Origin of the sequence: Niabella drilacis (genome assembly GCF_900101395.1) — a bacterium.
GTDB lineage: Bacteria > Bacteroidota > Bacteroidia > Chitinophagales > Chitinophagaceae > Niabella > Niabella drilacis.
Map to the genome: position 1 here is coordinate 1 of NZ_FMZO01000022.1, position 57,671 is coordinate 57,671.

General features: G+C 46.4%; 53 protein-coding genes (1 of these 53 running past the window's edge). 27 read left to right on the forward strand and 26 right to left on the reverse strand.

Annotated elements, in window-relative coordinates; genetic code table 11:
• The 7 genes from BLS44_RS26860 to BLS44_RS23415 form a co-directional block, all read left to right on the forward strand.
• Nucleotides 1-220: hypothetical protein (locus BLS44_RS26860; RefSeq protein ID WP_218127809.1), on the forward strand; the 220-nt coding region annotated here is incomplete at its 5' end.
• Nucleotides 221-448: 228 nt separating this feature from the next.
• A complete protein-coding gene (locus BLS44_RS23380) occupies nucleotides 449-1,030 on the forward strand; it encodes an FEKKY domain-containing protein (protein ID WP_090393005.1) in 582 nt (193 codons plus the stop codon).
• A gap of 27 nt (nucleotides 1,031-1,057) precedes the next feature.
• On the forward strand, nucleotides 1,058-1,414 hold the full coding sequence (locus BLS44_RS23385; protein ID WP_090393007.1) for a hypothetical protein: 357 nt from the start codon (nucleotides 1,058-1,060) through the stop codon (nucleotides 1,412-1,414).
• A 2-nt stretch (nucleotides 1,415-1,416) separates the two neighbouring features.
• Nucleotides 1,417-1,830, forward strand: coding sequence for a hypothetical protein (locus BLS44_RS23390; protein WP_090393009.1), 414 nt, complete (start codon nucleotides 1,417-1,419; stop codon nucleotides 1,828-1,830).
• A 242-nt stretch (nucleotides 1,831-2,072) separates the two neighbouring features.
• A complete protein-coding gene (locus BLS44_RS23395) occupies nucleotides 2,073-2,534 on the forward strand; it encodes a hypothetical protein (protein ID WP_090393011.1) in 462 nt (153 codons plus the stop codon).
• An 886-nt stretch (nucleotides 2,535-3,420) separates the two neighbouring features.
• On the forward strand, nucleotides 3,421-4,299 hold the full coding sequence (locus BLS44_RS23410; protein WP_090393017.1) for an alpha/beta fold hydrolase: 879 nt from the start codon (nucleotides 3,421-3,423) through the stop codon (nucleotides 4,297-4,299).
• A 663-nt stretch (nucleotides 4,300-4,962) separates the two neighbouring features.
• Nucleotides 4,963-6,063, forward strand: a complete 1,101-nt coding sequence (locus BLS44_RS23415) for a PDDEXK nuclease domain-containing protein (protein ID WP_090393019.1) — start codon at nucleotides 4,963-4,965, stop codon at nucleotides 6,061-6,063.
• 490 nt (nucleotides 6,064-6,553) lie between these two features.
• Here BLS44_RS23415 and BLS44_RS23425 read toward each other — a convergent pair whose 3' ends face one another.
• The 4 genes from BLS44_RS23425 to BLS44_RS23440 form a co-directional block, all read right to left on the reverse strand.
• On the reverse strand, nucleotides 6,554-7,354 hold the full coding sequence (locus BLS44_RS23425; protein WP_090393023.1) for a DUF3658 domain-containing protein: 801 nt from the start codon (nucleotides 7,352-7,354) through the stop codon (nucleotides 6,554-6,556).
• A complete protein-coding gene (locus tag BLS44_RS23430) occupies nucleotides 7,351-7,761 on the reverse strand; it encodes an SMI1/KNR4 family protein (protein ID WP_143019905.1) in 411 nt (136 codons plus the stop codon). The genes BLS44_RS23425 and BLS44_RS23430 overlap by 4 nt, the downstream gene beginning before the upstream one ends.
• Nucleotides 7,762-7,974: 213 nt before the next feature.
• Nucleotides 7,975-9,918, reverse strand: a complete 1,944-nt coding sequence (locus BLS44_RS23435) for a DUF2075 domain-containing protein (RefSeq protein ID WP_090393027.1) — start codon at nucleotides 9,916-9,918, stop codon at nucleotides 7,975-7,977.
• Nucleotides 9,919-9,942: 24 nt separating this feature from the next.
• Nucleotides 9,943-10,272 (reverse strand): nucleotide pyrophosphohydrolase, encoded by a 330-nt coding sequence (locus tag BLS44_RS23440; protein WP_090393029.1) that lies wholly within the window; start codon nucleotides 10,270-10,272, stop codon nucleotides 9,943-9,945.
• A gap of 180 nt (nucleotides 10,273-10,452) precedes the next feature.
• On the opposite strand from BLS44_RS23440, the gene BLS44_RS23445 reads away from it, so the two are divergent.
• Complete coding sequence (locus BLS44_RS23445; protein ID WP_090393031.1) at nucleotides 10,453-12,048, forward strand: anti-phage dCTP deaminase; 1,596 nt, start codon at nucleotides 10,453-10,455, stop codon at nucleotides 12,046-12,048.
• Nucleotides 12,049-12,348: 300 nt separating this feature from the next.
• On the opposite strand, the gene BLS44_RS23455 is transcribed toward BLS44_RS23445, so the two are convergent.
• The 3 genes from BLS44_RS23455 to BLS44_RS23465 form a co-directional block, all read right to left on the reverse strand.
• On the reverse strand, nucleotides 12,349-13,425 hold the full coding sequence (locus BLS44_RS23455; RefSeq protein WP_090393035.1) for a helix-turn-helix domain-containing protein: 1,077 nt from the start codon (nucleotides 13,423-13,425) through the stop codon (nucleotides 12,349-12,351).
• Between the two features lie 47 nt (nucleotides 13,426-13,472).
• Complete coding sequence (locus tag BLS44_RS23460) at nucleotides 13,473-14,198, reverse strand: hypothetical protein (protein WP_090393038.1); 726 nt, start codon at nucleotides 14,196-14,198, stop codon at nucleotides 13,473-13,475.
• A gap of 368 nt (nucleotides 14,199-14,566) precedes the next feature.
• Nucleotides 14,567-14,788 (reverse strand): helix-turn-helix domain-containing protein, encoded by a 222-nt coding sequence (locus BLS44_RS23465; protein WP_090393040.1) that lies wholly within the window; start codon nucleotides 14,786-14,788, stop codon nucleotides 14,567-14,569.
• Between the two features lie 418 nt (nucleotides 14,789-15,206).
• Here BLS44_RS23465 and BLS44_RS23470 point away from each other — a divergent pair, with 418 nt between their 5' ends.
• Nucleotides 15,207-15,674, forward strand: a complete 468-nt coding sequence (locus tag BLS44_RS23470) for an EndoU domain-containing protein (RefSeq protein ID WP_090393042.1) — start codon at nucleotides 15,207-15,209, stop codon at nucleotides 15,672-15,674.
• A 142-nt stretch (nucleotides 15,675-15,816) separates the two neighbouring features.
• A complete protein-coding gene (locus BLS44_RS23475) occupies nucleotides 15,817-16,374 on the forward strand; it encodes a hypothetical protein (RefSeq protein ID WP_090393044.1) in 558 nt (185 codons plus the stop codon).
• Nucleotides 16,375-16,445: 71 nt separating this feature from the next.
• Here BLS44_RS23475 and BLS44_RS23480 read toward each other — a convergent pair whose 3' ends face one another.
• On the reverse strand, nucleotides 16,446-16,661 hold the full coding sequence (locus tag BLS44_RS23480; protein WP_090393046.1) for a helix-turn-helix domain-containing protein: 216 nt from the start codon (nucleotides 16,659-16,661) through the stop codon (nucleotides 16,446-16,448).
• A 317-nt stretch (nucleotides 16,662-16,978) separates the two neighbouring features.
• Here BLS44_RS23480 and BLS44_RS23485 point away from each other — a divergent pair, with 317 nt between their 5' ends.
• The 3 genes from BLS44_RS23485 to BLS44_RS23495 are packed head-to-tail and all read left to right on the forward strand — an operon-like array spanning nucleotide 16,979 to nucleotide 18,803.
• Nucleotides 16,979-17,512 carry a hypothetical protein gene (locus BLS44_RS23485; protein ID WP_090393048.1) on the forward strand — a complete coding sequence of 178 codons (534 nt, stop codon included), beginning with the start codon at nucleotides 16,979-16,981 and terminating at the stop codon, nucleotides 17,510-17,512.
• Nucleotides 17,513-17,529: 17 nt separating this feature from the next.
• The gene (locus BLS44_RS23490) at nucleotides 17,530-18,141 is read left to right on the forward strand and encodes a hypothetical protein (RefSeq protein ID WP_090393050.1); all 612 of its coding nucleotides are present in this window, start codon (nucleotides 17,530-17,532) and stop codon (nucleotides 18,139-18,141) included.
• A gap of 29 nt (nucleotides 18,142-18,170) precedes the next feature.
• Nucleotides 18,171-18,803, forward strand: a complete 633-nt coding sequence (locus BLS44_RS23495) for a hypothetical protein (RefSeq protein ID WP_090393052.1) — start codon at nucleotides 18,171-18,173, stop codon at nucleotides 18,801-18,803.
• Nucleotides 18,804-18,983: 180 nt separating this feature from the next.
• On the opposite strand, the gene BLS44_RS23500 is transcribed toward BLS44_RS23495, so the two are convergent.
• Together BLS44_RS23500 and BLS44_RS23505 are read right to left on the reverse strand one after the other, a co-directional pair.
• Nucleotides 18,984-20,963: an OmpA family protein gene (locus BLS44_RS23500; RefSeq protein WP_090393054.1), complete on the reverse strand. Its 1,980-nt coding sequence runs from the start codon at nucleotides 20,961-20,963 to the stop codon at nucleotides 18,984-18,986.
• A 201-nt stretch (nucleotides 20,964-21,164) separates the two neighbouring features.
• Complete coding sequence (locus tag BLS44_RS23505) at nucleotides 21,165-21,614, reverse strand: hypothetical protein (protein WP_090393057.1); 450 nt, start codon at nucleotides 21,612-21,614, stop codon at nucleotides 21,165-21,167.
• 394 nt (nucleotides 21,615-22,008) lie between these two features.
• Here BLS44_RS23505 and BLS44_RS23510 point away from each other — a divergent pair, with 394 nt between their 5' ends.
• The 5 genes from BLS44_RS23510 to BLS44_RS23530 all read left to right on the forward strand — a co-directional run bounded on the left by BLS44_RS23510 (nucleotide 22,009) and on the right by BLS44_RS23530 (nucleotide 26,918).
• Nucleotides 22,009-23,148 carry a cystathionine gamma-synthase gene (locus tag BLS44_RS23510; protein WP_090393121.1) on the forward strand — a complete coding sequence of 380 codons (1,140 nt, stop codon included), beginning with the start codon at nucleotides 22,009-22,011 and terminating at the stop codon, nucleotides 23,146-23,148.
• Nucleotides 23,149-23,377: 229 nt separating this feature from the next.
• The gene (locus BLS44_RS23515; protein WP_090393058.1) at nucleotides 23,378-24,652 is read left to right on the forward strand and encodes a Fic family protein; all 1,275 of its coding nucleotides are present in this window, start codon (nucleotides 23,378-23,380) and stop codon (nucleotides 24,650-24,652) included.
• A gap of 21 nt (nucleotides 24,653-24,673) precedes the next feature.
• Complete coding sequence (locus BLS44_RS23520) at nucleotides 24,674-25,297, forward strand: Uma2 family endonuclease (RefSeq protein ID WP_090393060.1); 624 nt, start codon at nucleotides 24,674-24,676, stop codon at nucleotides 25,295-25,297.
• Nucleotides 25,294-26,082, forward strand: a complete 789-nt coding sequence (locus BLS44_RS23525) for a TIGR02757 family protein (protein ID WP_090393062.1) — start codon at nucleotides 25,294-25,296, stop codon at nucleotides 26,080-26,082. The genes BLS44_RS23520 and BLS44_RS23525 overlap by 4 nt, the downstream gene beginning before the upstream one ends.
• A gap of 134 nt (nucleotides 26,083-26,216) precedes the next feature.
• Nucleotides 26,217-26,918, forward strand: coding sequence for an SIMPL domain-containing protein (locus BLS44_RS23530; RefSeq protein ID WP_090393064.1), 702 nt, complete (start codon nucleotides 26,217-26,219; stop codon nucleotides 26,916-26,918).
• A 187-nt stretch (nucleotides 26,919-27,105) separates the two neighbouring features.
• On the opposite strand, the gene BLS44_RS23535 is transcribed toward BLS44_RS23530, so the two are convergent.
• The 3 genes from BLS44_RS23535 to BLS44_RS23545 form a co-directional block, all read right to left on the reverse strand.
• Nucleotides 27,106-29,991: a TonB-dependent receptor gene (locus BLS44_RS23535; protein WP_245729379.1), complete on the reverse strand. Its 2,886-nt coding sequence runs from the start codon at nucleotides 29,989-29,991 to the stop codon at nucleotides 27,106-27,108.
• A 255-nt stretch (nucleotides 29,992-30,246) separates the two neighbouring features.
• Nucleotides 30,247-31,224, reverse strand: a complete 978-nt coding sequence (locus tag BLS44_RS23540) for a glycosyltransferase family protein (protein WP_090393066.1) — start codon at nucleotides 31,222-31,224, stop codon at nucleotides 30,247-30,249.
• Nucleotides 31,190-32,065, reverse strand: coding sequence for a UDP-2,3-diacylglucosamine diphosphatase (locus tag BLS44_RS23545; RefSeq protein WP_090393068.1), 876 nt, complete (start codon nucleotides 32,063-32,065; stop codon nucleotides 31,190-31,192). The genes BLS44_RS23540 and BLS44_RS23545 overlap by 35 nt, the downstream gene beginning before the upstream one ends.
• Before the next feature lie 202 nt (nucleotides 32,066-32,267).
• Here BLS44_RS23545 and BLS44_RS23550 point away from each other — a divergent pair, with 202 nt between their 5' ends.
• Nucleotides 32,268-32,963: a YjjG family noncanonical pyrimidine nucleotidase gene (locus BLS44_RS23550; RefSeq protein ID WP_090393070.1), complete on the forward strand. Its 696-nt coding sequence runs from the start codon at nucleotides 32,268-32,270 to the stop codon at nucleotides 32,961-32,963.
• A gap of 19 nt (nucleotides 32,964-32,982) precedes the next feature.
• Here BLS44_RS23550 and BLS44_RS26985 read toward each other — a convergent pair whose 3' ends face one another.
• From BLS44_RS26985 to BLS44_RS23565, 3 genes are all read right to left on the reverse strand, one after another.
• Nucleotides 32,983-33,369, reverse strand: coding sequence for a hypothetical protein (locus BLS44_RS26985; RefSeq protein ID WP_245729381.1), 387 nt, complete (start codon nucleotides 33,367-33,369; stop codon nucleotides 32,983-32,985).
• Between the two features lie 5 nt (nucleotides 33,370-33,374).
• Entirely contained in the window at nucleotides 33,375-33,671 is a 297-nt protein-coding gene (locus BLS44_RS26990; protein ID WP_245729383.1) for a hypothetical protein, read from the reverse strand.
• A gap of 185 nt (nucleotides 33,672-33,856) precedes the next feature.
• The gene (locus BLS44_RS23565) at nucleotides 33,857-34,525 is read right to left on the reverse strand and encodes a DUF3575 domain-containing protein (protein WP_090393073.1); all 669 of its coding nucleotides are present in this window, start codon (nucleotides 34,523-34,525) and stop codon (nucleotides 33,857-33,859) included.
• Nucleotides 34,526-34,608: 83 nt separating this feature from the next.
• Here BLS44_RS23565 and BLS44_RS23570 point away from each other — a divergent pair, with 83 nt between their 5' ends.
• Complete coding sequence (locus tag BLS44_RS23570) at nucleotides 34,609-35,778, forward strand: sialidase family protein (RefSeq protein WP_090393074.1); 1,170 nt, start codon at nucleotides 34,609-34,611, stop codon at nucleotides 35,776-35,778.
• On the opposite strand, the gene BLS44_RS23575 is transcribed toward BLS44_RS23570, so the two are convergent.
• Complete coding sequence (locus BLS44_RS23575) at nucleotides 35,779-36,618, reverse strand: metallophosphoesterase (RefSeq protein ID WP_090393125.1); 840 nt, start codon at nucleotides 36,616-36,618, stop codon at nucleotides 35,779-35,781.
• 145 nt (nucleotides 36,619-36,763) lie between these two features.
• On the opposite strand from BLS44_RS23575, the gene BLS44_RS23580 reads away from it, so the two are divergent.
• Entirely contained in the window at nucleotides 36,764-37,456 is a 693-nt protein-coding gene (locus BLS44_RS23580) for a hypothetical protein (protein ID WP_143019906.1), read from the forward strand.
• A 31-nt stretch (nucleotides 37,457-37,487) separates the two neighbouring features.
• Nucleotides 37,488-37,871, forward strand: a complete 384-nt coding sequence (locus BLS44_RS23585; RefSeq protein WP_090393078.1) for a hypothetical protein — start codon at nucleotides 37,488-37,490, stop codon at nucleotides 37,869-37,871.
• Between the two features lie 553 nt (nucleotides 37,872-38,424).
• Here BLS44_RS23585 and BLS44_RS23590 read toward each other — a convergent pair.
• A complete protein-coding gene (locus BLS44_RS23590; protein WP_090393079.1) occupies nucleotides 38,425-38,874 on the reverse strand; it encodes a hypothetical protein in 450 nt (149 codons plus the stop codon).
• 197 nt (nucleotides 38,875-39,071) lie between these two features.
• Between BLS44_RS23590 and BLS44_RS23595 the strand changes: the two genes are divergently transcribed.
• The 4 genes from BLS44_RS23595 (at nucleotide 39,072) to BLS44_RS23610 (ending at nucleotide 41,732) form a co-directional block, all read left to right on the forward strand.
• Nucleotides 39,072-39,731, forward strand: a complete 660-nt coding sequence (locus tag BLS44_RS23595) for a DUF4253 domain-containing protein (protein WP_090393081.1) — start codon at nucleotides 39,072-39,074, stop codon at nucleotides 39,729-39,731.
• An 83-nt stretch (nucleotides 39,732-39,814) separates the two neighbouring features.
• Complete coding sequence (locus tag BLS44_RS23600) at nucleotides 39,815-40,345, forward strand: GNAT family N-acetyltransferase (protein ID WP_090393083.1); 531 nt, start codon at nucleotides 39,815-39,817, stop codon at nucleotides 40,343-40,345.
• 149 nt (nucleotides 40,346-40,494) lie between these two features.
• Complete coding sequence (locus tag BLS44_RS23605; protein ID WP_090393086.1) at nucleotides 40,495-41,319, forward strand: SDR family oxidoreductase; 825 nt, start codon at nucleotides 40,495-40,497, stop codon at nucleotides 41,317-41,319.
• Nucleotides 41,320-41,447: 128 nt separating this feature from the next.
• The gene (locus tag BLS44_RS23610) at nucleotides 41,448-41,732 is read left to right on the forward strand and encodes a hypothetical protein (protein ID WP_090393088.1); all 285 of its coding nucleotides are present in this window, start codon (nucleotides 41,448-41,450) and stop codon (nucleotides 41,730-41,732) included.
• A gap of 9 nt (nucleotides 41,733-41,741) precedes the next feature.
• On the opposite strand, the gene lptB is transcribed toward BLS44_RS23610, so the two are convergent.
• From lptB to BLS44_RS23650, 8 genes are all read right to left on the reverse strand, one after another.
• A complete protein-coding gene (gene lptB / locus BLS44_RS23615; RefSeq protein WP_176954533.1) occupies nucleotides 41,742-42,536 on the reverse strand; it encodes an LPS export ABC transporter ATP-binding protein in 795 nt (264 codons plus the stop codon).
• A 264-nt stretch (nucleotides 42,537-42,800) separates the two neighbouring features.
• Nucleotides 42,801-44,123, reverse strand: coding sequence for a vanadium-dependent haloperoxidase (locus BLS44_RS23620; protein WP_090393091.1), 1,323 nt, complete (start codon nucleotides 44,121-44,123; stop codon nucleotides 42,801-42,803).
• Between the two features lie 8 nt (nucleotides 44,124-44,131).
• Nucleotides 44,132-47,467, reverse strand: a complete 3,336-nt coding sequence (locus BLS44_RS23625; RefSeq protein ID WP_090393093.1) for a VCBS repeat-containing protein — start codon at nucleotides 47,465-47,467, stop codon at nucleotides 44,132-44,134.
• A 132-nt stretch (nucleotides 47,468-47,599) separates the two neighbouring features.
• Nucleotides 47,600-49,471 carry a RagB/SusD family nutrient uptake outer membrane protein gene (locus BLS44_RS23630; RefSeq protein ID WP_090393095.1) on the reverse strand — a complete coding sequence of 624 codons (1,872 nt, stop codon included), beginning with the start codon at nucleotides 49,469-49,471 and terminating at the stop codon, nucleotides 47,600-47,602.
• 13 nt (nucleotides 49,472-49,484) lie between these two features.
• Entirely contained in the window at nucleotides 49,485-52,760 is a 3,276-nt protein-coding gene (locus BLS44_RS23635; protein ID WP_090393097.1) for a SusC/RagA family TonB-linked outer membrane protein, read from the reverse strand.
• A 457-nt stretch (nucleotides 52,761-53,217) separates the two neighbouring features.
• A complete protein-coding gene (locus tag BLS44_RS23640) occupies nucleotides 53,218-53,886 on the reverse strand; it encodes a sterol desaturase family protein (RefSeq protein ID WP_090393098.1) in 669 nt (222 codons plus the stop codon).
• A 183-nt stretch (nucleotides 53,887-54,069) separates the two neighbouring features.
• Nucleotides 54,070-55,275 carry a serine hydrolase gene (locus BLS44_RS23645; RefSeq protein ID WP_245729387.1) on the reverse strand — a complete coding sequence of 402 codons (1,206 nt, stop codon included), beginning with the start codon at nucleotides 55,273-55,275 and terminating at the stop codon, nucleotides 54,070-54,072.
• Between the two features lie 89 nt (nucleotides 55,276-55,364).
• Entirely contained in the window at nucleotides 55,365-56,591 is a 1,227-nt protein-coding gene (locus tag BLS44_RS23650) for a hypothetical protein (protein ID WP_090393102.1), read from the reverse strand.
• A gap of 129 nt (nucleotides 56,592-56,720) precedes the next feature.
• Here BLS44_RS23650 and gcvT point away from each other — a divergent pair, with 129 nt between their 5' ends.
• Nucleotides 56,721-57,671, forward strand: the 5' portion of a protein-coding gene (gene gcvT / locus BLS44_RS23655; RefSeq protein WP_090393103.1) for a glycine cleavage system aminomethyltransferase GcvT. The gene runs 135 nt beyond the window's last position; 951 of the gene's 1,086 nt are visible here — the first part of the coding sequence; the start codon lies at nucleotides 56,721-56,723; its stop codon lies off the right edge, out of view.

Here is a 57,671-nt window from a genome sequence, read left to right on the forward strand (position 1 = left end):
AAGCTCAGCACGTCAAGCTCAGCACGTCAAGCTCAGCACGTCAAGCTCAGCACGTCAAGCTCAGCACGTCAAGCTCAGCACGTCAAGCTCAGCACAAAAACGCACCATGATAAGAAGACCCTTCTGCCATCCTGAGCTTGTCGAAGGATGGTCTGTCGAAGGATGGCTTGTCGAAGGGCACCCCTTTTATTTCATAACAGGCGGCTTAAAATTTGTGTAATCGTTCTGTGATCCGTTCTTTTTTCATGGTTGCATATTTTTGTAAAGTTAAAAATAATTTTAATATGTTTGTTGATAACCATATGCTCTTTTATCCTCCTGCGTTATCGGATTCAATCCGGTTAGTAGTGGCAACTCACTTGTGTTAACCTCCTTTATCGGATCGCTGCTTTAAAAAATAATGCTATTTTTATAGAAAATAAGTACCACACCCCATTGGAAAAACAATATGCTAAAACACCTGCTGCTTATCATCATTACGACTGTATCCATCGGTGCGACCCAGGCACAAACAGCTTCGCCAAAGTACCGGCTACTTGTTTACGGATTACCCAATTTTTTGCGCCAGAATGCCGAAGATGTTATTGCCCATAAATGGGGTATTGAATTTTACCCCGTTGGGGATTGCACTACACCGCAGGAAATTGCTGATAGCGCGGAAAAACACAATACAGCGGTTAAAGCGCTGATCGCTAAAAAATATGGCCGGCAATGGAATAGGCGGTTTGATAAGGAAGTAAATGCAGAGTTTGCCCGGCAGCAGCAAATAATTGAATGGATAGAGTCATTGGATTATGTAAAGAAAAAGAAGGCTGAAATGGAAGCCAATGAAGAGATCTTTTTTAACCTGCTCACCCCCATCCCTCATACCTATAAATACGACGTACAAATAAGGGGATGGGAAAAGCACAATAATGATGACGTCTTTTACCGGGTTTACCGTTTTGAGGTAGATTACAAGAACCGGCGGGTTAAACTAGTCAGCGATAAAAAGGAAAAGCTGGATGATAAAAGGTATATTAAGGAGTAAAATAATAATCAAGGCTTTTATAAAAACATGCAAACAACAGCAACCACTTTATTATACCGTCCCGTTAACCAAACAGAGCTGGATTTGATTGCGCAATCCGGCTATAAACGGTTCCCGCCCCGCCTGCAGGATCAGCCCATTTTTTATCCCGTAATGAACGAGGGCTATGCCATCCAGATCACCAGGGAATGGAATGTGCCGGCCTATGGTGTGGGCTATGTAACCCGTTTTGCCGTAGACAGCGCATACCTGCAAAAGTTTACCGTACAGAATGTTGGCGATCAGCGGCATGATGAGCTTTGGATACCGGCAGAAGAGCTGGAGGAATTCAATGATCACATTATTGGTCGTATTGAAGTGACGCATACATTCAAAAACCAATAGCGATGGGCTATGAATTGCACATTACCCGGAGGGAAAACTGGGCAGATGAAGACCCGGCTGCAGCTATTTCCCTGCAGGAGTGGATGGAGCTGGTAAAGAATGATCCCGAAATGCGGCTGGATCACGAGGCAACGGCTGCCACAACAAGCGGCGATGCCATAACAGTAGATAGCGAGGGGCTTTCCGTATGGACGGCCTATTCCCGCGATGGCATTGAGGGCAACCATGCAAGGTTTTCATACCATGCGGGTACTATCGATGTAAAGAATCCAGGTGTCGAAATTATTGATAAAATGCTGGCCATGGCTGTGCAGTTACAAGCAAAGGTAGTGGGCGATGATGGCGAGCTATATACGCCCAATAATAAATCCGGCGCTACAATTTCTTCTAAAAAAAGTTGGTGGAAGCTTTGGTAAAAAGGGGTTATGATAAAAAAATACGCATATCTATTGTTGAATATATTGCTGCTGTTAAGCCTTCCTTGCAGAGCACAGCAACAACCCACATCTTTCAGGTATTATGTAAACAATCACGGAGGAATATTTGGGGCTGACTATCTTACGCTCAGCTCCGATCATTATTATTTTTTACCGCTTCAACGGAGCATGGATGCGTATTAGCAAAAGGCACCTGGCGCATCAAGGGAAATAAATTGTATATGAAGAGCCTGGACAGTCTGCAGGCCTATCCCATACCCCGGCTGGAATTCATAAAGGGTGATACTGCGGAGTTTGTAACCATTAAAACCTTTGATTATTTTCATAAGCCTTTTAGCGGCCTGGCCTTATGGCCTTTAAGGCGGGGCGATTCAACGCTGAGCGAATTTGACTGGCTTAGCCCCGACTCCCTGAAGCAGTTCCGCATTTCAAAAAAAGCGTTTGCCGGGTTTGGCTTTATATACCAGATGAGGGGGTATAATATCCCATTTACGGATACCAGCGGGTTTTATGAATTGGCTAATGATCTTAAACAAATAAATATCTTTATTAACTGGCCGGAGGCCGGCGCCCTGGATCGTGGCATCTGTATTATTTCCTTCAATGGCGAAGCTGTTTTCACCATTAAGGCGGATGGGCTTTATGGAGGAAAGAAGCGTATTTATACGCTTCAGAAGGAGTAAGGCAACGGCCGAGGCCAGCGCATATTATGAGAGCGATAAGCCGCACCTCCTGTAAGGTGTAGGTAACAGACACCCCCCTGGAAAAAATACGGCAGTCTGCGCGGAACAGTAACACTTTTTTTAATGGCAAACATTTCACCCTATACAGTCCGGAAAGCAGTTTTTTGAATATGAAAACCTTCCCCTTTTTGCCTGTCATTCTGGCAAAAATGGTTCAGAAATTATCCATGCCGGTTCAAAAAAGAGGGATATACGAGCACCGAACAAACGATATACAAACGATACAGAAACGATATACAAAGGATATACAAACGATACAGAAAGGATACAGAAACGATACAGAAAATTCAGTCTTTCCGGTTTGGGCCATAATAAGGCGATTTAAGGCTTTAATATATTGTTTGAGTACCTTTTATTTAAGAAGCGCAGAAATGGTGGCTATGAACCCTTAAAACCGGTCTGGAGGGCACTAAAAACGCGACAGACCTGCCGGTAATCAAAAGTATTAAAAATGCCCTCAAAGGCAACGTTGCTGCCATCCTGGCACCGCGTACAAAAAAGTAAAAAAATGGTTGTTCTTGTAAACCAAATCTGGTAGGAGCAAGAACAGGTCCGGAAACCGGTGCGCAAACATTAACTGCAATCATTTTTTGCCAGCCCATCCATCGTCACTAACCAATCCACCCCAAGGGAGCCATCGGCCCCTGCACGTAACACGCTCTGTCCCCCCAATAACCCAGGCTCTCCCAAAAAAATAGTACGCCCCAAAACACACCCGGTAAAATCCACCCCCAAACTTGTCGTTTTTACACGGCTTCCATCCCCCAAAACCACTCCATCTTTGTAGCGTTAAAAAACAAAGGCATACAACCCAAAAACAGGCGTTATGAACAATAGAACCAACATAAAAAATCTTTTCAACATCATACGTTTAATCATCATTATTATGCTTACAGCAGCCACCACCCACGCGCAACAACCCGGCTCCCCGGCCGATAGCGGCTATGCCCCCGTTAACGGCATTAAGGTTTATTACAAGGTATATGGCCAGGGCCAGCCCCTGGTATTGTTACACGGGGCTTTTATGACCATCGATGGCAACTGGGGCAAATTGATCCCCGAGCTGTCAAAAAACCACAAGGTGATAGCCCTGGAACTGCAGGGCCACGGGCACACCCCGTACTCCGATCGTAAATTATCCCATGCCACCCTGGCCGGTGATGTGGCCGGCGTAATGGATTACCTGCATATAGACAGTGCCGATGTAGCCGGCTATAGCTTTGGCGGCGCCATCGCCTACCAGTTTGCCATACAACACCCCAGGCGCTTAAAAAAGCTGGTCATCATTTCTGCCACCTATAAAAGCGAAGGCTGGCTGCCCCAGGTAAACGCCGCCTTTAAACAAATGAAGCCCGAGTTCTTTGATCAATCGCCTATGCACGCCGCCTACAATGCCGTGGCGCCGGATACCACCAAATGGATCCCCTTCCTGCAGCAGATGATCGCCTCTGCGCAGCAGCCCTTTAACCTGGGCGATGCCAACATTGCCAACATCACGGCCCCCGTGCTCATTATTGCCGGTGATAATGACGGGCTGGATAAGCTGGGGCTCATCAAAACCTACCAGCTGCTGGGCGGCAATGTAGTAGCCGGTTTTGGCCCCGCGCCCGCATCCCAGCTGGCCATTGTACCCGGGCAGGGCCACGTAAGCCTTATGGAGCAAACGGCTACGTTGTTAAACTATTTCAACGGGTTTTTAAAGTAGGAGGGGGCATCTGTATCATCGTCATCCTGACCGGGTCCGCAGGACGGCGTATTACCGTCATCCTGACCGAGCCTGAAGGGCGAGCGGAAGGATCTCTCCGAGGGACTTTTTATGAACCCGGCTGCAGTGCTTATGGCAGCCCGGTTGTGTCACTCACTTAAACACCTCAATATATATCCGCCATCGCTACCGCCGCCTGCGGCCGGGGTGATGGCGGTTTTTTAACTCCCGGTAACAAATAACCTGGTCATCCCGACCGAGCCCGCCCCAGGGGGCGAGCGGAGAGATCTCTCCGGCATCTTGTTTTTAGAATGCATTCTTGCCCTTCTTGCGCAGGCCTCCCGGCCTGTGCATGCCCGTAACTTAGGTGCTGCCTAAAGCGGCTTCTGTAATTACTGTATCTGCAAAATATATTAAGCTAATTAACAACGCCGCACAGGCCGGAGGCCAGTGCGGGTTTGGGAAAATTCGCACTTAATCCTTTTATACCGCCCATTATATATGGAAAGATTGAGGTTATTCAGTAGTTTTATTGAATGTTGTTTATAATTGCCCTCCAGGGATTTTGTAACTGTGTTTTCTATGGTCAAATTACGACATGAAAAGTGATACAGATATAAAACTGCTACGCTTCGTAGCAGTTTTATAAAAATATTCAGACAAATGAGCAAGGATATAGAAACAGTAGAATACCAATCTTTATTAGTCGACATAAAAACCGCTATACAAAAAGCTCGTTTGAATGCTGTACTTGCTATAAACACCCAAATGATATTATTGTATTGGCAAACAGGCAAAATGATAGCCGAACGCCAACAGCAGGAAGGTTGGTCGGCAAAGGTAATTCCACGCCTGGCAGTAGATTTAAAAAACGAGTTTACTGACCTTAAAGGATTTTCGGAACGTAACCTGGGCCGAATGCTTGCTTTTTATAGAGAATATCCTGGAACTATAATTTTGCCACAGCCTATGGCAAAATTGCAAAGCACTGACAGTGAGTCACATACAAATTTGCCGCAGGCTGTGGCAAATTTGCAACAAGTCGTTGCAAAAATACCCTGGGGACACAATATTTTACTGATAGAGAAAGTAAAAGACAAAAATGCCCGCCTGTGGTATGCACAGCAAACCATAGAAAAAAACTGGTCGAGAGATTTATTGCTCAATGCCATTAAGATGGACACTTATGGCCGTGCAAAAAACCAATTAAAAGCAAATAATTTTAGCGCTACCTTACCTGAACCAGGTGCAGCATATGCCAATGAAGTATTTAAAAGTTCCTACAACCTCGGGTTCCTGGGCATAACGGAACCTGTGAAAGAAATGGAGTTGGAAAACCGGCTGATCGCCAAGATCAGGGCTTTTATATTGGAATTAGGCAAAGGATTTTCATTTATCGGCAATCAATACCGCCTGGAATATAACGGCAAAGAATACTTTGTAGATATGCTTTTCTTCCACAGGGGTTTACAGTCGTTGGTGGCTATTGAATTAAAAATTGGCAGCTTCAAAGCAGAATATGCAGGAAAAATGAACCTCTATCTTTCTTTGTTAAATAAGTTAGAAAAAGGCGAAAACGAAAACCCGTCCGTTGGTATTATCCTCTGTGCCGATAAAGACCATTTGGATGTGGAAATTGCTTTGCAAGACATTAATAAACCCATTGGCGTAGCCGAATACCAATTGCTGTTACCGAAAGAGGAGCTGCAAACCTTAGTGCTGAACGAAATAAACACAACAGAAGAAGAAAATGAACAAGAATAAAAAAATGCCCGGAGCAAAGCTGAGGAGTTGATATCCGAATTGCGTTTTCCTGAGTTGGCGAAGGCGGGCAAGTGGTAATACCCGGTCATCCCGACCGAGCCCGCCGCGGCGGCAAGTAGAGGAACCTTTCTGGCATCTTGTTGCTTCTTGCACAGGCCTCCCGGCCTATGCATGCCGTAACTTGGGTGCTACCTAAAGAGGCTTCTGTAATTACTGTATCTGCAAAATAGGTGAAGCCAGGTTACAAAGCCGCACAGGCCGGAGGCCAGTGCGGCTTTGGAGCAAAAAATTACTTTTTCTTCTTCCCTGTCAGGATGTATATAACTACCACAAGCATAACAACCCCACAGCCGATTTTTATGTTTTTCTCATGAGCTGGGGAAATCAGGTAAGCGAAGTTGGAAATAAAGAAAATTACAACAGCAGTTATTACGGCAATCAAATAAGCGACGGACCATTTTTCATAAACACAAATATCATAAATAATCAATCATAAAGTGGTTGCGGGAGCTTGTACATGCTTTTTAGCAAGCCGCACGCGGAACGTTCTCATTGAGGTAAGCGGCCCGTCGGCTTCCAAATCGCCGCTCAGGACCAGGTGCTTTAACCGGGAACAGGCAAATAACTCCCCCAAAGGATTGCGCCCATCGCTGCGCCCCATGATTTCTCCCACCATACGCACTGCAGGTTTCCAACGCCTGCTGCAGTACCCCAGCACATCGCCGTCGTATACAGAAAGGTCTTTAAACCGCAATACTCCATTTTCATCGCATTCCCTTAATAACTCCGGCCGGGCGGCAATCTGCTCAAATTGTTTTGCAAACCGCTCACGTTTTGCCCTATTGAGCGGTACGGCCTGGTGAAGCATGGAAACCAGTTCCGGCATGGAGTGGGCGGATATACTGTGGTGCCCCCATAGAGGGGGCACCTGTATTAGCGCTATCTTTACGTCAATGCCCCTTAACCAATAACAGGCCATTCTAATAAATATATAATCGTTGGCATCGCTGCCCGCCCAAAGTACCAGCCTGCCTGCGGGGTTCTGGCGCAGCCGCTCCTGTAGTGCTAACCAGGGGGCAAATGCATCTGTTTCAACCATTCCCAGGTGCATATAATATTCCTCAAATCCCATGCTTTGCAGGAATGCCGCTCTTTTTTTCCCGTCATCCAGGGGGCCTATGCCGGGCGTATCCTCAATGACGATTACATCACCGGCCAGCTTGTTTTTTTGAATGCCCCAGCATAAACTACCGGCGGTACCGGGGTGAGATGTTAGGTGCAGGTCCGTCATGTGTTAAACAGGTATTCAGTAAATTCTGAAAAATTGCTTCCACAAAAATCCATTGAATTTGTTTCGAAATTCGACATCAACCCAAAAGAATAAATGGCCCCCGTTTGCTTTTGGAAGGCATAGCCGGTATCTGCCGCATCTTTTCCAAATAAAAAATAGCCCGGAATTTGTTCCATTAAAATACCATAAGCCTTGTTAATGTCCATTAGCGCTTCTGCAGGAAAAAGATAAAGCCAGCCATTTTCGCCAATCCCTCCTTCGCCCCCATTAAATGCTTTCATAAAATCTATATAGTCCTGAGGCAATGAAAACCTATTTTGATGCTGAAGGTGTTCAAATGTATGTTGCGACGCCCCTTCTTTATTCGGTTTAAAATCCATCAAATAATCTCTAAGCTTGTTGTTCATTGTTGGCTGTTTTGTACCGTCTTCATAATGTCATTTCTAAAGAAAGGTACAAATTTTTCGTCTTGAGCAGGCCTCCCCGCCTAGCATAGCCGTAACTTGGGTGCTGCCTAAAGCGGCTTCTGTAACTACTGTACCTGTAAAATATAATAAGACAAATAACAAAGCCGCACAGGCCGAGAGGCCTGCGCGCGTTAAGAAAACTTAGCCCGGTTTTTACTTCCTCTTCGTCTTATACTCCGCCGGGTCCTCTGCGGCCATCGGCAAGCCCGGCTCAGTAGTTTGCTCCCAGTTCATAGAATGTATGCGCAGGCGATACTTCAGGTAATTTTTCAGCGCCTTATCCGTGCAATACACATAGCAGCCCTTCATGCCGCGGGTCATCAGTACCCGGTAGGTATTCTTAATAATGGCCCGCAGCAACTCCTGGGTAGCTTCCGGGTCTTCCTTCATCAGTTTTTTATATCCGAAAATTGATTTATCGTCCCTGGAACGTTTGGCGGGGTCTACCAATACCTTTCCATCTCGGTAAATTAAATCATCGCCAATAATAACGCCCACATAGTCTACTTCCAAACCCTGGCAGGTATGTATACAACCCACTTCGTTTACGGAATTGGGGTCAATGATCCACTTAGAGCCGTAACTGCTCAGGTTCCATTGCAGTTGAAAATCATCATCCGGAAAAACAATGTCATTGGCTAGCGGCACTTTTTTGCTCTTCCAGTCCCAACAGTAACCTGCTACCAGCCTTGCCTTGTTGTTTATTTTGTTCTTTTCAAAAATAAGGTTTCGCAGTTGGCCGGGGGTATCCACTACTTCAAACTCAAAGTCAAAACCAACCGTATCCAACGCGTAGTTGGCCGTATCCCGCTTTTGCAGCACATCATCCAGCCAGGCCAGGTACCCGTCGGACCCATTGCAGCGAAACTGTGAGTCCAGCTTTGTTTTATACACCCGCGCTCCCGCTTCCACCGCAAACTGTTCTATGCGTTCCGCCGTTCCGTAATCATCAATATGTACCCGTTGGTCACCATCTATAAAAAATACACAGAAAGCAGCCGTGTTAATAATTTCCCGTATCTGGTTATCGCCCTGTTTTAAAAAACCGGTTTTTTCTGTAAGCCGGTGTGCTTCGTCTACAATAAGCGCCGCCATGGCATTTTTAGGAGCCCGCATAAAGGAACCCGAGCCTACAAACAGGTTCTTCAGCTCCGCCATACGCCGCACATCCTGTAACTTGTCAAAATATACTTCCCGCGGCGCGCTGGTTTTGGTTACGTACTGCGTCATCAGTCCCCGCTTGTTCAGCTCCACCAATAGGTTTATGGCCACTACAGATTTGCCGGTGCCCGGCCCGCCCTCAACAATCAGCACATTTTTGTTGTTGGGGTTGGATTGTTTAGCCAGGCGTAGCGCCTGCTCGTACACCACCTTCTGATCATCGATCATGATAAACTCCTTATTACCCTTCATGATTGATTTTAGACTGTCTGCAAGGGTTTTGGAGGGGCGTATTTTGCCGTTATCAATACGGGCGATGATGTTGGTGGTATCCCCGTACTTCATAAAGCGCTTTATAAAAGCGCGTAGCTTTAATGCATCCGGTTGTAAAAACACGGGAGCTTTTTCTATATAGTAGCTGTAAAAGGTATTGGATATGACATCATCCGGCGCATAGTTGTGCAGGTAGGCACAGGGGTGCAGGTTTATATGCTCTTCCTCCACCGTGGCGTTGAAAGATTGCAGTAGCGCTGCGTAGGACCATGCCTGGTAGGAGGGGTGACTGGTGGCGCTTATGCCACCTTTGTAGCGGGTTTCTATAACCCCGTCCTGGTCGGTAAGCCAGGCCTCCGACCATTGTTTTAGTTCTATAATAATTACGTTTTCCTGCTTCCCGTCTGTACCGGATATGATAAAATCCACCCGTTTGCAGGTTTGGGGTATATGGTATTCTACAGATATACCGCAGTTTTCCGGTATTTCCCTGTCGTGCAGCACCTTGTCCATATATGCCAAGGAGTGTTTAAAAGATTTAAGCTCACTATCACCTATTTCCTTCCCCGTTTTTTGGCGTATAGCCCCGGCAATAATAACATCTATACTATTGGTAAGCACATCATTACTAAAATCTTCCTTGGTACGCTGGTATACAATCATGCAGTTGGCGTTTTTATAAAAGCGCTATAGTTCATTATACTTTTTGGCCGTGCCTTTGGCCTTATCCACCGGGTATTTTTTATCGTTAGCGGCTATTTTTTCCAGCAATATTTCCTTTATATCAAAGCCGTATTTGTTGGCCAGCAAAAAGGCAAAGGCCAGCACATCCGCCAGCTCCTCCTTAACCTTATCCCGGTTGGCCTCCTCCGGCGCCTTCCAAAGGAACAGCTCCAGCAGCTCCCCGGCCTCTACATTAATGGCCAGGGCCAGGTCCTTTGGGTTGTGAAACTGATCCCAGTCCCGCGCATCTCGGAAATGCGTCAACGCTTTTAGTATCATATCTATACTATCCATAACTGTCCAAAGTTGAAAAATTCCTTTAAAGTACAAAGTTTGGGTGTAATAGTATCTGTTTTTTTTAATATATTTATCATCCGATCCACTGATTAGAAAATATCAAAACGTTCTGCATCAAGTAAATTACTTTTAACACTGTTATTGTAAAGAATTTCTATAAAAACCCCTCATAGTCTTATGTCGATCCCGAATCCTATTCCAATTAGTAAGTTGAGTACGGAACAGAAAAAAGAAAGCTCAACGAAGGAAAAAGTAAGAAACACTTTGACTGATGAACTAATAATTGGGATATGCGCTCCAATTGGATCTTTGAGAGAACCAGTAATTAAAGAATTATCCGATCAACTTATAACTGAATATGGCTATGAAGTGCAAATTTTGAAATTGAGTAGTTATATCGAAAAGTATGTTACAGAAACTGTAACTACACGCGCGGGAGAAACTAAGGAGTATACGTTTTTAACAAATAAAATAGATGGGGGTAATTTTTTAAGGAAAGAACATGGGCATTCAATTTTATCCGAGATGGCTATAAATGATATTCATATTACCAGGCATCAGGATAGTGATGGGAAAGTTGAGTTTAGAAAAAGTGAAGAGTTAAAAAGTAGAAAGAAATGTTTTATAATCGACTCTCTTAAGAATAAAGCCGAATTGGAGCTATTAAGAGATATATACAAGGAAATATTCTATCATGTGAGTATTTTTTCTCCGGTAAATGAGAGAAAACAAAACCTAATTAATAAGGGACTTTCTATTGATGAAAGCAATAATATTATTTTTACAGATAATTTTGAGAATAACCAACATGGGCAAAATGTGAAAGATACATTTATTGAAGCCGATTTTTTCATTAGAGTATCTGCTGACAATCTTTGTAAGTTAAAGGAAAAAATAAATAGATATTTAGGTATCATTTTTGAAAGTGACGTTATCACGCCATTGCCTCACGAAATTGCGATGTATGAGGCAAAATCTGCAGCTGGTAATTCTGCCTGTCTTTCGAGACAAGTAGGGGCAGCTATTACCAATCGAAAGGGTGAAATTATTTCAAGAGGATGGAATGATGTTCCTAAGTTTGGTGGGAATCTTTATACAGAAGGGGATAATAATGATCATCGCTGCAAACATAACGGATATTGTAGTAATGACACAACAAAAGATATAATTGCAAAAGAAATAGTAGAAGCTATATTTTCTGATGAAATATTCAAAAAGAAATTTTTTTCTGAAGGCCGGATTGACCCCCTAAATGAGGATTACATAAGAATGAACAAGATTATTAGGAAAAATAGTCGTGTTAAAGATTTAATAGAATTTTCCAGAGCTGTTCACGCCGAAATGCATGCAATTATTATTGGAAGCCAGTTGGGAGGTAGTAAAATGATAGGAGGGAAGTTATTTTGTACAACATATCCATGTCATAATTGTGTGCGTCATATTATTTTATCGGGAATAGAAGAAATATATTATATAGAACCTTATTCAAAAAGTTTGGGTATTCCTCTGCACAATGATGCCATAACTGAGGATGAATCAGACAGTTCGAAGGTGCGATTGTTAGTATATGATGGTGTAGCTCCTAGAAGATTTATGGAATTTTTTATAATGAAAGATTCTAGGAAGGACTCGAGCGGCAGATTAAATCTAGGATTTAAAAATTTGCAATATCCAAAGTCTCGTATATCTTTGCAAGCACTACCATCATTAGAACAGCAAGCGACACACTCTTTGTATGAAAAAGGTCTTCTGAAGAAAAATGAAGAAAAATAGAAAAGATATAAGAAAGAGTTTAACAAACAATAAAAATCAATTGAATATTGATTTTTGTAAGCCTGTAGATAATTTAAAATTTAATACAATTTCTTCGGCAAAGGTTATTAATATCAATTCAATTGTAGAAAAGCAAAAAGCGAACTTAATAAATGTTATTCTTACTTCTACCAGATCTTTTTAAGTTTAACTACTGCTGCTCCACTCCCTAAGATAATATCCTTTTTTTAAACGTATATTTGGAAATTCCTTATCATGACTTCAACGAAGCGCAAGTACTTATGTGCGTCGATAAAGGGATTAAAGAATAACTCTTAGTTTGTTTTGTTGTGATACTTTCGCTTTTTGAAATAAAAATTTTTCAGTAATGTCTCTCGGCAATGAAAAATCGGCAGCGAAATCTTTTTCATCATAATTGAAGGACTCTCGAAAAAGTTGTACAGCTTTTTTATACAATTTAGGTCCATCGATAGTAACCTCTATAGGCTCTTGAGTTTTATAACCATGCCTGCTCAATTCAATGTTTAAATATTGATATCTTTCAGGAGATATACAGTTTAAGTCTTTAGCTCGTCTTAAAATTGAAGCCATTGAAGTTTGCCAATATCTTTTTAGTTCTGCTAAGTTTCTTAATGTTAGATTATAAAGACTATCTATTATTACATCTCTAGGCATTAAGAAGGAAGATGCGAATTCATTTGCTTCAGATTCTTTTTTATCTTCTCTATATAAAGGCAAAATAGGGTTATCAATAATGTGCAGCAGAAGATGACCTAGTTCATGACTCAATGTGAATCGTTTTCTATCATTTGAGAAATTCTTATTTAAAATTATCAGTTTATAGCCTTTGTCAGAAACAAAAGAGACTCCGTCGAATTTTTCAGAAGCATCGTGCTCTATAATGATAATTCCATTTCTCTCTAAAAGATTGTAAATATTTGTTACAGGCTCGTCATCTTTTAATAAAAAGACTGATCTGATTTTTTTTGCTACAGAAGATATAGAGTATTCCTCCAAATCAAAGCCACGGAGCTTAAATTCGGGCCATTCAATGGATTCAGAAAGGCTATCAATGATATAACCATATAGCTTTAACTCCCGCGTAAGAGCTAATTCATACTTTTTTGGCATACCGGACCTTTTTCGAAAATGTACATTTTCTATAGGATTATAAATTTTCTTTTGAAAAAAGGAAACGGGGAAGTCCAACTCATTAATAATTTTATTTAGAACCTCTTCAGACAACACAGACAATCCTTTTTCAAATTTTGATAAATTAGATTGTGAGAGCCCATCTATTCTATTCGATAAGTCCGTTTGAGATAAGCCCCGAAATTCTCTCGCAAAAATTATTTGCCTATGGTCAATAATATGCATAACGGTTTATTTTAAAAAGTAAAAAATGGTTGGAGCCGGTTCAGTAATTACAAAGTATTTGCTCTCTTTTGTTGGGGCTTTAATTTTATGCTTTCGAAAATATCGGGTTCGATCGGAGCAATCGGGACAACAGGAGTAATTCCCAGGTTCCCATGATCAAGACCGATGTCTTCTTTGAAAATGCGCCAGGCTACATCACCACTATCAATACATAACAATTCCGATCTTACGACAATTCCAAATCGATTCTCCTGGTATCCAAAAAACAAAACCCCCGTTGAATGTTCGTCGCTGTTGAACAGCGGAGTGAAAGTTTGCTGGACCAGATTTGTAAAGGATGCCGTTTTTATGCCCATTGGCATCCCTTTCGGATTCAATTTTTTAAAAAGAATCAAATAAGGGCCTTTAATAACTAAAAACCGCTTATAGCTTCCTACTTTCCAATTGTTAGGCAAAGTGCCTAAAATGCATTGGTTAAACTTTGCTTGCATTAAATTTGCATTGAAGTTTCTTCCTCTTGCTAAAACTGGTGTCATCCGAGCTTCTTCGTTAAAAAGCTCAACAGCTTCATCAAAGGAACTGAATAGATGCTTCAATACATCACTGTTTTGATGTAAATCAAATAACGCCTCTTGCCGGGAAAAAATCCGTCTCCTGTTTGGAGATTCATTGGGATTCACTAAATTTGTTATCATTTTGAATTCTTTATTAATGGCTCCAACCATTAAATTTAATTGAGCACTCTTATTTGCAGTAAGGGTGCTTTTTAACAAAGATATAGTTTATATATAATTTTCAAAAAATTTTGTGCATAATTTTTTGAGTTTATTGTATTTATTCTATATAAAATCAATCAATTGGGCTATTTTCATATTTGGTCCCAACTTGGGATATCTTACAACAATAACTCGTTTGATACAATTACCTACAAAAATGTTACTTCCTTATTCGTACGCAAGCGCCATAAGTATAATCGCTGCACAGCCCAATTTTATATTTTTCTCATAAGCTGGAAGTAAATAGAAAAAGCAAAATCGTAACAAAAAGCAGCAACAAACCATTATTATAGCAATATAATAATTCTGTGGGTCACTTTTTTATAAAAGCAAGAACAAAAAAGCAATCAATAGTCAAAGCAAAGCTATTTCTGCTCCACCAGCTTCACCCCCTCACACACATACTCCAATAACTCACCCGGTTTTACGCCAATCGCTAAAGCAATCAGATATAATTCTTCAACCCTTAATTTGGCTGTTGGATTAATGGTTAATTCACTCACCCGAGGCTTGCTTAAACCGGTTTTTCGGGCAACTTCCGATTTATTAATCGATCTGGCCTGTAAATATTCTCCAAGTCTTGTCATTGGATTTCAATAGTTTCTGGAAATAATTAATGATTTAATGTAAATAATTCCAGAAAATCGAAAAATTATTTTGAAATATTGTCCGACTTGCTGTAAATTCGTACAGAAAGTCTTTAAGAAATAACTAAATCATGAAACATTTTTGGATAAATAGTACTTAGTTATAGACTGCAAAATACTTAGCGTATTTGCTTTATTTCCGTTCCTAAATTCTACGACTTTTTATGACGACGGGATGATAGGTAAATCGCTCATGTTTATCTTTATTATATAGCATATATTTAAAGATTAAAGCGTGGGCGTTCTTATTTCGTTGTCGGGGTGTCGTAGCCCTTTAGGAACAATAAGGACTAACCCACGCTTCTTTATGCGTGCGGTGGTCCGGCATTAAAAATTTCCAGTTGCTAAAACCACTACTATGCACGCCGTTACTACACCAGCAAACACCCCCACTTTTAATGAAGAGCAATGGCTGCCCGTGCTCTTTTTACTGGCAGATACCCAAACCTGGCTGCAGCAATTACAGGAGGGGCACCTGCGCCAGCTACCCGTAAAAAACCGTAAAAAGCTGCTGCGCAAAAGTTGGTACCTGGGCGTAAAGGCCCTGGCCCATATATTGGAGCGCCATTACCATAAGGTAGCCCGCCACCCGCTGGCCGGCAAATTTACCATCCCCATACCCGCCATTGTAGCCGCTATAAAAGATGCGTACCAGCAGCCCGCCCAACAACTGGGGCAAAGTGGCCACTGGCAGCGCGTGCAGGATATAGGCAGCACCATCGGGTATAACAGCCGCGGCCAGCCGGTGAGCACCATAACCGTAATTACGGATGCCGCGGGGGAGATCATTACCGCCTTCCCCGGCGCTGCAGAGACGACCTGTTAGGTCTGTTTTCCGCCGCGTACAGACCTAACAGGTCGTCTCCGCAGGAAGAAAGGGTAATACCGCCCGCCGGTGGCCCCTGATCTTCCCGATCCCCAGGCAACAGTACTGTCACTAATGTAAAAACGCTCAAAAATTAAAACCCATGAAAACAATGAAAACCGCAGATCCCTTTCATACAGAAAGCTGGTGTTTGGAAGCCACCACCAATCCCTATCGTGTGTTTTTTCTTTGTTTTGAACACGCAGGGGATATTGATGCATTGCGCAAAATGCTGCTGCATGTATTGCTCTTTATTGAGCAGTTTGAACCCCAAAAGGAAATACCCGTGTACCGCGTCTGCTGTGCATTTATGGCCCTGCACTCCGTTATAGCGGCCGCTCATTATATTTACCGGCACGGTATGCAGGGGCCGGTGGCTGGGCAGCAGCAGCATCCGAAGCAAGAGGACCGGCAGCCCGGCAGGGAGGAACAAACATGTTTTACTTCCTACTTTATATCCGGGGCGGAACATCGCAACCTGTATGAAGCGCTGAAAGCATTTTTCGGTTATCAAACCCGGCAGGAGTGGACCGCCGGGCTTCATCTTATGTTTTATCATTGTGTAACAGACCGGCCCATTGGTATGGAAATAGACCTCTTCTCCCATTGGTTTTACCTCAGCAAACTGCTGGAAGCCGCTTGGTTAATGGCGGAGGATTGATGTTGCCTTCCATTTGAATACCTCTGCTTTTAATGCAACCGCTCTGCCTGTTTTATTCTAATAACGGCCGCTTATTTCTGCAGCCTCATTCCCCCGCACACATACTCCAGCAGCTCGATGGGCCTTACATCAATAGCCATTGCAATCAGGTACAGTTCATCAGCTCTTAAATGGCTCCGCTCATTGAGCGTTAATTCATTCATTCTTGCCTTTGAAAGACCGGTTTTGCGTGCTACTTCCGATTTGTTTACCGATTTCTGGGCCAAATAAAGTCCAAGTTTGGTCATTGATTATTAGGGTTTTCTATACACTTATTAGGGTTAAGCGACAAGAAAGGTAAAAAAAATATATTTTTATTTGGAGGGTTATCGGTTTATTTGTATTTTAGTATCGATTTTCTATACAAATGTTAGTAAAAGCTTATTCTTTTATGCGATACGATAGTTCTTAATAAAATGCCTCACTATCCTAAATGCACTGTTATTGATGCCTTGCTGCAACAACTGCCATAAAGGATAACCTGTTAAAACTCCAGCCGTCTTTTAAGCGGAGATTATCAAAACTTCCGCATCTACTACACAAACCTGTTTTAAAAAACAAGATCATGAAAAAGAGCAACACCAATTCAAAAGGCCATAATCCACCGGGTATGGAATGGCAAACCGGACACTATGAGCGCTTTGCACAATATCATTTTATACTCCCTTACCAGTTTTTGCTGCTGTGCCGTCTCGTGGAAGTGCCGCCGGAGCGTGTCCTGCAGGATTTTATGGAGAACCTTGGTTGTGAAGGGGCCGACTGTGAACAGCGGGACATGGTGCAGGCCTGCCTTATTGATTATTTTATTGCCCATGGCTACGGCCGGCAGCATTATACGCCGGAACAGATCCGTAAGGTGTTTAAGGGAATGGATGCCATCAACGGTTTGTTCCCGGAGGAGGATGAAGCCATGATCCATAACCATGTTCTGTGGCGGGACCAATACCACCAGTATTGGTTTAACCGGTGGTTTTTAAAACTGCGGGGCACGGCGCACAAGAGTGTATCGCCCCCTTTCCTTTCCATTGTGAAGGCGGGCCCGCCCGCTGACCCAGCCGGCACGGCGCCCGATGAAATGCCAACAGCCACTACTATTTAACTCCAAAAACAAAACATATGAAAAACAAAAATAACAAAGACCCGTTTAAGACTACCTGCTGGTACGGCCAGCCCATTCGTGACCCCTACCAGGTATTTGCCGGGTGTTTTAGTAACACTTCTGTTTCTTTTTACCGGGATATGATCCGGGATGTACTGCTGCATGTAACAAAAGTAGCAATCTATAAAAAAACAGATCCCGCGGGGGTGTACCGGTGCTTTAAAATCATACGCTCCGTAATGCTGGCTGCGTATCTTATAAAGAACAGAACAGGGGTAGTGCTGGAGGAGGCACTGATGCACCGCCCACTGTACTGCGATGAGCCGGGGGATGAAGGGTATTGCTGGACCAGCTTTCCCCGCGTACTGTCAGTGGAGGAGTATAAGAACCCTTACCGGGCCCTGCGCCATTTCTTTAAATTTCAGTCGCCCCAACAATGGAAGGCCTGCCTGCAGGCTATACCGGAGCGTGCATACACCTTTTTTGTTGACCCCGGTGAGCTGGAGGCAATGGATCTTTACCTGCACCTGGTACAATTAATGGAGGCGGCGCACCTGATCAATGTGCGGGAGGTAACCCATGTTAACGGCCGCCTTAAACCAGGCATGTATTTGCAAAATCAATTTTAAATCATTCTTTAATTTTTAAATAATAACATATGAAGAACTACATCAACCAGCTAAATAGCAAAGAACAGTATGCGGTGCATTGTATCAAAAAACTGATCACTACCCAACTGGACCCACTCATCATTTATTGTTTTGGCTATACTATATCAGTAAGTACCCGGCGAAGTGCCTTTGTAAAAAAGCAGTTTGCAGAGGAACGGCATTTTACCTGTGACCTGCTTATTATTACACCAAGTGCCGTAACGGTGGATGAAGACAAGCGGGCCGCGATACAGGAAATGGTGGCACATTTTGGAACCGTAAATATGGTTATTCACCCGCTGGGCTTTGCGTTGCGGCAGCTCAATGAGGGCAACCTGTTTTTTAGCTGGGTGCATAAAAACGGCATGCTGTTGCACGAGCGTAACAATAGTATGCAATTATTGCCAGCGCCCGTGGGCAAGGAGTACCAGTTGCAGGCAGCAGCGTTTTATGCCGGTGATCCTGAAATGACGGGCTATCTTGAAGTAAAATTGCAGCGGCTGGTAAAACCGCAGCCTAAACAGGAAAAACCATCGCTTCCGCAACCGGTAGAAATAAGGTTGATGCTGGATCCGCAGCAGGGCTGGCAGCCGGCTGTAACAAAAGCGCCCGTTGCTAATCAACCCACGCCGGAAGACTAACGTGTGCCCTGGGTAGGCCTGGTAATGCAGCCGGTTTCTTCTTATAGAACAATGCAAAACCTACAGTGCTGAATGCAACCGGCAACGGCTATAATGGTGCGGGCTTATCAACAAAAAAGGGGCCTGATGCAGCCCCTTTTTTTATTCGGTTGTGTTTTGTGAGTAATCGGATCCCACTTATTATTCAAGTACCCGGATCTCCGTTCTCCTGTTTTGCTGATGCTGCTCCTCGGTACAGGAAATACCATCTGCACAATAGTTTACCAGCTTTGTTTCACCATAGCCCTTTGCCCGGAGGCGGCTACCCTGTATGCCCTTTCTGATAAGGTATTTTACTGCTGCTTCGGCCCTCTTTTGCGAAAGTTTCAGGTTATAGCTGTCGTTGCCCCTGCTGTCGGTATGGGAAGAAAGCTCTATGCGGATGGCGGGATTTTCTTTCAGTGCTTTTACCAGGTTGTCCAGCACCAGAGCAGCATCCGGCCGGATATCGGCCTTATTAAAATCGTAAAAAATATCTTTTAATACAATGGAAGCACCCTGTTTAAACTCCATTACATCCAGCTCCAGGTCTACATACATCACCTTGCTTCTGTCGAGCCCTTTTGTAGTGATCTTTTCTTTATTGGAAAAGTAACCTTTGTGCTGTGCCGATAAGGTATAGTCGGTATTGGGATCAAGCAGGTATACAAAGGCTGCATTTGCGTCGGATGTTTTTTGCTGCACAGAGGCCCGCGCTTCGTTGGTGAGCATGGTTTGTATAAAGGGCAGCAGGTTTTTTGTTTGCTTATTGATGGTCTTGCCTTCGAGGGTAAACCGGGTATCATTGTGCTGCAGCTCTTTAATAATGGTCGTATTCCTTGTTCTGAAATCTGCCTCTGTGATCACCGCCTCCGTAGTGTTTATCCCGTTCTTTTCACCAATAACCCGGTAGCGCCCTGCCGGTACATTGGCATAGGCAGGTATTAGGCCGTTGGCATCCGTAACCGCGGTAAATGCTTCATGGCTGCCCTCTTTAATTATTTTTACCGCTACCTCTTTAAGCGGCTGACCCGTGGGCTGGTCGGTTACTTTTATGATGATGTTTTTGCGTACGGCTACCGGGGGCGCTGGTATTGCCGCGGGTGGCGGCAAAACAGGCGCTGCTGCAGGTTTGGACCGGCCCAGCCATATTTTAACCCCCAGGCTGGCGCTGATAAAACGCAGGGGCTTTTCACCGGTTATATCCTTGCTATAACCGGATTTATCATTAAAAGCTACCGGCGTGGCATTGCCGTTCATAAGCACGGTGCCGCTTGCAGAGCCATTAAAAGATTGGGCGCTCTTTGTTGCCGGGGAGGGCATATGCCAGTAGTCGGCCCCCGCATTGATAGAAACCCCGGGCGATACAAAATAGTTGATACCCGCACCCCCCCGGGCAATGAATTGTACGGCGGATCTTTCTTTTACCTTACCCGGGTCGTTGGCGCCGCTGGCAACATAGTCGTCATAAAAGGTCTTGCTCATGGCGTACTGCGCATAGTTGCCATTAACAGATACATTGGCCTTGCCCACGGTTACGGGTGGGTTGGTGGGCGTATTATAGTTGTAGGTAAACGTATTGGCGGAAGTTCCGTTGCCCGCTACATAGTAATAGCCAAAACGTTGCAGGGCTGCTCCGGCCTGTGCATACAGGTTCACCTGCAGCCTTCTTTTTCCCAGCCAGAGGCTGGGGCCGGTAAGGGCATAAAAGTTCCGGTAGTTTTTGCTTAATGTAAGCGTTTGAGTACCGGAGGGCATCTGGTAATACTGGCCATTCGGCTCCCCCGCATCCAGTGCATTTTTAAAAACTACCTTATTGCTTAGCCCGTTCAGGATATCTTCTGCTGCGGGGTTAAACTCCATAGCGGCTTTATTGCGCTGCACATTGAGCGTGCCCAGGGCCAGCTCCCAGCTAAAGGCCTTATGGCGCCACCCGCCGTTCAGTTCCGCAAAGTACCCGCTGCTGAAATAGTAAAGCGGATTTTCTGCCAGCCTGTTGTTCTTAAATACATAACCACCGCGGGCACCCAGGTACCAGGAGGGCTGTGCATCAGGACAATGTTCCGGAATGTTTTGTTGCGCATTTGCATACTGCAGGCATTGCAACAGCAACAACAGCAGTAGAAGGTTTCTTTTTCTCATATATAGGGTATTGATTTATCGCGCGCAAAAATACAGAATGCAACAATATGAATGCTAACCGCAGGACTGTACTGGCAAACCCTTGCGAAAATCTTCGCTCCCTGCGCTTAGGACCGGCAGCCCTATAAAAAAAAAGGGAGAGAACAAGAATGTTCCACTCCGTATTATACATGAGAAATGTCTGAGTTGAAAAGAGCGATATCAGATATCCCCTCTTTTGTACTTTGCTGTCTGCATAACGCTTCCGTTATTGTCTGCAGCTACGTTATAAATATGCCGGTCGTCACGAACGATTATATTATAGCTGGTTCCTTCCCCGTTGGTCACTTCCGTAATACCGTATATTTCTTTACCATCATATTTCTTTTTTATCTTATACAGGATATTAGAAGGAAGCTGGTTCTCCTTATAGTACCTGATCGTGCGGATCAGGGCCCCGTTATTGTCGATCACAGCGCGTGTGGATATGGATCCGGAACGGAAACTGGCCTCATTGTAATCAGCAGTTGTATTCCATTGTACATTCTGTGCGTTGGTAAAGATAGCATTAAATGTTTTTAATGCTTTCTCATTTACATTGGGATTTGCTGCAACAGCAGTCATTGCGTTTAAACCAAGGGAAAGGGCGGCGGTAAGAATAAAGAGTTTCATTTTAAAAAGGTTTTATGCCTTAGCGGCGGTTTTAAATTTTTTATTGGTTTGTTAAATCAAAAGTAGTATCGGGTTGCACTATCTGTCAAGTGGTTTGTGGTAAAATACCAAAGAAACGGGGTGAACGACGGATTTCTCCGGGTAAAACTTCCAATTTTCTTTGACAGTAACTCATCCTTTAACTTTTTTCGATCCCTTACAGAATCATTAAAACGCGTTTGTATATATAAGTCGCACCAGTTGTTCATTTGTTACAGTCTCTCTATAAAAAAAATGTTAAGCCTTTCTTAATTAGGCCCATGGCTCGTTTACGAACGTTCCGTAGTTTTGATGAAAGGTCGTCATGGTTTCAGTGCCGGCAATGCCTACCTTTGTGCCGCAAAACAGATGGAATATGAAGCTGAACACAAAGATCATTCACGCAGGAGTGGCGCCCGATCCTTCAACCGGTGCTATCATGACCCCTATTTATCAAACATCCACCTTTGTACAATCGGGCCCCAACCAACACCAGGGTTATGACTATTCAAGGGCGGGAAACCCTACCCGCACGGCCCTGGAGCAATCGCTGGCCGCACTGGAAAATGCCCGGCATGGCCTGGCGTTCAGCAGTGGAGTGGCGGCTACAGAAACGGTGATCAAATTATTAAAACCCGGTGATGAGGTTATTGCCGCCAATGATATGTATGGCGGTACTTACCGTTTGTTCTCAAAGATCTGGGAAGACTACGGTATCCGGTTTATTTATACAGATACCACCCATACAGAAAATATAGCCGGTGCAATAACGGATCAAACAAAGCTGATCTGGATCGAAACGCCCACCAACCCGCTGATGAATATTACCGATATTGCAGCGGTTGCCACTATTGCAAAAGAGGCCGGGGCCCTGCTTTGCGTAGACAATACCTTTGCATCGCCTTATCTTCAGAACCCGATAGACCTGGGTGCTGATATCGTTATGCACTCGGCTACAAAATACCTGGGAGGTCACAGCGATGTGGTGATGGGAGCACTTATGTTTAACGGTGATGAGCTGCGCGAACGCCTGTTCTTTATCCAGAAGAGCAGCGGTGCGGTACCGGGCCCCATGGATTGCTTTCTGGTGCTGCGCGGTATTAAAACCCTGCATGTACGCCTGCAACGCCATTGTGAAAATGGCAGAAAGGTTGCGGAGTTCCTGGCAGCGAATGAAAAGGTTAAAAAAGTATACTGGTGCGGTTTTGAAGATCAGCCGGGATACGCTGTTGCAAAAAAACAAATGCGCGACTTTGGCGGGATGATGAGCTTTGAACTGAAAGATGATTCGGTGGAAGCTGCGACGAAGGTACTGACTGCTACGAAAATATTTGCGCTGGCAGAAAGCCTGGGCGGAGTGGAATCATTGATCAATCACCCGGCATCGATGACACATGCCTCTATTCCGCGGGAGGAACGCATTAAGAATGGATTAAGCGATTCCCTGATCCGGCTGAGTGTAGGTATCGAAGATGCCGATGACCTGGTGGAAGATCTGAAGCAGGCCATTGGCTAACCTGCGGGTTGCTATACGCGGCGCTCAGAACGGCACTATATATTTACAGGTGATGGATCCTGGCGGGGTGATCCATCACCTTTGTTTTTTAAGATCCCCGCCTAAAATAAGCAGGTGCTGAACCGGGCTGATCCGGCTTGTTATTTTTTTGGGTGCTATTCAAAAAATGCAAATTCTCTCCTGTAAACCAACTATCTTGCAGGTAATTGGTCAATTAAAGGATCATTTTATGAATAGGGAATTACCGGAAGCAGAACAAACAGCGCTATCGCAAACCATTCTCCAGATCAATAACAGTTACCTCGATTGGGAAAAAGTACAGCATATGACCCTGATGCCGGACTCATTTTCCAACACGGCCATTTGGGAGGCTGCCCGGCAGGCCCGGGTGCAGGGTTTCACACGGAACCTGGTCATTTTTGACCAGTCATTTACCTGGTCTGTTTCCAATGATATGGAAGCGGCTTTACATGACCTGGATGTACACCTGGCAGGAGGACGGAATATCTCCGCTGTAATGGATCAGAAAAATGATCATCGTTACCTGGTAACAGCTGCCCTTGATGAAGCGATGGCTTCTGCACAACTGGCCGGATACCCCGCTACCCGTAAGATGGTGCGGGAGCTGCTGCTGAAAAAGAAAACAACTGCCAATGAGACCGAACAGGTGGTGGTCAATCTTTATAAATGCCTGCAAAAGGTTTCGGAGTGGGGGCAGGAGCCTTTCTCCGAAGCCATGCTGCTGGAGCTGCACCAGCTGCTGACAAAAGATACCATCAAATTAAAAGGGATCGGTCGCTATCGGACCAATAATAAATATGATGCTTCGGGTATCGGAAGCGCAGCGTCTTACAAAGCGGTGGACGCAAAATCCATCGGAGCCTGGATGCAATGGCTGGAGGCCTTTATCAACGAGGATAAAAAGCCCTTCTTCATTCACCCGGTAATAAAAGCCTGTATCATTGCTTACCTCGTTACATATATTCGCCCGTTCAGGGATGGCAACGGGCGCATGGCCCGGCTGCTGATGTACGCATACCTGCTTCGCCAGGGTTACTGGGTTACAAAATATACCGCGGTTTCCAATATCCTTATTAAATTAAAGGCTCCGTATCAAAAGTCCTTTTTACAGGCAACTGCCAATGCCGATACCGGTTATTTTATTCATTTTATGATCCAGGCGCTCCGTATGGCCGACCGGTCGTTAAAGGAAAGCCTGCAACGCACCAATAAGGAAAAAGAAAGCAATCCCTTTATAAAGATCGACGGATTGAATGTAAGGCAGGCCACCGCCCTTCAATGGATCAGCGATGACCCGGAAAAGATCGTAACCATACGCGAACTGCGGTCCGGCTTTGGTGTATCAAAGGAAACAGCAAGAACAGATCTTACGGCATTAGCCGAAAATGGCTGGCTGAAATTTTATCACCTCAATAAGAAAACCTATGCCTTTATAAAAGGCGATGGTTTTGACAAGTTGTTAAAGGAAAAACTAAATCTGTAATTTTGTACAAATAGCAGCAGTATGGGCATCGCAAAATTAAATCCCGGCATCATCAGGGACATCCGCCAGCTGGACCCGGATAAGCGCTACTCTTATGCGGACTATCTGAAATGGCAGTTTGACGAGTATGTAGAGCTTATAAAGGGAAAGTTGTTTCAAAAAATGTCGCAGGCTCCTGCCCGGGAGCATCAGCGGATCGTAATGGCAATCAGTGGTAAGTTATTTCAATATCTTACAGGTAAACCCTGCGATGTTTACCCTGCTCCCTTTGATGTACGTTTTCCTTCTTCTGATACTGCAACTGATGAAAAGACCTATACCGTGGTACAGCCGGATATCAGCCTGATCCGTGATCCCTCAAAGCTGGATGACCGCGGGTGCGTAGGCGCACCGGATATGATCGTTGAAGTGGTATCCCGGGGTACCGCCATACGGGACTGGAATTTTAAATATAATCTTTACCAGGAAACGGGGGTAAAAGAATACTGGATCATAGAGCCGGTAGACCGCTCCGTTACCATATTTATCTTAACCGAAGAAAATAAATACCTTCAAACAGGTGTGTATGCAGAAGAAACAGATATCCCTGTATCCATACTGCCCGGCTTCTCCATAAAATGGGGAGATATTTTTAACACCCCATGAGTGAAAGATCACTAAGCGCATTTCTTAATAAAAAAGCGGATGCTTACGAGCAGCCGGATTTTATTGCAGACGACCCGATCTCCATTCCGCATTTGTTCTCGGCTCCGCAGGACATTGAGATCGCCGGCTTCTTTGCCGCCATACTGGCCTGGGGCAACCGGAAAAGCATCATCAACTCCTGCAAGCGGCTGTTACAGCTGATGGACAAGGCTCCCTACGATTTTGTAATGAACTTTGAAGAGGCCGACCTGAAGCCAATGATGCATTTTGTACACCGTACATTTAATGCAACGGACCTGTTCCATTTTCTTGATGTTTTACAACACCACTATAAAACACAAAAACAGCCATCGCTGCAAACCGCCTTCAGCAGACATTTACAACCAGCCGATGCTACTGTGGAACCGGCGCTGGCAGGCTTTCGCCGCTCCTTTTTCGATGCGAAGATCTTCCCACATTACCCGGTACGTACCCAAAAACATATTGCAACTCCCGAACGTAAATCGGCCTGTAAACGGCTGAATATGTACCTGCGCTGGATGGTGCGCAGCAATAAAAGAGGCGTGGATTTTGGTTTGTGGAAGGATATCAGCCCTTCGCAACTGATTTGCCCGCTGGACCTGCACGTGGCCCGTGTAGCCCGGCATTTTAACCTGCTGCAACGGCCTGGTAATGACTGGCAGGCCGCCCTGGAGCTTTCAGAACACCTGCGGCAACTGGATCCCCGTGACCCGGTAAAATATGATTTTGCCCTGTTTGGCCTGGGCGTTATTGAAAAGTTCTGATTGATCCGCATCAACATCCCTGTAAAAAGAACGTTAAAGAGAAAAGGATGTTGTGTAACAGAAAAACATTCCGCATCATTAAAGCAGTTAAACAACCTTATTCATTGAATGATTCATTTTTAAAATTTAAACACATGAAAAAGTTATTCGCATTCGCATTATTATCACTGGTGGCTTTGGGAACCGTAAGCGCGCAATCTGTTGACCTCAGAAGAAAAATCACCGTAAGCGGTACTGCAGAAACCGAGATCACGCCCGATATCATTTATGTGAGCATTTCGCTGAAGGAATATTTGGAGAACGGGAACAGCAAAAAAAGGGTAGATATTTCAACATTAGAAAATCAGTTGTTTGCCGCCGTACAAAAGGCCGGTTTTTCAAAAGAGCACTTAACCATCAGTAACCTGAACAGCTGGGCCAACACTACCGGGAAGAAGAAAAATCCCGATTTCCTGGCCAGCCGCCAGTACCTTTTAAAAGTAAGCGACCTGAACAAACTGGACCAGATCCTGAGCGGTGTGGATTCCAAAGGAATTCAAAGTACCGGTATCCAGAGTTATGACTACTCAAAGATGGAAGCGCTGAAAAAGGAGCTGAAGATCAAAGCGCTGAAAGCAGCAAAAGAAAAAGCCACCTATATGGTAGAGGCACTGGACGGTACACTGGGGAATGTACTGGAAATACAGGATGGCGGCGATAGCCCTATGCAACCTGTAATGTACCGGAACTATGCTATGAAGGCTGAAGCTGCCGATATGGCCGGTGGCGATGCCGACCTGGATTTTAAAAAGATCAAGTTAAGCTTTACTGTAAATACCGTATTTGAAATAAAGTAGGATTAAGAACGCGATCAGTAAAAGGGGCTGCTCTTCAGAGACAGCCCCTTTATCAATTTAAAATACCCAATATAAAATGTTGAATGTAAAAGTACCCATCCTGTTACCGCTCTGTAATTTTCCTGCGCAATGAAATCATCATTGCTGCATTTTACCCCGAAGCTTTGGGGGTATTTACTATTTTATATTACCATAACGACCAGCCGCCGCCTACTTTCTTTTTGGCGCCCGCCGGGCGCAGGTTGTAAGTGAATGTGGCCAGAAAGTACTGCCCCAGGATATTGCTGTAGGTAGTACGAACCGTATTCTGGTAAGGAATGATATCGGTATTACGGGTCTGGTTCAGCAGGTCATTGCCGTACAGGCGCAGCACCGCACGCTCATCCTTAAAGAAGGTGAAATTCACCCCGGCATTCCACATAAACATTCTCCGGTATTGCGGATCGGCAAAGGCATTGTTGTTCAGGTAGCGCAGTTCGGTATCAAAGATCACATGCTTTATATACCGGAAAACGAGTTCTGTGCCCAATGTCTGGTCAAAGCTCCGGGCGGGGGTAAACCGGGGGTTGGTGTTTTTTACGCTCATATAAGAGAAAGAATAGGCGGGTCTTACTTCCAGCTTATCGTCCCAGTTGAACCCCAGGTTGCTCCATACATTACTGTTCAGCCACTTTTGATTGCCAAGGGCCCCGTTGTAAAAGAATTTGCTTTCACGGTACTCCGTCCAGGTGCCTACGTTCCAGGAAAAAGTGAAGCTGTTCTTATATTTAATATCCTGGTTGAGCCCGAAATTGGCGGCAACACGTTTGCTGCCGTCTGCATTTATGGGTTGTATGGTCTGGATGCCGCTTTCATCCACCGTTATGCTTTGCATCACATCATTGTTGGCAATATAGGCTTCGCCCCAGCTCCATACATTGAGGTTGTTTTTGGGATTGAAGGTATTCAGGTTGGCCGATACCTGGTTCATGATCGCCGGAAGGAGCCCGGTATTGCCAAGGTTAATTACGTAAGGGTTGGTATTATTGCGGACGGGGATCAGGTAACGGTACTCCGGCAACTGTACATCCCGTGAAAAATTAACGGTTAATTTTTTATAGGTGATCTCCAGTTGCGGTAATACATTGCTTTGCTTCTGGATCAACGGATCCGGGATATAGGACACCCTGTTCTCAAACTGCTGGTACTGGTAGCGTACGCCGGGGGTAATGGCAAGCCCTTTGTGCTTAAACTCAAGTCCTGTACTGGCCTGGTATTTATTGCTGTTGCGTAAGAACAGGCTGCTCAGATCATTATTCTGCTGATCATACCGGGTACCGTCCTTATCAAAAGTGGCCACATCATTTTTCAGGTTCTCATACTCATATCTTGTTCCTGCCCTAAGGAACCATTTTTTGCCCAGGGGCTCCCTGTAATTGACGCCTGCATAGGCAAACCAGGTTGGAACCTGTTCTGTCCGCAGCTGGTTGGTAAGGCTGTCGAACTGCCGGGGATATAAGTAATGAATCAAGGCATCTGTGTAGCTATCCGTGTTCTTCCGGTTCCATACGACACCCTGTGCAAAGGAGATGCGGCGGCCGGTCTTGTTTTTAGACAGGCGGGTCAGCGAGAAGCTTTCCCTCAGGATGTTATTCCGGGTGTTGCCATTGATATTTACGTTCCCGTTATTGAGGTCGCCCAGGAAGTTATTGGTGCCGCTTTGATCGTTCCTGCTCCGGTTGTTTTCTCCGCCAATGATATAGCTGGCCGTGGCTGTAATAGTGGTCAGGGTATCCGGTTTTAAGTTCATCCCGGCGCCAAATGTATGGGTATTGCCCCGCAGCACTGTGTTGTAAAGGGATTTGTTGGTAATGATGGTGTCTCCGTTAAAGATGCGGGTGTTGTTATCTGTTTCCGCATCTGTATGTACCTGCCCAAAATAGTACTGCGCAAAAAACGACTTTTTCTTATTGGGCGAATGGTTGAGGTTAAAGCCGAGGCCATTACTGGTTGTAACCCCACCCAGGCGAGACATGCCGCCGAAGTTGATCCCGTTAATGGAAATATTGGAGCCAAAATTACTGTTGTTACTGCTGTTGTTGCCCCCGCCCGAAACATCGCGGTTACGGCCTAAGCCACCCGTCTGCATGAGGTCGCTCCATCCAAAGCCCGGCCGGTTCAGGTTATTGCTGTATCCCAGCAGGCTTACCTGCAGCGTGTCGCGGAAGATATTCGCAATTGCTCCTCCTTCAAAACGGCTCCCGTTTATACCTCCGCCTCCGCCTGCATAGGCTTTGCCGAACAGTCCTTTTTTAACGCCCTTCTTAAAGGTAAGATTGATGACCTTGCCTACATTGTTCAGGTTGTCATCGCCGTTTTCAAGGAGCTCGTCCTTATCATCGGTTACCTGTATTTTGTCAATGACGTTGGAAGGCAGATTTCTTGAAGCCATTTTTGGGTCGCTGCCAAAGAAATTCTTCCCGTCTACGAGGATCCGGTTTACCCGCTTCCCGTTTACCATAATGTTTCCCTGTTTATCTACCTGTACCCCGGGCAGTTTCTTCAGCAGGTCTTCCACCAATGCATTAGGCAGGGTTTTAAAGGCGTTGGCATTAAATTCAACGGTGTCTTTGCGGATCACCATGGGCGGGCGTTCGGCCACAACCAGCACTTCATCCAGGTCTTTTGTATCCGGAAATAAGGTGATCGTTCCCAGGTTGAGGCCGGGTTCGGCGGCCGATAAGCGAAACTCCTTGCGGTATACGCCAAAACCGGTAAAAGAAACGATCAGGCGATAGGGCAGATCTGCGGCCAGGCCGGGGATGCGGAAGGAACCGTCTTCCCCGCTTAGCCGGTAGGTGACCACCGTGGTGTCGGATGCTTTGAATACGGTAACTGTTGCCATATACAGGGGCTTGCCTGTAGCGGAATCGACAAGCTTTCCGGTGATCACGCCTTGCGCGTTTACACTCAGGGCGCCGAAAAATAAAAGGATAAATAGAGCGGCCCGGCTATAAAAAGACAATGGCCTGGAAATGGTTTGCATATCTACTACACGCAATACCCGGAAAAATGTTACAGAAAACCGCAGCACATTTTTTTAACGGAAAACTGACGGTTGAAGACTCCGATGTTTGTTTAAAGTTTCAGTTCCATGTGTCGGGCCAGATCTGTGTATCTCTCAAAGATCGCAGGCGGGTTCCTGGTTTAACGTAGTGGAACATTGTTTAAAGGGTGCTGACAGCTCCTGTTTTTGTTTAAAGTTTAAGGTTCAACGCCAAATCCGTTGAATGTGGTTTAATGGAGCCGGCCGATAACTGGTGGCTGACCACTAACAGTTGTTCATGGCTCACCCAAACAACCGCTCCATACTTTGGGGGATGGTTTTGCTATAGTCCATTTGAACGGGCTTGTATTCGTTCTGCCATTTTTCAAACTGCAGGTCAAAATCCCCCCCGATCTTAGAGAGGGTCATTACGCCCATTTCCTGTAGCGCTGCGGCGTTGCAGCATTGCTCATATTGCCCGCGAATGGGGATCGCCATTATTTTTTTGCCCAGGTGGAGGGCTTCCGAAGGCGTTTCAAAGCCGCCACCGGTAATGATTTCCCGGCAATGGATCAGGCTGGTGTTAAATAATTGCCGGTCTACCGGTATCAGCCGGATATTGCCGGTATCCGTTACTGCCCGGGCCTGCCGGCTGAAGATCTCGAACCGGTGATCTTTAAATTTTGAAAAGATCTGTTTTAGTTCCTGGTCGCAGTAGGATGGAAGGTATACGGTGATGTGCCCGTGGTCCGCCGGTGTTGTTTCCCGTATCTCTTTTTTGATAACGGGGGTAAGGATAAAATCGTCATAGGGCTTAAAATGCAGGCCCAGATAGCGTTCGCCCCGGGCATAGTTTTTTAGCATCCATTCGCCCGGCCGGCTTACAGCTCCGGGGCGGGGTACCTTATTGCTCTGGAAGCTGGCTTGGTGCCCAAAGTTTACGGATGGAATCTTTTTTGACCGGCAGGCTGCGGCGGTGATGTACTCATAATCATTGATCACAAAATCGTAGTCTTCTACCGGCAGCGCGCGTATCTCTTTTTTCAAAGCCAGGGGATTTACATGCCGGGCTATCTTCCAGTAATTAAGACCTCCATTGCAGGTATAGTAGAGGCTTAGCCCCTTACTCCGGTACTTAACCGGTGCATCCAGTTTCAGGTTGCTGTTGTTGCCGCTCAGGAAGATATCAACGGTTCCATATTGTTTTAAATAGGGCAGCAGCTCCATAGCGCGGCTGATATGCCCGTTACCGGTGGCCTGAACGGCGTAAAAAATTTTCATTATTGGTATCGGATAGTGCGTGTAAGTAAAATGCGATCTCATTGGTAAGCACGGTGGCCCTGGTTTTTTCCTTTATTGCGCGTTCGGTCTTCATTTCTTTTTCGTTATAGGTATACAGGCTCCATTGATTGCCGGAATATTCCAGTGCGGTCATGTGCTCCATCCAGTCGCCGGAATTCAGGTAATTTACCGTTCCCTTTTCGGTGCGTACTTCTTTTTTCTGCGGCTGGTGAATATGACCGCAAATGACCGTATCGAATCTTTTTTCAATGGCCAGTTCTGCAATTTTTGTTTCAAAAGCGTCAATATTCACGATCCGTTTATGGAACTGCTCCATAACCTTGCGGGAGAGCGACAGTTTTTCTCTTCCGAAAAAATGAGATACTGCGTTCATCCATTTATTGAACACCAGCAGTGTGGCATAGCCGTTGCTGCCCAGCTTTCCCCAGAATTTTGCCTGCCGGGTAGTGGTATGGTCAAACACATCCCCATGAAAGATCCAGACTTTTTTCCCATTGATCTCGATCACCACTTTATCCGTTAGCAGAAAATTACCCAGTTCCAGGTCGGAATAGCGCCGCATACAATCATCGTGATTACCGGTGATATAGATCACGCGGGTGCCCGTTGAAAGCTTATTGAATATTTCTTTAATGGCGGAAATATGGTCGGGGGGGAAATACCGTTTACTGAATTGCCACCCGTCGATCATATCCCCGTTCAGGATCAATACACGCGGATCGATACTTTTCAAATAGGCAGTGAACTCCCTTGCCCGGCTTGCGTAAGTTCCAAGATGCAGATCTGATACAACAGCTATTTCAACACGGCGTTGGGACATTATGATTTCTGTTTTCCAAATTTCCGTAGCCTGTGTAACAGAACTATTACCGTAGTGTTATAATAATATTATCTATGTAAGACAGCCTGCACCATGAATACACGAATAATAGCCACAGGCCTTACGGGTATTTGTTTAGGCATGATCAAAAACATCAGCTGTTCCCTGCCAAACAGCCTGGTCTTTTTCGTATTTTGCAGGCATGAAGTATAAACATCTGTTTTTTGACCTGGATCATACCTTGTGGGATTTTGATACCAACGCAAAGCTGACCTTACAGGACCTGTATGAAACGCTAAAACTTGAAGAACGGGGGGTTGACGATTTTGACCGCTTCTACCGGCAGTACCTGTTACATAATACAAAGCTTTGGGCCCGGTACCGGAATGGTTTTATTAAGCAAGCCGAGCTGCGGGTAAAGCGGATGCAGCTGGCGTTGCTGGATTTTAAGATCGGGGATGAGCCGCTGGCACAGGAAATGAGCCGGCGTTTTTTAGAAATGCTGCCCACCCGCAATACGTTGTTCCCGTATGCCACGGAGATCCTGGAGTATCTTGCTTCAAAGAATTACCGGCTGCACCTGATCACTAATGGGTTTGAGGATGTGCAGCATCATAAGATCAACAATTCAAAGATCAATCACTATTTTGATAAAGTGGTTACTTCTGAAGGCTCCAATAGTTTAAAACCCAATAAAGAGATCTTTGATTTTGCATTGGCGGCAACCGGGGCACAAAAAACGGAGAGTATTATGCTGGGCGATGACCTGGAGGCTGATATTATGGGGGCTGCAAACGCAGGACTGGACCAGGTGTACATCAACCACGTAAATAAATCTCCGGATTTTAAACCCACGTATATCGTATATACATTACAAGAACTTGAAGCCATTTTTTAGTGCTCCACGCATATCCGCTTTACAGGCGGTAGCCAATGCGGATGCCTAATGCCGGACGAAATGTGACTCCGCTGTTTTCTTCGAGGTATGACTTCACGGTTGCGTCAGACAGATTTACATGCCGGGATCGAAGTAATGAATCAGATGCAGTATTGTAGTTACGGTTGTAATTTTTATTGCTCCGGTAGGCCGGCCCCAGGCTACCGTAAAAATCAAAAAGTATATGTCGCGACTGTTTGGTAATGCCGGGTTTTAGTGAAGCCGGATACCGGATCGCCAACTGGTATCCCAGAACAAAGCTTAAACCCGTAATCGTTTTCCGGGCATAGAACCGGTCAGTAAGTTCGAGATAATCATCTTTTTTGTAATAGTGTGCCGTCAGGTTGCGCCGGTTTTGTGCATACAAAAAATTTAACCCGGTGTAAAACCAGTAAGCGGAGGGTATATTTTTCGGCTGCGGGATCTGCGGGCATACCGCCGCAGCTCAAGATTGGCCTTTATTCCTTTTTCTTTTGCAAATTCTGGACCGGGACCTTCTCCTTCTATGGAATAAAACTGGTAACCCAATTCCCCGGAGAGCGATACCCGCCGGGCAATGGCATGCTCCAACGCGATTCTTATAGTTGGAAAAGAAATACCATCTGCCGCAGCAGTCCTATTCAGTTTTAGTGCGGTCTGGTACTTTTGTTGCACCTCCTGGGCGTTCACATCTTTGAAGGCACAACAAACAACAAGGAATAATAAACAGGCTACTTTTTTTCATAAACAGTTTTTCTTCATCAAAACGGCTTTAAGCATTATCCGGCAACAGCAAGATCGAAGCTGTTTTGTACATGCAACCGTTGCGTGTAAGATACAATTATTTCAAGCTTTAAACAGTTTCCATTACTAGACTAAAAAAAGCGACCGATCCGCACGCCCAGGGTAGCATTCGGGCCCCATCCGTTTCTCATATTGTCCTGGGCAAGCATAGCCCCGATCACATCTTCATTTCCTTTGTTGGTGATTTGATTTGCCTGCAGTTCAAAATCTTTTGTGGCTGTCTTTTTAATGCCAATGCCCACATACAGTTCCATCTGCAGCCATTTTTTAAACAGGAAATCAAATCCCATAATAGCGTTGCAACCAAATGTGCGCTTTTTAGACCAGAAAGCGTCTGTTTTCCGGTCCTTCCGGCTTTCCGTTTGAGATGTCAAGCCATTGTAGGTCCAGTCATTTGCCGTATTACCCCGGTAAAACAGCGCGCCTCCTACGTAGAACTTTCTGCCACGGGATTTTTCTTTCAGGTATTTACGTAGCTCCATATTGGTTCTAAGTCCTTTTTCTTTTACAAACGCAGTATCCCGTGCCCAGAGGGCATAAAGCTGATAACCGGCCTCAGCAAAAAGACTTAAATGATTCCCGATATATTTCTCAACACCCAACTGCAGGGTTGGAAAATCAACAACGGAGGCCGCTGTTGTCAGATTAAGCTTCACACCAATGTCCGGTAGCTTTTCCTCCTGCGCAACGCAGTATATACAGGAGAGCAATAATAATATGCAGCAGTTAATTTTCATCATGGCACTTTAATCCTAAAACGGGATGATTGTATAAAGGGCAACATTGTTTTAAAATAAATACATTTGAACACCAATAGAATCTTATGCATAAAAGGCTCCTTATCTCCAGCTTGCTATTGCTGGTTATCATCGGCGGTAAAGCCCAGGAAGAAACCATCGTATTCCAATCCAATGCAGAAGGCTATGCCAGCTATCGCATTCCGGCGATTATCAAAGCCCCTAACGGCACCCTGCTGGCTTTTTGTGAAGGAAGGGTCAACAATGCCGGGGATTATGGAAATGTGGATATTGTGTTAAAACGCAGCCGCAATGGCGGAAAGACCTGGGGGCCGCTTCAGCTGGTGGTGAACAACGATTCCCTGCAGGCCGGTAACCCGGCGCCTGTGGTGGACTATACCGATCCGAAATATCCAAAAGGGAGGATCTTCCTTTTTTACAATACCGGCAATCATCATGAGGCCGCCGTCCGGCAGGGGGCAGGCGTACGCGAAGTAGGGTACATTACATCCACCGACAATGGCCAAAGCTGGTCGGCTCCTGTAAACATTACCACGCAGGTACACCGCCCGTTGCAACCGGGTTTTAACCCGAAATACAACTTTAAGGAAGACTGGCGATCTTATGCCAATACACCCGGCCATGCCATGCAGTTTGCAGACGGTCCCTATAAAGGTAGGATGTATATTGCCGCCAATCATTCTGAAGGCGCTCCGCAGCAACAGTTTGAAGACTATGTAGCGCATGGATTCTTTACCGATGATCATGGCAAGACCTTTTCAGTAAGCGCAAATGTTCCCATTAAGGGCAGTAACGAGTCCACGGCAGCCCCGCTCTGTAACGGCAAACTTATCATGAACTCCCGGTACCAAACGGGAACGGTTAAAAGACGGATCGTATCCGTTAGCAGCAATGGCGGCCAAACATGGGATACCACTTATTTTGACCCCAACCTGCCGGACCCGGTGAATGAGGGCAGCCTGATCTCCTTCAGAAGCGGCAAAGCATCTATCCTTGCATTTTCAAATGCCGCGCATGAAAGCAAAAGGGATCAGCTGACACTGCGGCTCAGCAGGGATGGTGGCAAGACCTGGTACCGGAGCATTACCGTTGCCGCGTCCGGTGCCGGTTACAAGGGAAGCAGCTACGCGGCTTATTCCGACCTGGTGCTTCCGAACATGAAAACCATCGGGGTACTGTTTGAAAAGGAGGGGTACAGCACCATCGTTTATAGGAATATTCCCATTGCGCACTGATCAGCCGCGGATCAGTTCAAAGACCGTTATTTCCGGGCGTACATTAAAACGAACCTGCCAGGTAAAGCCCAGTGCCCGGTTAATATAGAGCGTACGGCCGTCCTCAAAGCCGATCTGCCCGGCGGCATAGCGTTTATTGGTGACCGGCAATAAAGGCGGGGGCAGGAAGGGCGGCTTGCATTGCCCGCCGTGGGTGTGGCCGCTGATCACCCACCCATTATAACCATTCCAGACCGGGAGATCCATTACATCCGGGTTGTGACATAGTACAACGGTGGCTTCCTGCCGGTTCCAGTAACGCATCGCTTTTTCCGGCTTAAAATTCGTTCCCCATTTATCATCGATGCCTATAAAATTCAGGCCGGAGTACTGCTGCTGCTCATTCCGGAGTACCCTGATCTGCATCTGTTCCAGCATGGCTGTAATATTATTGGCCAGGATGCTGTCCTTCCAGCGAGCGCCGTAATCATGATTGCCCAGGACGGCCGTGGTGCCCAAACGGCCCTGCGGCGCATGCCGCATCAGTTCCTGCAGCTGATCCAGCTGGCGGGGCTCATTGTACGTAACAAAATCGCCGGTATAGGCTACAAAGTCGGGCTGGTATGCGGCGGCTTTTATAAATGAATCCTTCAGGTAGCTGTCGCGGGAGTGTACTCCGATATGAATGTCGCTGATCTGCATCAGCGTTTTGCCGGCCAGGGCAGGCGGCAGGTTTTTGACCGGCATGGGTACCCGCGTAAATTCCAGCCAGAAAGGTTCTACCTGCCAGGTATAAAGCCCGGTCAGTAGCCCGGCCCCACCCAGGATACTGCTGTATTTCAGAAATTTTCTCCGGTTCATGGGTTGCAAAATTAGCTTCCACCATTTCAAAATCCGCTCCGGAACTATTAAACTTTTGTGTAAAAACATCGTCCAATACCTGTTTATAAAAATTTAACAGGGACACAGCAGGTATTTTTCTAAAAACCCATCTAAGAAAAAATAAATGCGTTTGCGACTAAACAGGAGCTTCTTTTTTTGGGCCGGTCTGCTTTTAATGGCAATACCCGGGGTGGCACAGGATATACCCTCCAGGGTTAATGAAGGGGTGAGGCGTATGGAATCAAAACGGGAGCAATACAGCAGTTATTTGAAACTGGGGCTGACAGCCGATCAGAAGAACCGGCTGGTGGCCCTGCAGAAAGAGGGACGGGCGGCGCTTGCTGTGATCCGCAACGATACCACATTGACAAGTGCTGCAAAGAAAGAAAAATTGCAGGTACTTCAGCAGCAGCAAGCTCAGAAAAGAAATGATATCCTGACCCCTGAGCAGCAGCGAATATGGAAGGAGGAAAGCCGCGCCCGGAACAAACAGGTCCGCGTTACGGTAGATCAGCAGCGCAGTTCAGCCGGCGGTGATAAAGACCGTAGTACGCTACCCGGAGGCGTGCGCGAAAGGGCAGCGGGGTTAAACCTTTCTGCAGTGCAGCAGCAAAAACTGGACACGCTGAGAATGGACTTTAAAGCAAAAGCCCGTTCCATAAGGCAGGATCCGGCGCTATCTGCAGATGAAAAAAAGATCCGTATGGCGTCTTTAAAAAAAGAGGCCCGTAAAAAGCAAAAGGCCGTGCTTACGCCAGCGCAATGGCAGCAATGGATAAAGCGGGACGAGAACCGGAACAGTATTTCCAAACAATAAACAAACATCTGTTAAACTTAAAAAACAAAAAATGAAAAAAACAATCTTAATCGCCGCAATCGTAAGCCTGTTCAGCGCTTCTGCTGCAGTAGCCCAGGATGCCCCCAAAAAAGAAAGATCCGAAAGGAGCATGAACAACCGTCGGGGAGCCATGTGGGATGATCCGGATCTTAATTTGACAAAAGACCAGAAAGACAAATTAAAAGCCCAGGATGAGGATAACTGGAAACAAATGAAGGCGCTTCGGGATGACAGCTCCCTCAGCGATGATCAGAAGAAAGACAAGATGAAGGAGATGCGTACCAAGCAAAAAGAAGCACGCGAGAAGATCCTTACAAAAGAGCAGGTTGAAAAACTGAACGCAAAAATGAAAGAACGCATGGAGCGCGGAAGAAACAGGCAGGCACAGCAATAAGGAGTTGTCGTTTTTATATTTTACCAGCGAAGCCGTCTCAAAAGTAATTGGGACGGTTTTTCATTTTTAGGAGCGGAAAGCTAAACAATAATTTTATATTAATGTTTTTGTATATGTGAAATAGCTTTGGTTCCGACTTATGCGGTCATACTGATATTTTGCTTTGTTTGGGTGGCTTTTGTAAACTATGGAAGGTTGTGAGCTATTGCAATTAATACCTTAAGCAGCAAGCGTTGGTGATAACTCGAGCCGCATCCTCCTTTGTACTTGGCGCTGATAGAATCAATATTCAGGAGGTTAAGTACCGCATTGGTTACTCTCACTGGCGTTTTTCGATCAGCTCGTCCAAATCCGGTGGAAGTAGCAGTACCTGGCCCTGATTATAAGTTTTAGAGACTATCGTTGAAGTACATATTACAACTTCATAAACGAAAGTTTATGGGAAAAAAGGATGCTCATGCCCCCTTTTTTATCTACATATATGCATAGCAGCAAAAATGGCTGCCCTTTTGAAGGCAGCCCCTGTTATTATGATCAATAACGCCCCGGGGGATCAAAGATCTCCTCTTTTGTATTTTACTGTTTTTAAAACGCTGCCGTTATTGTCTACAGTAACATTAAATAAATTCCGGCTGTCTTTTATAACCACATGATAAAGGGTGCCTGCGGTATTGGTCACTTCTGTAACACCAAATATAGCTTTGCCATCATATTGCTTCCGGATCTTATACAGCACATTGGAAGGCAGCTCATTTTGCCCGTAATAACGGATCGTGCGGATCAGGGCGCCGCTATTGTCGATCACCGCACGTGTAGCGATAGCGCCGGAACGAAAACTGGCTTCGCTGTAACCGGCAGTGGCATTCCATTGCACGTCCCGGGCACCGGCAAATACCTGGTTAAAGGTCTTCATCACTTTTTCATTTACGGCAGGAGTAGCAGGAACAGCAGCCATTGCATTTAATCCAAGAGAAAGAACAGCGGTAAGAATAAAGAGTTTCATTGTTTTAAATTTTATGCCCGGTTACGGGCGTTTTAAAGTTTTAATTGGTTTGTTGATTCAAAAATAGCAGCAGGAGGGCCGGTATGTCAAGCGGTTTATGGCAGAACAGGGAATAAAAAGGGGTGAACAGCAGATTTACGGGGGTGAAAACCGATAGCGGGTGCCGGCAGGCGGTCTCTCGCTTCATTCTATATATTATGCTATTCTTCAGCTGCTCCGGGCAAACCGAAAGCAACGGTTATCCACTTACAAAGCAGGAAGAGGCTATTACAGATAGCCTGCACCTGGACCCGCCCGTTATACAGGAACTGCGAAAGTATAGCCAGGCGCCGGTAGCACCTTTTCATTATTCCCGTAGTAAGATGTATGCAAACAATAAAGTAACGGAACCGGATCCCATCCGCTTACCCGGTATTATTTTTAACGAAACGGAAGATAATGCCTACGAGCTGATCTATAAATTAAAGGACGGCCTAAAAAGTAAAGGATATTCGATTTTTAAAGTAGAGTTAACCGGTGAGGCCGGTAAGGGGGAACACAGTGTGGGAATTGTTAAAGAAACCGATCCGTATCGCATCCTGAAGCAAATGGGAACAGATGGCATTAACTATGATATTACCAATGACAGCCTGTTAACCATTATTAAAGACCTGGATAAGAAATACCAGCTGGAACTGATCGGCGCCTCCGGCGATTACTGCGAGTTCATCATTCATCAGCCGCCGGCAGACTGGAACCTGCTGGCAAAGGAAGTATACACAGTATGCCCGGATGCCGTTGAGCAGGGCGCCGGATCGCTGGAAGAACTTGCCAAAGAACTAAGGAACACCAGGCGGCTGTATTTCTGGTGGGATTAACAGCCTTTACAGGCCCCCTTTATCATCGGAGTTGCTCATCCCTGTTTTTTTACCGAGTATTGCAACAGGAACAAATATGCAATATGACCACAGCGCTGGAAAAAAATCTGATACTGAAAAAAGCCCGTACAAAGGATGCCGGAATGATCTGGCAATTGCTGCTGCAGGCTATTGAAAAGCGCCGCCAGGAAGGCAGTACCCAATGGCAGGATGGCTATCCTAACCCTGCTGTAGTAGCCCGGGATATTGAAAGAGGATACGGATATGTATGCATGGATGAAACAGGAAGCACTGTTGCATATGCCGCCCTCATCTTTGACGGGGAACCCGCTTATGAAGCACTGGAAGGCCAATGGCTTACCAACCAGCCTTACGCAGTTATACACCGGCTGGCTGTAAACCAGGAAGTGATCATAAAAGGACTGGGCACCTGGGTCATGGCCGCGGCAGAAGAACTGTGCCGGCAACAGGGCACCGGAAGCATCCGGATCGATACCAACTTCGACAATACAGCAATGCTGCAGATACTGGAAAAACTGGGCTATACCTACTGCGGGGAAGTATATTTCAGAGGTGCCGCCCGGCGGGCATTCGAAAAGCGGCTGGATGTATAACGTCTTTGTTCCGGGGGCTACATGTAAGGAGCGGCGCAGGGCCGGTTACGCTGATTCGTATTGCCTGTGAAACACCAGGACAAAAAGTGTTGCCCCCTTTCCCGTTCAGGGGATGGCGCAGATTGAAGCGGATTTCGTACCTTAACCTTATGATTTTTAAAGATACAACCGTTGTTATTTCCGGTGCTACCCGGGGCATCGGCAAAGCGATTGCCCTTAAGCTGGCAGCAGCAGGAGCCAATATTGTAATAGCCGCCAAATCAGTGACCGAAAACGAAAAACTGGGCGGAACCATCTATTCTGCTGCTGAAGAAGTTGAAGCTGCTGGGGGCCGGGCATTGCCGGTTGCCTGCGACGTGCGGATGGAAGACCAGGTAAAAAATGTAATGGAGCAGGCGGTTGCCAAATTTGGCGGTATTGACATTCTTGTAAACAATGCCTCTGCAATTTCCCTCACCGATACAGCCTCTACACCTGTGAAGCGGTACGACCTGATGCAGGAAATCAATGTAAGAGGGAGTTTCCTGATGGTACAGGCGGCCCTGCCTCACCTGAAAAAATCGGCCAATGCGCATATCCTTACCCTGTCGCCGCCGGTTAACCTCAACCCTAAGTGGCTGGGACCTCATATTGCCTATACCATTTCAAAGTACAATATGAGCCTGCTTACCCTGGGATGGGCTGCTGAGTTTAAAGATATACCGATTGCAGCCAATGCTTTATGGCCCAAAACAACGATCGACACTGCAGCAGTGCGCAACTTGCTGGGCGGGCAGGCCCTGGCCAGCAAGAGCCGCAACCCGCAGATAGTAGCAGATGCTGCTTTTTATATTTTACAAAAAAGCGCCGGAGAATGCACCGGAAATTGCTTCACCGACGAGCAGGTCCTGGAGGCGGCAGGCATTGCTAACTTTGACTCCTACGCTGTTACACCCGGGGAAAAACTATATACCGACCTCTTTTTAGATAATTAGTCTTTTTTTACTTAAAAAGCAGGAATTCCGGAAAAAGAACCATAAGACGACGCACTCTTGCACAATGTTTGAGCACTCTTACCAGAACCCGGGTATTGAGCCGGTAAATGCAAATCAAAAGTCGTATTATGGATAAAAGAGAAAAATTAGCCGTAATGGATAAGGTTCTTCGGGAGCTGGAAGACCTTAAAAACAGTGAAACAGCCGTTCTAAAAAAGATAGCCCAGGTAGAAGCCGAAAACATCAATCTTGGGGTGGGCGTGCTGGAGCTGGCGCTTCCGGATATACACGAAAATATTAATACTACGATCGAGCAGGTTGGGGAGGTTATCAGCAGGTTTACGGATCACCGCAACCAGTTTTCAAAAGATCACAAGCTGGAAGAGCCGGAAGATCAGCCTTCTGCCGGGTAGGCCGGGCATCTACTCATTTTCTACCCGCAGGTTTCCCGAAGCGCTCTGCTGGGCTTCTTCGTGCAGGTAGTCCTTGCGTTTCAGCTCAAAGTTCCGCCCCAGGTACAGGCGGCGTACCTGCTCGTTGGCAGCAAGTTCCTCCGCCGTGCCCTTTTCAAATATTTTTCCATCGATCAGGAGATACGCCCGGTCGCAGATAGAAAGGGTCTCATTTACATTATGATCGGTGATCAGGATGCCGATATTCTTGTATTTAAGACGGGCTACGATGCTTTGAATATCTTCTACAGCGATCGGGTCGATCCCCGCAAACGGCTCATCCAGCAGGATAAATTTCGGGTTTACGGCGAGGGCCCGGGCTATTTCGGTCCGCCTTCTCTCACCACCACTCAGTACATCCCCATTGCTCCTGCGCACATGTCCCAGGCGAAACTCACCCAGTAATGACTCCAGCTTTTCCTTTTGCTCAGCCCTGGAAAGTTTGGTCATTTCCAGCACCGCTGCGATATTGTCCTCCACGCTCAGTTTCCGGAAAACAGAGGCTTCCTGGGGCAGGTACCCGATTCCCATCTGCGCCCGTTTATACATGGGCAGTTTGGTAATATTCAGGTCATCTAAAAATACATCTCCTTCATCAGGCTTGATCAGGCCCACCACCTGGTAGAACGATGTGGTTTTCCCGGCGCCATTCGGCCCCAGCAACCCAACGATCTCTCCCTGGTTCACCTCAAAAGAAACGTGGTTCACCACCGTGCGCTCACCGTAACGCTTTACCAGGTCCCTGGTATGTATTTTCATTAACATGCCCGGCAAAAATAAGAAAGCTTCTACACTATTCTGTTACGGGCTTCGTTAAATATTAAAATGACGGGGGGACAGCGGCCAGCCACCGGTCGCTGATAGCGCTCCTCTTATACTGTTCTGATTCTGAAAAGCGGCACCACAACGCGGGTTCCTGCAGCGCCCGGATCATTTTACAACGGCTTTGCCGTGGCTGGTTTAAATCAGCGCTTTGAAGGGCTTCGCGTAATACAGAGAGTATATTCCTCCATCCTTGCCCGGTGTATGTTATTCTGAATGTGCCGGAAGGGCCACTTTATCAACAACCCATTGGCCTACTTTTAGCCCCTGGGCGCGCCCGTTGTCTATGGCATCCATAAAGTGAATGCCCCCGTAGAACCGGGAAATGCCTGCTTCAACAGCCGCTTGCTGAAAAGAGGTAAATGACCGTGGGTGAAGACCGTAGCTTACTTCCACACTATCGGTATACGAAAAATGATCTCCAAAAAAATGAGTGAGGATGGTCGCAGAGGTGGCCGAAATGACTGAATGGCCGCTCAGGTATTCGGGAAACGGGGGTGTTTGCAGCAAGGGCTCCCAACCGGGGTCAATATATTTCCGGATAGCTGTTTCGGGCCTTATACGGTTGCTTCTGAATTTTTCGTCCCAGCAGCAGATAAATGCATCCATAAGGCCGACGGCTACCATTGTATGTATTTGCAGTGACTGGTTAAAGCCTTTTTGGGTTTTGAGACAGGCAATGCCCGTAATACCCAGCCAGTGCGCACCGGGAGAGATCTTTTTGAGCCCTACCTGCAGGTGCCCGTTATCCTGCACGGCAAAAGGATTACAGTCCCAAAAGCCTGCGATAGCGGTATGGGCGGGGTCCTGGTGGATCCGCTCTTTATAAAGGGCGTCGAGCATTTTATAAAATGCAGCGTCCCTGCTGGTTGAGAAGGCCACGGGCGGCGGCGGTATAAACTGGGTTGCGGAATCCAGCGTAAATGAACGAACGGTTTTGAACCAGGGCTCTACCGCCTGCAAGAATGCCGGTGGTGTGGGATACCAACACCCTTCCTTATTAACAGGTGTATAACGCGGGTAATTGCTTATTTTGTTGTACCCGTCTGCCTTAGCCCAGGCAAGTATTTGTTTGCTGATGGTACCGGCATAACGCAACGAGTTTTTTATAAGGGCATCATCGTAGCCAACCCGTTTACAAGAGTCCAAAAAATGCTGCTGGTAGGCGCCTACCAGGCTGCCGGAGGGCTGCAGTTTTTTTGCGGTTTCCATAATGGCAAGCAATGCCGCCAGCTGGTAGGAATAGCCTGTTATGGAATCGGGCTTTTTTATATCCGGGTAACCGTTGAGTTTTTGATACATACTTTTGAAAGCCGTATCGTGCTGGGCTACAACTTCATACCCGGCAAGACAGGAGTAAGCAAAAAACCTTGCCGCCAGCGGAGGGTTGGTAATATCATGGATCATGATATCGGTCATAGCCGTTAGTATATTATTAATGGCTATGGCCTTAAGCTCCGGTGCGTTTGACCGGGGTTGTTTACAGGCAATCAATAACAATAAAAGGAAAAAAGCTTTTTTTGATATCATAGTTTTTCTCAATGAAGTTTGTACGCTCTTAATTCCTGCTGATTAATCCCAAATAGCAGGCAATGATTAACGGCCAGCACACTCCGGACATCTCCCGTAATATGAAACCCGGACTGCTGCTGGCCAACAGCACTAAAATTTCCCTTTCCATCATTCCGGAGCAATAACCCGTAGCTGGCGTCATAGTTTCCGAAGCGCAGGCGGGCGTGGTTGATATTGCCGCATAGCAGCAGGTCCTTGTTGCCGTCCTTGTCATAATCCATCACACTGATGGTAAATACCGGCGAAAACTGCGCCTGTACGGGCAGCACCTTCTCATGAAATTTTCCATCGGCGCCCATTTCAAAAAACGAAGTCTGAAGATGGCTGGCCTGTAAATGCTGTGCACCGGACATTTCTTCGGCAGAGAAGATCTCTTTTAAAGTAGCGTCTGCATAGCTTTTGTAATCCGCAAAACGGGTGCGCATCATGCTGATCTGGTCCAAAAGCTCATCTCTCGTTATATAAGGATATGATTTTTTCTGTATATAGCAATTGAGGATCGGATCGATGGAGCCGTTGTTATCGAAATCTTTATAGTACATTTCCGCCGGCTCGGTATCACCGGCTTTCAGCTGTGTGTTGAGGCCGGTATTACCGGCAATAATATCGGGCTTGCCATCTTTATTAAAGTCATCAACAACCAACCGGTTCCACAGCCCCCGGGTATCTTTTGAAAAATAGTCTCCTGTTTTATTTTGTAAGGTTCCATTGTTGTTGATGAAAACAGAAACGGGCATCCACTCCCCCGCCACCACCAGGTCTTTTTTGTTATCCTGGTTTACATCCACCCATACAGCATCAGTGATCATTCCCAGCTTTTGAAGCTGTGGTGCTATTGCGGCCGTTTTGTTGGCGAAGATGCCTTTGCCGTTGTTAACCAGGATATAGCTTTCCGGTGTAACGGGATAGCTGCCGGGAACAACCCTTCCCCCCACAAAAAAATCCATAAATCCGTCCCCGTTAATATCCACGGGCCGCACGCAGCCTTTGCTCACCAACAGCGGGGGCAGGGCATTGGGGTTACGGGTAAATGTTCCTTTACCGTCGTTCGTATAGACCCGGTCCTGTAACAGTGGGTCATCAGCCGCATAATTGTGATAACCACCGCTTGCTATGTAAAGGTCCATATACCCGTCGTTATTGATGTCGGTAAAAACAGCGTCCGCGTCTTCGCTGAGCTGATCCGCATCGAAAGCAGGCTGGGGTTTGCGGATGAATGAGCCGTTTTTTTGCTGGATGAACAGGGCCGCGCTTTTCCCGTCCCCGCCTCCTATATATACATCGTCCAGTCCGTCATTATTGACATCGCCCTTTGCCATGCAGGGACCTGAAAAGGAAAGCGGGTTTACCAGCAGCGGCTGCCGTTTAAAATCATTGAGGGGCGTAACGGCATCAGCATACGGAATGGGTAATTTTACTTCAACAAAAAATGGCTGCGGGGCTGCTGCAGTCCTGTAAACAGCAGCGGCATTTTTTTCCTCCAGCGTTAACCGCTGATCTGCTTTAATATTTGCAAGCACCTGCTGTTTACCACCAGGCCATACGATGCGGAGTGAATCGATGCCGGTTTGGCTGCCCAATCCAAAATGCAGTACCGGCGAAACCGTGGATTGATACCCTCTTGAAGGCATTTGCTCACACAGCTGCTGTTGTCCTTTGCTATAAACCGTTACCCGGGCACCAATGCCTGCAGTATTTTTACCGCTTCCTTTTAACTGCACGTCCAGATAATGATGGTTTAAAACAGTATTGGCATTGTTCTTATAAATAAACGCCGGTGCATTGATATTATTTACAACCAGGTCCAGGTTTCCGTCGTTGTCCAGGTCGGCATAAACCGCACCATTGCTATTGGAGGTTTGCGCCAGACCCCATTCTTTTCCGGTATTGCTGAAAGAAAGATTACCGTTATTCCGGAACATATAGTTGGTTACATTGGATGAAGGTATCTGTGCTACCAGTTCCTGCACGGCTTCCCGGTTAAGTCTTCCTTTGCCCTGGAGGAAATCGTTCATATACTTCATAAAGTCCATGTTCGTGAAGTCGCGCTGAAAGCCGTTGGTCACATACAGATCTTTCAGCCCGTCATTATCATAGTCTGCAAACAGGGGTGCCCAGCTCCAGTCTGTGTTGGAGATGCCCGCTACCTGGCCTATTTCGCTAAAAGTGCCATCACCGTTATTCAGCTGCAGCATATTACGCATGTACTGGTAATAACAGCCGGTACGTAAAAGAAGGTCAAACTTTTCATAATTGTCAGGCGCAAACAGCAGTTTCTGGCGACGGTTGTCTTCCGGCAGCATGTCGAGGGTATAAATATCCGGCAGCCCGTCATTATTGATATCTGCGATATCATTTCCCATTGAAAAGTGACTGGTATGCCTTACCATCGCCTGGATTTTATTGGTAAAACTGCCATTGCGGTTATTGATATATAAATAGTCGGGGGCACTATAGTCATTTGAAATATAAATATCCTGCCAGCCATCGCCGTCAATATCTGCAATACCGGCTCCAAGCCCATAGGTGAACGGCGAGCTGCTGATACCGGAGCCCGGGGTTATATCCGAAAAATGATTGTTTTCATTTTTAAAAAGACGTATGCCCGTTTCTTTGCCGGGCGTTTTCAGTATGGCATCGGTGGCGGCTTCATCCAGCACGGGCAAGGTGCTGGGATTATGATTGAGAAGGAGTACATCCAGGTCGCCGTCTTTATCCATATCAAAAAAGTAGGCCTGTGTATTGTAGGCAGAGTCTGCAAGGCCATATTCCTTTGCCTGATCTTCAAAGCGGGGTTTGCCGGCTGCATCGTTCCCCTTATTAATGAACAGCTGGTTGGCCCGTTTAAGGCCTTTTAGCTTTCCGGAGTAGGATGCAAAAATATCCGGCAGGCCATCGCCATTGACATCTGCGACAGTGACGCCGGTTTTCCAGGGGCCTGGTCTGCCGGCTACCCCCGCTATGGATGTGATATCTTCAAACAGCATGTTGCCCTTATTCAGGTACAGTTTATTATCCACCATGTTGCCGGAAAAATAGATATCCAGCAAGCCGTCCCCGTTCATATCGCCTACAGCAACCCCTCCGCCGTTGTAAAAGTATTCGTACATCAGCACATTGGTATTGGGGCCTTCCGTAAGCGTATTGGCAAAGTGCACCTGGGTTTGCTCCGGTGACAGCAATGTAAATAGAGGCCGGCTGCTTTCAGGTGGTTCTTTTGTTTCAGAAAAACGACAGCCGGCAATGCTATGCAATATGCACACCAGCAATAACAACGGTGCCTGTCTGTTGCGTAAAACCATTAATGTATAAATATTTTGTGTAAAATGGCTGCTATTAAGTTAGTTAAACCGGCTGAAAAGCAGCGGAGTTTAAAAGCAAAAACCTATGCCATGCAAAAGATGGCATAGATTTTTTACTAAAGGGTCCGGAACCTATTCGTAGCCGGGGTTTTGACTTCCATCCAGCAATTTATTTTTCTGGATTTCATCCAGGCGGATGGGGCGGTAATACATTTTGTCCAGCCAGATACGGTTTTCCAGGCTATTGGTTTCCACCGGCGTATAGGTATAATCAAATTTTGTTTTATCCTTACGGTAGGGAGAAGGCGCAGTGGCCCCCGGTTTCAGCACCCCTCTTACCTGTATATAGGTGGTTTTCCTGCCAAGGGTTTGCGGGGCTATCATCCACCGTCTTGCGTCAAAATAGCGTTGTTCCTCAAAAACCATTTCCACTCTTTTTTCCAGGCGGTAACGCTGGCGAAGGGCGTCCCCGGATTCGGTAACAGCCGGCAGCCCTGCCCGGAACCGGATCTTATTGAGCCAGGTGCGTGCCTCACCGTCCTCTCCCAGTTCAATACAGGCTTCGATGTAGTTAAACATAGCTTCTGTATACCGGAAGAAGGGCCAGGGTATATACTGGCGTCCGGAGTTATCACGAAGATTGGGATCGGGATCGACGAATTTGCGGAAATAATACCCGGTAAAGCTGCCGTTCCAGTTTTCGATGGGCCCCAGCCTTGTATCAAGGCCCGGAATGGTAGTACCATTCATGGTATAAGAACCGGTTTGTATTTCGTTGGCCGGATCTTCTGTTCTGCCGCGGGGTTTCCAGGGCGCACCGTCATAAAGAAAACAAATGTAGAATCGGGCTTCCCTGTTTACATAAGGGTCGGCTTTTTCAGCCGGATTGTTCCAGTCAAATTTTGTTCCGTCCATCATCACATAATCGTCTACCAGCTCCTCAATAGGCGTATTACCCGCCCAGTTATTATAACCATTGGGCCCCTGGCGCAGGCCATGCTGCTGGGCGCCTTCGTCCAGGTCCCGGCTAAAGGTCCTTTCAAAGATCGATTCATTGGTGGAGGTTATGGCCGGATCAGCATCCGGATGTTTGCTGCCCCCTCCCATGGCGATGGACAGGTAGTTTTTCTTGGCCTGGTCAAAGGATACAGGAGCGGCAAGGTTGGTTTTATACCCTGCAACAGCTTCGTCCAGTACTTTTTTGGCAGCATCCCGAGCGGCTGTCCAGCGGGCCTTCCGGTCGCCGCTTACAAAGCCCAGGAGCTCCGGTTTGCCATAGGCGGCAAGTACGGCAGACTTGGCTTTGGCCGTAGGCATATCATGCAGGTCGCTGGCGTCATAGAGCAATTGACGGGATTTTAGCGCCAGTGCGGTAAGGGCCGAAACATCACCCCGCTGCATTTGTTTATCCTTCAGCAAGGTATACGCCGCATCGGCCTCTTTTATAATAAAATCACTTACCTCTGCGTAGGTATTGCGGGCAGCGCTGTAATCTTCATTGAGCTTATACGATTTTGTGATCAGCGGTATCCCCCCGTAAAAACGCAGGAGCTGGTGGTAGTAGTAGGCACGCAGCAGCCGGGCCTCACCTTCCAGCTTTTGTTTTAAGGCAGGATTGTCAAAAGTGGCGGTAGCAAGGCCCTCTACTGCCAGGTTGGTCATGCGGATAATATTGTACATATTGCCCCATTCAGTGTGGGCATCCATAAAGCCAGGATTGGAGGGGTTCAGGTTGCCTTCATTTACAGTGTTGATGCCCCTGCCGGCATGGGTAAAGATGGCTTCATCGGTAAGACTGGCCAGCATTTCCTCCTGGAAGCCCCCTTCGTATAACCCTGCATACAAGCCATTAATAAAGGCCTGGGCAAGGTTCCCATCGGACCAGGTTACATCTGCAGGAAATCTATTTTGGGACTGTGTATCCAGGAATCCCTTGTTACAGGCCGTAAACACCAGGCTTGCCGCTAAAAGAAACAGGGTATTGATATATATTGCTTTTTTCATTGCTGTATAATTTTTAGAAAGTTAACCTTGCACCCACGCTCATGATCCTTGACTGCGGATAAATATACCCGTTCTCTGCGGTGCCCTCCGGATCCCATAGTTTCAGCTTTTCCCAGGTAACCAGGTTTTGCCCGCTTAAGTAAACCCGGAACTGTTTGATGCCGATTTGGTTCCCGATGGCAGAATTCAGCGTATAGCCCAGTTCAAAGTTTTTGAACCGCACGTAATTATTGCTTCTTAACCAATACGTATTATTGCGGTAGCCGGAGGTATAGTAGGTATTGGTACGGCTTACCAGCCTGGGGTCCACGCTGCTGGGATTATCTGCAGACCAGCGGTGGTTATAACTGTAGTCTAACCAGTTACCAAACTCCCCGGTTTCGTTAAAGTTGAGCAGTTGTAATCCTCCAAAGGCGCCATAGAAAAGAACGGACAGGTCAAAGGATTTATAGGCCATATTAATATTGAGGCCGGTTGTGTATACAGGGTCCCTTGTCTTATCCAGTCTTACCTGGTCCAGTGCATTGATCTTACTGTCTCCATTTATATCCTTGAACTTCATATCGCCGGGACGCAGGTTTTTTTCTACATCACTATAGCTGATCTTGGCGGTAGTGGCGGCTATATCTGCAGCATCTTTAAATACCCCGTCATACTCATATGCCAGGAAAGCATACCCGCTGGTACCAAAAGGATGGCCGGTGGCACGTTGGTAGGACGGCACGCCCGGGTTCTCATCCCAGAAGATCACTTTGTTCTTGGTATAGGCGCCGTTCAGACTTACCTGGTAGTTAAAATCACTGACCCGCCCGTTATAGCCCAGGGTAAATTCAAAACCCTTGTTTTCTACCTGGCCGCCGTTTACCGGGGGCAACTTTGATACAATACCGGAGCTAAGCGGGGTAGAGCCCAAACGTTGGATCAGGATCTGTTTCCGCTGGTTTTTGAATACTTCAAACTCAAAATTGACCTTATTGTTCAGAATGGATCCCTCCAGGCCTATGTTGGCATTATCCGCCACCTCCCAGGTAAATGCGGGGTTGGGAACAATGGGTTCTACCAAAGATTTTACAACCTTGCCATTTACGACCCGCGTTCCATACTGGTAAAGGGATATAAAGCCATATTCGGGAGAAACCCCGTTAAACTCCACCTGGTCGTTACCCATCTGGCCGTAGGAGGCGCGGAGTTTCAGATTATTCAAGAACCGCACATTTTCCATAAATTTCTCCTTGGAGATATTCCAGCCCACCAGTATACCCGGAAAGAAGCCAAATTGCTTATCTACTGCAAAAAAATAGGATCCGTCGTAACGCCATAAGAATTCAGCCAGATATTTTTCCCGGTAATTATAGGTAGCCCGGCCAAAATAGCTCAGTGTGGCCCTGTTAAAGGCACTGCCACCGAGTTCCTGCCGGTCGGTATTACCCGCGTCCAGGATATCGAGGGCATCAGAAACAAAGCTTTTGCGCCGTGCCCAAAAATTGTCACCATCCCTTGTTTCCCTTTGTATACCTGCCATGATGCCAATGGTATGATTTTCATTAATAACGCGGTCATAATTTAACATACCCACCAGGTTCACGCGTAGCTCGGCTTCATCGGCCTGCCGCAGATCCGGCTCTGTAAAGGTGGAGCGCAGGGTTTTGGTGAGCTTGGGCGTAACGCCATCGGCCTCATAGGTTTTTTTATCCCAGCTATACAAATACCAGGGGGTGGCAAATGTTTTATCGCGGCGGATGTATTTGTCCACCGCACCCTGCAGGGTCAGTTTTAATCCCTTCACCCAAGGATTGGTAATGTCCACCTGGCCGTTGGTCTGGATATAATCCCTCCGGTTCCGGTCGTACCCGGTGGCACCGGTGGTAATAGCCACGGGGTTTTGGCCGTTTTCAATATCCATACCCGGAAGCCCGTTGGGCCATACAGCAACCTCCGTGGGTTTACCGCGGAGCAGCATCCGGAAAATAGTTGCAGCGGATACGGTTGGGTAGCGGCGGTATTCTTCGCGGCCACTGATGCCGATAGTAGTCGTTATATACTTGTTTACCTTGGCTTCCAGGTTCATCCGGATATCATATTGCTGGTACCCGGTAGCCGAATTTTTATAATAAGCATCCTGGCTTAAATAGCCCAGGGAGGCCAGGTATTTTACCGCTTCGGATCCACCGCTTATCTGAAGGGTATGATTTTGCTGTGCAGACCATTTTTTAAATACGGTATTGTACCAGTCGGTATTAGGGTGGGTGAGCGGGCTGGACCCGTCTGCAAACTTCTTTACATCATCGGGTGTATAATACGCCGATGCGATCTTACCATCCTTTTTGGTATAGGTGCCGGTTTCTTTAAAGGCCTTCCAGGCTGCATCCCATTCGGCATACGGTACGTCCGAAAATAACTTTTGTTCATTCATCAGTTCCGCATATTGTGCAGAGTTGCTCATCTTGGGGATCGTTGTAGGCTGCTGCCATCCCCTGCTAAAATCATAGCTCACCATTGGCTTACCGGTTTTACCCTGTTTGGTGGTGATCAGGATGACCCCGTTGGCAGCACGCGCACCATAAATAGCCGCCGAGGCATCTTTTAAAACCGACATGGTCTCCACTTCGGCAGGGTTCAGACGCTCCAGTCCACCCGCACGGTCCGGCACTCCGTCAATAACTACTAAAGGAGCACTGTTCCCCAGCGTGTTGGTACCCCGGATGCGGAGGGTAGAACCATCGCCCCCCGGCTCTCCGCTGCGCTGCATGGCGGTTACACCCGGTAACCGGCCTGCCAGCGCATTGGACAGGTTCACCGTGGGCGACTTTTCAAGCACGGCTCCCTTCACCTGCGTTACAGCACCCGTAACCGTTACCTTTTTCTGCTTGCCATAACCCACCACTACTACGTCTGTCAGTTGCTCTGTGGCGCTGCTCCGGAGCATTACGCTGATCGTAGCCTGGCTGCCAATGATCACTTCCTGCTCCTGGTACCCCACATGGGAAATTACCAGGGTACCTCCGCTGTTGGGTACCTTTATCGAAAAAACACCCTGGGCATCTGTTACTACCCCGGTATTGGATCCCTTCAGCAAAACAGAAACCCCGTCAATGGGTGTCCCCGCTTCATCGGTAACTTTCCCGGTGATCGTTTTCTCCGGAGGCGCAGTTCCCGTGTTTTTTGCAAGACTTTCATACGGAGAAAAGCCCATCAGAAGAAAAACAAGGAGCAAAAACATTGTAAGCGGAGGGCGCTTAAATGGCCGCGTATAACGGGCATGGCAAAACAATTGCTGCGATCTGTACATAGCATTTCTGGTTTAGTAATTGTATAAAATATTCCCGCAAATGCTGCTTACAATATCTGACTGTTCCTTACCGGAAGATATGTAATCAACATTCCTGTTAATTTGTCGCTAATTTCTAAACAGCACTGTCTAAATACAGAGGGTCAAGTCAGACAGTGGACACACGGCCTTCATTCAACGTGATCAACCAGAAAATCCCGGCAATCTTATCTCTTTCCTTTGTCCGGTTAATAGAGGTTTAACCCGGATCAACTGAAAAACAATCATCACTTTTTCCACCAGGCAAGGGGCCCGGCACAACTTTACAAGGTTTATAACATTTCTCAACCTCTAAAGAACGAAAAAAGATTGATATAATTGCAAAAATGACAAAATAAAATAGTTGTCAGTCGGACATAAAAAAAATCTGCGGAAAACAACCGCAGATTTTTTATGCATTACCGGCCGTTAACCGGTGTCATTTCTTTTTATCAAACATCAGCTCTTTTACCTTCTCTTTGTCTTCTTTTTCCTTTTTAAGATCGAACATGGTACCAAACACATGATCCCAGATGGTGCTGCTTACCCCAAAGCCTTTGTGCTCATCTTTGTAATGATGCAGGTGGTGGTTTCTCCACAACCCTTTCATCCATTTAAAGGGTGGGTTCCAGGCATGGATCGCATAGTGCATGGTGCCATACATGAGGTAGCCCAGCATAAAGCCCGGGAAAAACATAAGCGCACGGGAACCCAGGATGAGATAAAACACTCCCAGCAAAACCGATGCAATGATAATACTGGGTACCGGGGGCATAAATAAACGCTGCCGGTCCCGCGGATAGTGGTGATGGTTGCCGTGCATTACATAAGCGATTTTTTGAGCCGCGGGGTTATCACTTACCCAGTGGAAGATGAACCGGTGGGCAATATATTCAAAAAAGCTCCAGAAAAAGATACCGATAAAGAATATCAGGAACACATAGCCCACCGTGTAGTTATAGTGGCTGTGACTGTAATACAACATATATGCGATAACGGGAATGTACATACCCCAAATAACCAACGGATGTGTTTTGGTCAGCATCTCCAGGTAATCGTTCTTAAAAAGCCGTGCCTGACCTTTGTTGTGAATTTTATCGAACTGCATACTGCAAAATTAAATCAAAAAAAGTAGATACCTGTCCTATTACAACCAATTGGCAAATAACCCCTATGATTTGTTGTATTAAATAGTTGAAATGTTGTTCCGGATCAACCGGTATACAGCATCAGGTATGGGGCTACAGTTTTTTTTTGATAGAATAACGTTTAAAACAAACAAATGTTTGTGCTAATCGTAAGTGAGCTTCCAGCGGTTTAAATCCGGAGCAACGCTCTTTTTTTGATGCAGCTCATGATCATAAATAATATTGCCCAGCTCCTTAAAGAAAGGATATCCCGTTTCCTCATATTCATATTTATTATCATTGAGGATGCCGTCCTTATTTACATAAAGTGTAGCACTAAGCATGAACTCTACCTTATTCTTAAAGTCAACAACATAACAGTAATCTGTAAGAAACCCGTAACTCCACCCGGCCTTATTAAATACACGTATATGATCCGGGATCTTTTCTTTGCCCGAGCGGAAAAAGAAGAACTTGGTATAACTGTCAAAGAACTCCGCAGTGTCATAAGCCGGAAACCGGCTCTCATAGGGAAGCTCGGACATATAAGTATACAACATCCGGTAGTTGTCTGCTGTTAAACGGAACCGCTGGCGGGCCGGCACAGATTCCGGGAACAGTACACTGCGCAGCAGTCGCTGGCCATCTTCCAGCGGCAGGTTGTTATGGGTGGTAAAATCCATGGGCTCATTGATCAGGCTGTCATTTTGATCCCAATGTCCTTTGCCTACCAGTATCTTTGTTTTGGGAAACCGGAACTGAAGATCGCTGTACGTTGCCGGCTGTGTGTATATGGTTTGGCCATTGTTAAGAAACCGGATGGGATTGGTATGCCGGTTTTCTTCGGGCGTCATCGGAACAAAGCGACGGGTGATGCGGGTATCGTTGTAGTTCTTTTTCCATAGGGTTTCATTCAGTTCCTTTTGCCCCATAAATTCGTAAAGCCGGTTATAAGCATCATTATCGCTTACAAGGAAGATCTTCTTAATATAATGTTCAATGGAGGGGAGGCCGCTCTCCGCAGTCGGATCATTTTTCACGGCAGTTTGTCCGCTAAAAGCGCTGTCGGTAAGCATGGGGGATTGGGCTGTAACCTTTTTACCCAGCCTGTTTAGTTTTTCAAGGGAGGCAAAGGCCACAGGCATTTTTACGGTGGATGCGGGGTTAAAATAACGGTTGCGGTCTACATTCAGGTAATGGTTGATAAAAGTGGGCTTTTGATGGCGGTCCCTTTTTATTTCCGTGTAAATCAGCTGGTACTGGTAAACTCCGGGCTGATCCAGTACCGATCTTAATAAGGGGGATCCCTGCTTTTGCAACAGCTCCATCAGCCAGGGATCGTTTTTTACCTGTGCAAATGTTTTGGACATTATAGCGTATATGAAAATAGTGAAAAGAACGGACTTCATTTTGTTAAGATAGATCATTTGGATCAAATACCATCATACAAAGGAACAGGCTATTTGATGAATGTATTCAGGAATTTTAAGGTGGCCTTATTATAATCGCTGTACATATGATGGTCGGCAACTGCAAGGCTCAGCTGCTGAAAAACGAACATCCGCTGATCTATATCCAGGCCGTTCAGCTGTGGAAATGCAGCGGGGTTTGCCTGGTATGCGGAGCGTAGCTCATCGGGCTGATCCATAAAATAATATGCCGGGTCCAGGTATCCTTTTTGTTTTAATTCATTAAAAACCGCCGCAGATGCTTCAAGGCTCAGCTGGCCGCTCCGGGCAAACCGTTCGGGGTACAGGGGTGAGCGTTCCTGAACCAGGTACCCGCTGCTGATGCCACGGCTGGCAAGCGTTTGCGCATTGGCAAGCGCAGCGGCATTGCCGGCCGGCCCTACATTGGGGTTTTGGTCAAACCGGGCCATGCAGAACTGAAGCGGGGTACCGGTCATTTGTGCAATTTGCCCACCGGAAGGAGCGCAGTAGCTGACACCCGCGTCAAACCGGCAGATCGTGGAAAGCGCTGTTGCAAAATTGCCGCCATTGCTCATACCTACTGCATATTTGGGCAAACCGGCCGGCAGCAGCCCCCGCTGATAAAAGGTATGGGTTATAATACGGATGTTGGCGTAGTCTGCATTGGTAAGGGTATCCCAGGGAAGGGTATTCCACCGGATAGAGCCATCACCGTTCAGATCCTTACCCGCCGTTGCCTCTTCTGCTTCCGTTATCAGTACGGCAAAATGATCATGTACCAGGTCTTTGATCATTTGCTGCCATTCAAAGCCTGCAACCAGTGCCTGTGCACTGCCGCTGGTCCCGTGCAGCAGGTAAACGATCCCTTTAGGCCGGGCAGGAAAATAATAATAAACCGGTTTCACCCGGTCTTTGCCCTGGCACTGTTCAAACTGCAGCACAAACGTTGCTGCAGGCGCAGTAGTACCGGTAAGGTCCACATTCTCCCCGGGCATTATAAACCAGGTATGCCATTCATCCGGCGCCCTTAGTAAGGCCGGGTTATGGCCGCTCCAGCCGGCAAAGACCTGGTTGCTCGCCAGGGCAAGGCTAAAAATATGTACCGTATCGCCCGGCTGGTGATACCCGCTTCCGTAACCATTGGTTACGGTGACTTTAAAGCGGTCTGCCGCTGCCGGCGGAACCGGTTGCTTCCGGCAGGAAAAACAGGCAACAAAGAGACAAATCGCACCCGGAATGGTGAATAGGGTCTTCATAATAATAGGTTTACCTGTTTTGACGGAGATCTGTGGTATGTGTTTAAAGAGGGCACAGGTTTTTCAAAAAATTGTTTTTAAGATTTCTCCCGCCCTATCCCGTAAATTTGCAGCCAAAATTTTGTGTATATGAAGCAGACCCCGTTTACAAAGAAGCATCTGGAGCTGGGTGCCAAGATGGCTGAATTTGCCGGGTATAACATGCCCATCAGTTATTCCGGTATCAATGAAGAACACCAGACGGTAAGAAAGAATGCCGGAGTGTTTGATGTAAGCCATATGGGCGAATTCATCCTCAAAGGGCCCAAAGCACTGGACCTGATACAACGGGTTACGACCAACGATGCCGCCAAACTGAAGAAGAACCAGGCACAGTACAGCTGCTTTACCAATGAACAGGGCGGTATTGTGGACGACCTGATTATTTATTGCATCGAAGAGAATGAAGTATACATGATCGTTGTCAATGCGGCCAATATAGAAAAGGACTGGAAGTGGCTCAGTGATCATAATACAGAAGGGGCTGAAATGCACGATATCTCTGCTAAAACAGCACTGCTGGCCATACAGGGGCCCAATGCCACTGCGATCCTGCAGGCCCTTACAGACACAGATATACTCAATTTAAAGTACTATACATTTGAAAAAGGCCGGTTTGCCGGTGTGGATAACGTGCTCATCAGCGCCACCGGCTATACCGGTGCCGGGGGCGTTGAGATCTATTTTGAAGACAAGGACGGCGCCGCCGATAAAATATGGGATGCCATTTTTGCGGAAGGTGGCCCCAAAGGGTTAAAACCCATTGGTTTAGCAGCCAGGGATACCCTGCGCCTGGAAATGGGCTATTGTCTTTACGGCAATGACCTGAGCGATACCACTACTCCCCTGGATGCAGGGCTGGGCTGGATCACCAAATTTACAAAGCCGTTTACCGCCGGCGACCTGCTGAAGCAGCAGAAGGAAGCAGGTGTGGAACGCAAACTGGTTGGATTTGAACTGCAGGACAGGGGTATTCCCCGTAACGGGTACGAGATCTGTGATGAGAACGGTACCATGATCGGGACCGTTACATCCGGCACC

Coding starts and splice junctions, on each gene's coding strand:
- BLS44_RS23380 (WP_090393005.1), top strand. CDS start 449: ATGCTAAAACACCTGCTGCTTATCATCATTACGACTGTATCCATCGGT.
- BLS44_RS23385 (WP_090393007.1), top strand. CDS start 1,058: ATGCAAACAACAGCAACCACTTTATTATACCGTCCCGTTAACCAAACA.
- BLS44_RS23390 (WP_090393009.1), top strand. CDS start 1,417: ATGGGCTATGAATTGCACATTACCCGGAGGGAAAACTGGGCAGATGAA.
- BLS44_RS23395 (WP_090393011.1), top strand. CDS start 2,073: ATGAAGAGCCTGGACAGTCTGCAGGCCTATCCCATACCCCGGCTGGAA.
- BLS44_RS23410 (WP_090393017.1), top strand. CDS start 3,421: ATGAACAATAGAACCAACATAAAAAATCTTTTCAACATCATACGTTTA.
- BLS44_RS23415 (WP_090393019.1), top strand. CDS start 4,963: ATGAGCAAGGATATAGAAACAGTAGAATACCAATCTTTATTAGTCGAC.
- BLS44_RS23425 (WP_090393023.1), bottom strand. CDS start 7,354: ATGACGGACCTGCACCTAACATCTCACCCCGGTACCGCCGGTAGTTTA.
- BLS44_RS23430 (WP_143019905.1), bottom strand. CDS start 7,761: ATGAACAACAAGCTTAGAGATTATTTGATGGATTTTAAACCGAATAAA.
- BLS44_RS23435 (WP_090393027.1), bottom strand. CDS start 9,918: ATGATTGTATACCAGCGTACCAAGGAAGATTTTAGTAATGATGTGCTT.
- BLS44_RS23440 (WP_090393029.1), bottom strand. CDS start 10,272: ATGGATAGTATAGATATGATACTAAAAGCGTTGACGCATTTCCGAGAT.
- BLS44_RS23445 (WP_090393031.1), top strand. CDS start 10,453: ATGTCGATCCCGAATCCTATTCCAATTAGTAAGTTGAGTACGGAACAG.
- BLS44_RS23455 (WP_090393035.1), bottom strand. CDS start 13,425: ATGCATATTATTGACCATAGGCAAATAATTTTTGCGAGAGAATTTCGG.
- BLS44_RS23465 (WP_090393040.1), bottom strand. CDS start 14,788: ATGACAAGACTTGGAGAATATTTACAGGCCAGATCGATTAATAAATCG.
- BLS44_RS23470 (WP_090393042.1), top strand. CDS start 15,207: ATGCACGCCGTTACTACACCAGCAAACACCCCCACTTTTAATGAAGAG.
- BLS44_RS23475 (WP_090393044.1), top strand. CDS start 15,817: ATGAAAACAATGAAAACCGCAGATCCCTTTCATACAGAAAGCTGGTGT.
- BLS44_RS23480 (WP_090393046.1), bottom strand. CDS start 16,661: ATGACCAAACTTGGACTTTATTTGGCCCAGAAATCGGTAAACAAATCG.
- BLS44_RS23485 (WP_090393048.1), top strand. CDS start 16,979: ATGAAAAAGAGCAACACCAATTCAAAAGGCCATAATCCACCGGGTATG.
- BLS44_RS23490 (WP_090393050.1), top strand. CDS start 17,530: ATGAAAAACAAAAATAACAAAGACCCGTTTAAGACTACCTGCTGGTAC.
- BLS44_RS23495 (WP_090393052.1), top strand. CDS start 18,171: ATGAAGAACTACATCAACCAGCTAAATAGCAAAGAACAGTATGCGGTG.
- BLS44_RS23500 (WP_090393054.1), bottom strand. CDS start 20,963: ATGAGAAAAAGAAACCTTCTACTGCTGTTGTTGCTGTTGCAATGCCTG.
- BLS44_RS23505 (WP_090393057.1), bottom strand. CDS start 21,614: ATGAAACTCTTTATTCTTACCGCCGCCCTTTCCCTTGGTTTAAACGCA.
- BLS44_RS23510 (WP_090393121.1), top strand. CDS start 22,009: ATGAAGCTGAACACAAAGATCATTCACGCAGGAGTGGCGCCCGATCCT.
- BLS44_RS23515 (WP_090393058.1), top strand. CDS start 23,378: ATGAATAGGGAATTACCGGAAGCAGAACAAACAGCGCTATCGCAAACC.
- BLS44_RS23520 (WP_090393060.1), top strand. CDS start 24,674: ATGGGCATCGCAAAATTAAATCCCGGCATCATCAGGGACATCCGCCAG.
- BLS44_RS23525 (WP_090393062.1), top strand. CDS start 25,294: ATGAGTGAAAGATCACTAAGCGCATTTCTTAATAAAAAAGCGGATGCT.
- BLS44_RS23530 (WP_090393064.1), top strand. CDS start 26,217: ATGAAAAAGTTATTCGCATTCGCATTATTATCACTGGTGGCTTTGGGA.
- BLS44_RS23540 (WP_090393066.1), bottom strand. CDS start 31,224: ATGAAAATTTTTTACGCCGTTCAGGCCACCGGTAACGGGCATATCAGC.
- BLS44_RS23545 (WP_090393068.1), bottom strand. CDS start 32,065: ATGTCCCAACGCCGTGTTGAAATAGCTGTTGTATCAGATCTGCATCTT.
- BLS44_RS23550 (WP_090393070.1), top strand. CDS start 32,268: ATGAAGTATAAACATCTGTTTTTTGACCTGGATCATACCTTGTGGGAT.
- BLS44_RS23565 (WP_090393073.1), bottom strand. CDS start 34,525: ATGATGAAAATTAACTGCTGCATATTATTATTGCTCTCCTGTATATAC.
- BLS44_RS23570 (WP_090393074.1), top strand. CDS start 34,609: ATGCATAAAAGGCTCCTTATCTCCAGCTTGCTATTGCTGGTTATCATC.
- BLS44_RS23575 (WP_090393125.1), bottom strand. CDS start 36,618: ATGAACCGGAGAAAATTTCTGAAATACAGCAGTATCCTGGGTGGGGCC.
- BLS44_RS23580 (WP_143019906.1), top strand. CDS start 36,764: ATGCGTTTGCGACTAAACAGGAGCTTCTTTTTTTGGGCCGGTCTGCTT.
- BLS44_RS23585 (WP_090393078.1), top strand. CDS start 37,488: ATGAAAAAAACAATCTTAATCGCCGCAATCGTAAGCCTGTTCAGCGCT.
- BLS44_RS23590 (WP_090393079.1), bottom strand. CDS start 38,874: ATGAAACTCTTTATTCTTACCGCTGTTCTTTCTCTTGGATTAAATGCA.
- BLS44_RS23595 (WP_090393081.1), top strand. CDS start 39,072: ATGCTATTCTTCAGCTGCTCCGGGCAAACCGAAAGCAACGGTTATCCA.
- BLS44_RS23600 (WP_090393083.1), top strand. CDS start 39,815: ATGACCACAGCGCTGGAAAAAAATCTGATACTGAAAAAAGCCCGTACA.
- BLS44_RS23605 (WP_090393086.1), top strand. CDS start 40,495: ATGATTTTTAAAGATACAACCGTTGTTATTTCCGGTGCTACCCGGGGC.
- BLS44_RS23610 (WP_090393088.1), top strand. CDS start 41,448: ATGGATAAAAGAGAAAAATTAGCCGTAATGGATAAGGTTCTTCGGGAG.
- lptB (WP_176954533.1), bottom strand. CDS start 42,536: ATGTTAATGAAAATACATACCAGGGACCTGGTAAAGCGTTACGGTGAG.
- BLS44_RS23620 (WP_090393091.1), bottom strand. CDS start 44,123: ATGATATCAAAAAAAGCTTTTTTCCTTTTATTGTTATTGATTGCCTGT.
- BLS44_RS23625 (WP_090393093.1), bottom strand. CDS start 47,467: ATGGTTTTACGCAACAGACAGGCACCGTTGTTATTGCTGGTGTGCATA.
- BLS44_RS23630 (WP_090393095.1), bottom strand. CDS start 49,471: ATGAAAAAAGCAATATATATCAATACCCTGTTTCTTTTAGCGGCAAGC.
- BLS44_RS23635 (WP_090393097.1), bottom strand. CDS start 52,760: ATGTACAGATCGCAGCAATTGTTTTGCCATGCCCGTTATACGCGGCCA.
- BLS44_RS23640 (WP_090393098.1), bottom strand. CDS start 53,886: ATGCAGTTCGATAAAATTCACAACAAAGGTCAGGCACGGCTTTTTAAG.
- BLS44_RS23645 (WP_245729387.1), bottom strand. CDS start 55,275: ATGTCCAAAACATTTGCACAGGTAAAAAACGATCCCTGGCTGATGGAG.
- BLS44_RS23650 (WP_090393102.1), bottom strand. CDS start 56,591: ATGAAGACCCTATTCACCATTCCGGGTGCGATTTGTCTCTTTGTTGCC.